Here is a 57671-nt window from a genome sequence, read left to right as displayed (position 1 = left end):
AAAAGCTACCGGATGGCTTTCAACAAAGTGAGTTTCTACTTGAGCATGGCGCTCTTGATATGATCGTACAAAGGCAGGATATGCGAGAACGAGTAGGTGGGCTAATAGCAAAGTTGACCAATACAAGTATCCAGATAGATGCAGGGTAACTTTGTCTTGTTGACATATAAGCTTGCTGCTTTGTCACGGTTTTTTTACTGGGAAACAAGGAAGACCAGAAGCGCGGTCTTCCTTGATAGTCTGATACGAGAATATCTTCGAGAAGGGTTTAGCGTTATCTATTCGTCATATTGTACTGAATAGTTTGGCTAAAGTTTGGCAGTGTGACCTCTAGCAGTGCCACATCTGGCAGAGTATCACCGTCGCTGTTCTGGTATTGATAGCGGTATGTGCTGACTGCATCGCCAGCGGTTTGTTTCATTGATTTAATTGGATGGAAGGCAAGACCAAAGAAATCTAAGTCTACTTTCCACTCTTTCACTGGATCTACATAGTAAACACCATAAACCAATGAACCATCATCCACATACTCCATTTCAAAGGTTTTGGTGCCTTTGCCGAACAACTTCTGAGTTGCTTTTTTGATTTCGCCATTCGGGTAGTATTGCAGTAAGAGGGTACTCTTTTCCTTTGGTGTCGAGAGCTTAACCTCACGGATTTTTCTTAACTTACCATCTTCATGGTAGGAGTAATGAAATTCGCGAACAGACATATCGTCGCCAGACTGCGGTACTTGGCGGCGTTGAAGAAGTTTGCCATCAGCACCATACGTATATTGAATTCGATATGTCGCGATAGGTGTACCGTTAAGATCGGCAGCCTCATCCTGAAAGACTTGCTTATTCTCAACATCAACTTGACCGAGTTCGTTATAGCTGTATTGAGAGATGAAGTTTTCTTTGGTGTGTCTTACGTAACTGTTGATTGAGCCGTGCTTCATTAGCGCACGCGCAGATTCCAAAAAACCTGCATCGTTATAGGCGTAGTCAAATGTACTGTCTGCGTAGTCGCGCTGTGTTACTCGTCCTAGCTGATCGTATGAGTACGTGCCAGCTACAGTCAGTTGCCCTTGGTTAGACTTTGCTATTTGTGTTAAGCGAGATTGGTTTGCAGTGACCAGACCTTGGTCAATGTAATCTTCAAACACAGAATAGTGTTCGTAAGCCGTAGCGTTAAATGCAGCGAAAATTGCCAGACCGGCGAAGCTTCTTTTAATGTTCATAGTTAGTAGCCTGTTATTTATGGTTTTTATTAATTTTTCAATCGGAAGAGAGGTTTAACTCGACCGATGTAAGTGTTCTCAATTTCAGTATCGAGAAGCAAAGCTGAGCTTATCAGTAGGATTTTATAAAGTAAGCACAAATATGATAATAATTATCATTTAAAGTTATTTGTTTGAAATTGATTCAAAGAAAAAGCCAATGAAAACGCTCAGAGACCATAAAAAGAGGGGGCATTTTGAAACCAGAAGCAATGTGGTGAAGTGACCTGCCTACATTGCTGTATCGCCAATATCAGCATGCCTGGTCGTTGTTTAATCAGTTGCGCGGCAATGTTACGGAATCTTACTAATATGCGAGCTTACTAACACGCCATACGTGACACTTAATGTATTCTTACTGGAAGCGAAGAAGAGGAATCTATCAATGTCAAAAAGCTCCAAGCTTCAGAATGAAGACAAACTGGTTAAGAAGGCACTAGAGATTGGCGGGAAGATGGCGAAGCTACAAGGCTTTGACCTTCCGCAGTCACCACAACCTGTAAGAGTAAAAGCGATTTACCTATTCTTGGTCGATGCCAAGCAAATCACGCCACTGCCAGAAAGCAAGCTCGACGGCGCAAACATCAAACACAGACTGGCAGTGTGGATACACAGTGCTTTGCCAGATAACGACCCTCTAAAGTAGAAAGCTCAAGAAGTCGCATAGGTCATTAATTAACATAGACCATTAATTAACAAGGCGAGCCAAATGGTTCGCTTTGTTTGATCTTGGCTAGTGCACCGAGGCCTTCTAATGTTTCGTTATTATTGATTTACAAAACAGAATCAAAAGGACTAAAGATAAACCAAGAGAAGCGCTACAATGCACGCGTTGCGAGAGAGCAACCAAGTAGACTCATTCACAGAAACCTTAAAGTAGCCATACATGTCTAAAGATTTCGAATTCACCACAGAATACACACTCGACAAACCATTCTTCGCAGAGTGTTATGATCAAACTAGCCAGCCAGTTAAGTTCCCACACGCATTCCTGAAAGGGATCTTGTTTCTTATTTTTGGTGTGGTTTTATTGGAGTTTGAACTGCTACCTAACGGTTATGTGGGTTGGTTCTTTATCGTATTGAGTGTGATTGAAGCGTTCAGCGTTTACTGCAAGCGAACGTGGTGGCTGTGGCGTCAAACCATTAGTTCAAGCCGTGGCAACAAAGTGGTGTTTGAAGTTAACGCGGATGGCGTGCGCTACAAAAGCGGTAAAATCGATCGCAGCCTCGCTTGGAAAGAAATCGACCAACTCGAACAAACCGATTTGGGCTTTATCCTTCATCTTGGTAAACAACGCCAATACATCAGCAAATCTTGCTTAAACGAAGAAGTTATCGCGTTTATGGTAGAGCAGCACGCTGCATCGAAAGTGAGCTAACAAATCCTTACTTTCAAAAAGGCGAGCCAGTGAGTTCGCCTTTTTTGCTCTTAGGATTTGGTGTTCATGAGGTAGAGCTAATTCAGACTCAAGGGTTGAACCACTACACTCGGCGTTACAGATGGGTCATTCCAGCGAGCCTAGGAGTCTGCCTAAGCGTACCGCGGGAAGCAATCCTGCATCGTCATTTTGAAAGGAGGCGCAGTACGGGTTTTGTAAGAAAAATTGGTCATTAAATCTATTTAATATCAATTATTACGTGTCCTTGTTTAGTAATGTTTTTTCAGAAAATCCTTTCAAATCGCACCTACTAATAACTTCAAGATCGAGACCATTCTCAACAAATCTATTTTTAAAAAAGTAATGATATTCGTCCGAATTAATCTCACAACTTAAATCAAGAAGGTTATCTGAAATAAATTCATAGGGTTTCACATCAGAAAATCGAGCTTCTAGTAAGTAGTATTTTTTGCCATCTACAAAAATGTAAATGCCAATGTAGCTAGAGGATTCATGAAGGGCAGGTTCTTTAAACGTCTGATAGTGGTATGTGGGTTCGAAATGAAAATACCCCTTTTCTGACGTCATTGTCTCGGTGATATAACGGTTGTTAGAAAAAGCCGTGTGTAGATAAACTACCCCGCTAGTAAACGCTTTTCCGTCTAAGTATAAGCTGCCAGTGATCTCTGAGCTAAGTGTGTATTGAAACTTTTTTGATTTGAAGAAATTAAACATATCTGCGTTACAACCTGTTGAGAGCAATAATATTGTGGCACTCATAAGGAAAACCAGTATTTTGACCATTCGCTTGCCAATCTCGTACATAGGTCAACTCATCCCCCCGCGTGAGGCGATACTATGTCCTAATGAACTCAAGTGCTAGCCTAGGGCTGCCCCAGTTTTCAAATTAAGTCATGCTAAATCGTATATCTAGGCGCACTTTAAAAAATAATGTAAATAATATGTCCATTACTTTCATGGTTGGCTTTGCTGCGTAATTCGTTGTCGAAGCCGAGCAGTCTTATTTAGATTGATAGTAAGCCAACACGGCAAGTTTTAGGCATACCAAGCCCATTTTCGCTTTAAAACTCACATCAACGTCTTTGGCTCGACGGCTGATACAACTGTAGTGTGGGCTGCGAAGTTCGTCTTCAAACTAAAGCCTCGCTTAAAATGAATTTATGGAATCACATAATTGGATACATGACTTATTGCTGCCTGACGACCACGATATCGAGAGTATTGATGTCTCTTACCTTGTTGGCGAAGGTAAATATGCCGCTGAGTTTGATGTTCGATGGCGCGGTGATTTTAAGGATGGTTCGTTTACTGACCTCACCGTAGCGCAACGTTGGGTGATGTACGAGCCGGAACAGTTTGCTCACCCAGTGATTGAGAACTACGTCGCGGTGGTAAAGAGCAATAACCTGACTGGTGATTAGGGGAGGTCAGGTTATTGCTCTTGATTGATTTCGGTTTAGCACCCTAAACATCTCAGCCTCAAGTCACTCATCCAATCCAATACTAAAAGACGAACCACACGATTCGCCTTTTTCGATCTTGAAGCTTGGTGATAGTGGATTACTCAAATTTAGACACACAAGCTGAACCACTACACTCGGCGCTTTAGGTGGGTCATTCCAGCGAGCCTAGGCGAGACAAGGAATCTCAGGAAGCGCGCTGGGGGAGTTAGTGTTTAAAATGAACCAAAAAAAGTGAAACGGAATTACGACGAATACATCTATTCTATGTTGATGTTGTCTTACGGCCTCTCTAGCTTAGTTCTGCCCCAATACGAGACAGAGTAAATGCTCATTAACATTCTGTTAATGCGAGTTTGCCCTACAAGAAGTTATCCGAATGGAATCTACAGCTAGCGTAGTGAGAAAGTATGCTCCATTTATCAATCTAATAATTTCTTTTTCTCACTAACCTATTAGTTATAAATTAAAGGCGGAATCATAGCGGATAGAAAAACGGGTTTTAGCCGACTAAATAGAGTATACGTATCGAACGCATCTAGGGTAGCTGTTTGCGCACCTGTACGCGTTTTGAGCTACTAGAAATTGGAAGTGTAATGCCTAATTGCTCGTGTGGTGCATAGTAACTTTGTTGAGCTGGAGCATTCTATTCATCACAAAATCCCCGTGATTTATCGCGAATATCATCTAATTTGCATCTAGTTTAATATCTGATGTTTGTATAGCATGCAATTAAAAGCTATGTGTATTAGTGCATTACCAGTGGAGTAAACTATTCATGTCAGGTGGAATTAGTGCAATTAAGGGGTTCGACTATCAGGCAACAGTCATCCTAGATAGGCTATTTAAGCACTTTGAGCAGTATGAATCTTGTGCGAAAGCTAGGCCTGAAGGATTAGATGATCTTGATTTGTCATGGACTGATGGTGACACGGAGCACAAGCAATATATACAGATAAAAAAACCAGCAGAGTATAACAGTGGTGAGCTTAAACCTACTCCATGGACGTTGTCATTAATAGCTAAGGAGCTATTACCAAACGCTATAAAACATTTGTCAGGAAACGACCATACTCAACTTTGGATCGTCGGCGACAGTGTTAATGATTCTGTTTCATCACTCATTAATGCTAGTGACAGAGCCCCTGTTTCTGCTACACAGGAATACTGGAGTGTAGTGCACAGCTTAGCAAGAAGTAAGACGCTCTCTAAAATTTGCCTTGAGACAACAGTGCGTAGCCAGGTCGTAAGTTGGAAAGTTCCCTCCATGCTTTCTACAGAGCCAGAGAAAGCGAAATCAACATTACTCTCCGAATTTAGAGAATTAGCACGAAGCAAAGTAGGTAAAGAGGAGGTAAGCAATCTGTATGCCGCTCAGGTAACTGAACTGCATAGTTCATTGCCTAGCATATTGGCAAGAATTGAAATCCAAGCTACGTATGGTTCCGAACAAGAGGTTATACAACGAGTTTATGATAGATTGATGGAACGGTACTCTCTTCAACGAGCAGTTATAGAGAATGCGCTGTTCCGTAACTTAAGAGGGTTTATTAACGATATATCGAAACAACCTGGACGGTCGTTTAATCTGGAAGAATTAGAAATTGAATTGCGCTGTGTTTGGCCGCAAATGATTCCTATCAAGAATTTACCTGAACTAAGCTGTGATCATGTAGCTAGGCACGATCTCACAGAACGGTTTACCACAGAATGGGCTGGAAAAGCTATTGAGGCAATTGGTATTTCTGGATCAGGTAAAACAACACTTACGGCAGAGATAGCTGAAAGGTCACGAGCCGTAAATCCAAAACGGTTAATACATTACGTTGAAGTTCGGCCAGATACTAGCCTACGCGACGTACTTACTGGTGTTGCTTTTCACTTACGTCGTCAAGGCATTCTCGAACCGTTCTCCATCGCGGTTACGAATGGTCCAACGGAAGAAAATACGCTGAAGTGCCTTGCTCATTCATACTCAGTTATGCCACGCGACATACTACTCCTTATTGACTTAGTTGAAGGTACTTGCAGTACAGCTTTCTCTAGAGATCTAGCTACTTTTATTCGAGCCTTATCAACTTCATCTATTCATATTGGAGTGTTCGGTCAAGAAAGTGCTCTACGTGAAATGACTCCTCTTGAAAGAGATGAGTATGGTGTAAGTAGACTAGACATTCGTGGTTTCAGCTTTGAAGAATTTGTAAAACTTGTATCAAACTATCATCCCAGCTCCACCCCAGACTGGGCTGCGCTCAGGGGTATATACCAAAAGGTTACAGTTGGCCGCTCTTCAGGTTTATTTGCCAAGTTGGCACAGGCAATAGCAAGGGCCGCATCCATACCGGATATGCTTAAGATTGCCGCTCAACCTGCAGAAGATATGTTGGCTTATGCTGAGCAAAAGCGATTTAACCTGATTAGTCCTGGAGCACGAAGTGCTGCTGAAAAGCTAGTATGCTTTGCATTACCGTTCCTGCGTAAGGACGCCGAAGAAATATTTCCAGATGAAAATATAGGAAATGGCATTAGTGAGCTCCTTGCACAAGGTTTGCTCCGATACCACGACAAGGACTCATTTGAAATGCACGAAACTGTGCGTGCCGGTCTAGAAGGAATGCTTGCAATTGGCGTTCGCCGCTCTGCTCATCAGGCACTTGCTGCATGGTATAGTGCACAAGGACTGATAACAGCTGAAATCTTGCACCTAGAGAAGGCCGGTAAGTTTGTTGAAGCCAAGGAGCAATCTCGCGAGTTATTTCTTCGGGGAGAGCAATGGTCTGCTGTTTCTGCCTACGTAATACGTCATAAATTATTATCCGCCAAAGACGTTATTGGTGTTATTTCTACCACTCAAACTGTTGAGCATATTTATTTATTAACCAGCATTATTAAGGAGTTGGGCGAGCCGGTGCCGGCCAGTAGTCTTTTTGGAGTAATTCGCGAACAACCACAACGGTATTTCTCTGATTATCAGTGGTCGTCAGCTATTATTGAAACGATACTTGAACTCGCTCCGGAACAACTACACAACCTAATCGCTTTCTCGATCAATAACGCAGTTGATGAAGACCAAATAGAATCGGCGCTAGGTCGGTTGGATGTGGCAATGTTACGTAAAGGTTGCGCAATAAACTCAGACACTCTTAAGCTATTCAAAAGTTGTCCTCCTAACATCAAGGGAATGTTGCTCAAAATATTACTGCGAGATCGTCGTCGCGAAGCTTTACGGGCTGCCTTTTATTTTATATCCACCCATCAAGAGTCAAACAATACACGTAAAAGTTGTTCCACGCGTGACTTTAATCTCTATATAGATAGTCTTCATGATACCGTGGAATTTTTAGCTGCAATGCCTCGAGTAAAGCTGTCTTCAATGCTTATTTCTAAATCAGCATTACTGGGTCCACTTACTAAGGGGGTCTGGTCTTCAAGAGCCAATTTACGTACACATTGTATTGAGGTTCTTAGAGAAGGTCACCATGAAGAGGGTGTCATTGAGAATGCAATCCGAATTCTGGTTTTTCTTGCTGAACCTTCGCTTTTCCATTTATGTGAGTCATTTGCCAACAGGAAAGACAGTATTAGAGCTTTTTCTGCTCTACTGCCCGTACTTCAGCCAGCCTTTTTTGACTCAAGCAAATATCAGGCTCAACTATTCGATCACAGTACTACAATTGAAGACAGATTTACTGCGCTTTCCATATTAGCGTATGCAGGCGAAGACCTAGGTAATATTTATAAACGCCTAAAGGTAGTAGAAATAGACATAAAGGAGAAGAAGGTCTGGGACTTTCTGTTTCTGATGTTATGCCACCAAAAACCGTTCATCGAGGCTATTGAACTCCTAGAAGAGCACATGGCTTCCATGGACTCAAAAGGTATCCACTTAGCTATACCCGCGCTTATGAAGCTAGGCGAACTATCTTATTCTGAAGTAACTACAATGCTCGCTGAAGCTTTGACTAACTCAAATCCAGAAATTCGTCAAAGTGCAGCTTTAAGCCTCTCTCGAAGGCGTTCTCGTATCGCTTTATCTGCTTTGCTTGAGGCATATGCGAAAGAGGACCAAGAAACGTTAGCTGTAGGAATTGCTACTGCAATTGTAGCGTCAGGAGCAAAATCGGCTTTAGTTTTGCGAGGTCGACTCAAGTCTCCCGCAATTCAGTTGTGGCAGTGCATCCTCACAATGCGCTTAGGTGATGTAGATAATGCCGACGAGCTTATCAGAATCGCAGTCGATCCACTTCTAAACTGGCAGTTACGACGTTCTGCTATTTTTGCAGCGGGTCGATTACCTTACAGTGTTGCTTTAGAGCGGATTGTTCCAGTCATTATGGGAGAGTCTTCACCTCTGAAAATTGATCACAGCAAAAATCTTGCGTATCACAGTCTGATATCTTTTGTCCTCACAGATAGTCAAATGGGATGGTGCCGTATTTTTGCAAGAGGAAGAGATAGTTTCATCGACTTCTTTTCTGGGCTTTTCGACGAAGTTTGGAATGACTCGTGGAACCAAGAAGGGCTTCCATCTGGGTCTGCGGCTGCTAGTTGGCTATATGACCGTTTGTCCATTCATGGGTGGCCGGAGAGTCGAGAAGCGCCTGAGCGTGTTCTCAATGAGGTGAATATTCCACTGTTGCAAAGTGCTACGCTTCGCTCATTGCGTCTTTGTGGACAACCAGAGCTTATTGAACAACAGCTCGTAAATGCAGAGCACATTTGGATTGCAATGAAGTGCTTAATGGAGCGTAGACGTGCTGGGGACGTAGATACCGAACATTTGAGGGTTTTGGTTGATGCATCACCGTGTCAAGGAGATGGATTGTTGCATCGCGTTATCGATAACATGAGCGACAGGAGAGTTACTGTACAACAAGAGAAGCCATCGACGGCACCTGAATATAAAAGAACGAGGTCTGAAACATGCATTACATACGATGATGCAGTTCGAGCGTTATCCGGCACTACTGCCAATTTCGAATCATCAGCACCTTTGGTGCTTGATAACATATCGTCTGAACAATGCGAACAACTTATTCGACTATCTGACCCCGTGAATGATCACCGCGAAGGTGTTGAAACATATATCCCAATGATTAAGTTTACATCGAGTGGTCATGTAGTAGCACAACATCAATGGACAACTAAAGGTTCGAGCAAATCTCCACATGCTTTTCTTAGGCCTGCAGTAGCCGCTGCAAACAGTTTTGGTCTGCCTATCCCTTGGCTGAATAAACTAATGACCGAACGTTGGTCTAAGGATTTTGTTAGAAAATATTTGGTGTGCCTATGTGCAATGAACAATAGTTCCCGGTTTTACGAAGAACTCTCTAAATATGAATATGTTATGATCGAGGTCTTGTATGAACCGAGTGTGTATGCATATGTGCAGAAACATATTGATGAACGTATAGCCCCAACGTTGATGCGATATGTTGCTTCAGGAACGGACGAGTTATTTGAAGGGCTTTGCATCTTGGCACTTCAGGTTGACTGCCCAGAGATAGATCCAGTTCTAAGTGGTCTTCTTTATCGGTGGTCGCAACGCTTTGATAAGACGTCGACTGGATCACAACATGATGTTAATCCTTCGCTTTGGCGTGGATTCCGGCGATTGACTGAACATTCACGATTCACCAACATAACTGATTGGATGTCTCTATTGGAACAAGTTTTGATGTCGCCGATTAGCTGGTTTCATGCTCAAGATATTGTACGAGTTCTGGAACGAGATCCACGTTCTTATGTTTTGATCGAATCCCGACTGTTCAAATCAGAAAACTGGGAGCACTTCAATGTCGAGGAAATTGATCGGCTTGATGACGCTGCTGACTCACTATTTACGAGGTTACTTGAAGAGTAATTATATATTTCATAACTAGAAGTTGCACTGTTGCTTATGTTTCCGCAAGCCTTAAAGTGTAGTTTAACCAACTTTCAAGTTCTACTTGCTTTTCTCTAATGGCTAAGCCCATATACGGATATGGGCATCATGCAACTTTAAGTTTAATGGTTCAGGTGAGGTAAACCTGTAGCAAATGAGAATAAATTTTCTGCACGGAAAGTTGAAAGAAAAAAGGCTTGAGAAATGGCATCGCTATCAGGCCTTCTAGTATCTAATGCCCTTTACATACAAGAACTGCTATTTGGGGTAGGAATATTATTCAGCCTGGGCTTTTCGCTTTCATTTGCCATACTTATTTAATCCATAAATCTCTAAATTAGTAATATCACAGACACATTTTTGTCCAGAAGCGTGTTGACGAGGCATAAAACACGAAATGCCCTAAAGAGTTAAACCCGTTTAGTTGCTCACTTCGCTATAGTTAACCTAGTTTTTGTGATAATTCAGTGGGTTGGTTTGCTTGGCGAAAGTTGTGATAGCAATCGAATTTTCATGGGTAATTATATGCATAATGATAAGTTGTAGTAGAGATAACCTATAAGAGCCTACCGTGAGTAAAGTAATACAAACAAAGTACATGAATAAATGTTTCCGAAAGCTAAATAAATCGGGAAAAAAAGGAAAAGATGCGATTAAAAAAACACGAGCTGCAATGCAAGAAGCTGCCAGTGAAGGTCAAATTGCCGAGCTAAAACGAACCAATAACGGTGAGAGTAGGCTTCCAAATGCAGAAAAATATGATCTTGGTGATGGTTTTCGCCTTGTAGTTCAACTTGTAGATGGAAAAAGTAAACTCAGGGCTTTTCTATTTGCGGGTGACCACGAAGATACTGAAAGTTGGATAGAGTCCCACAAAAATTATAGATGGGTAAAAGATAAAAAAGATAACACACTAGAATTTATACAAGTAAGCTCTGAAGCTCCTAACGAAACTAAACTCGTTGAACCAGATCTGACCTCACCTGAAGACTTACTACAACTTCCTCTACTACGTCATTTAAACTCAAAAGAACTAAAAGGTCTCCAGCTTCAACCCGAACTCGAGACATACCTGCTTGGTGTCACTGGAGAAGAATGGGAATGTGATTCAGGAGGTATCATTAATCACATAGAAGAAAAATCCAATGAATACATGGCGATCACTTTTGATGACTTATTCACTCACGCGCACAAAGGGGAGCTGAAAGAGCTTAAACAACGACTAAACTTTGAAGCTGGTTTAGTTGAGCTAGCAACTCAAGAACAGCTAGAGTTAGCAATGTTAGACCCCGTAAATAGTGAAATTTTTGTTACTTGGGATGAAGTGGAACAGCTACCCGAAGATGCGACTTGGGCAGACTGGTTATTATTTCTTCACCCAGAGCAAAAAAAAATCGCAGTTAAAGATTTTAAAGGCCCTTCTCGATTACGAGGAGTATCTGGAAGCGGAAAAACATGTGTAATGCTGCACCGCGCCCGCTATCTAGCTAAAAAGTACAAACAACCAATTTTACTTGTGACCCTAACTGAAAGTATGCGAAAGCTGCTTCAATCTCTCATTACTGAGCTATGTGGAGTCGAAGCTAGTTATATTCACACTTCAACCGTAAATGGATTTGCAACAAACATTATCGAAAGTGTTCACCCCAAAGGCATCAGTACGTATACAAAAGCAACTACAGATATAATTAGTAACTTTTACCAAGATGCCATAAAAACAATAAAAAACCATAAACTCTATAGAGCAAGTAAGTTTCGCTCTTTCGATGACAAACGCCTCAAGAAGTTCTTGCAAGATGAGATTTTCTACATTCGTACTAGACTCACTCCGTCAAACTTCGAACTTTACCTTGATACTAAATCATTCAAACGTGTTGGGCGGGGTATCGCTCTTACTCAAGACGAAAGAAGAATTGTCTTGGAGTTGGTGTTAGAGAAAATTGAACTGCTCAAAACACTATGTAAACTTGACTATGAAGGCGTTATTAGTTTTGCTATTAGCCTGTTAAATAGCGACGAACTTTCAATTGAGTCAAGTATCGCAGTTCAAACAGACCTCATATCAATTAATCAAAAACTCAAAGCCTACACACCATACCGATGTGTTCTCATCGATGAGGTTCAGGATTTATCTCAGCTTGAGATTGCAATGCTATCTAGTCTCAAAACGGATAAAAGCGAAGCTCTTTCGGAAGCAGAAAACGGCTTATTCCTTGTCGGCGATGGAGCTCAAACCGTCTACAACAAAGGGTTCACCCTCAAGCACTCCGGTGTGAATGTTGCCAACAGAAGCTACGTTTTAAAGAAGAATTACCGAAATACTAAAGAAATAATGAACACCGCATACTCGCTCATCGAAAAGTATGAATTTGCGGATGTTGATGAGGATAATATTAGTAAACCGACGAAGCCCGACTTTCCAAGTAAGCATGGTGAAAAACCCTTTATAGTCAAAACTCGAAGCAACGCTGATCAGACAGAGTTTATTGTAAACAAAATTGATGAAATTATTACACATTATCAAGATGTTAATGAAACAGACTGCTACCCTCAGATCTGCGTAATTGGTTTAAATAATCAAATCAGAAATGATGTATTTGAAGCTCTCAAGCAAAAAGGAATCAGTTCTAAGAAGATTCAAGACTCCATTACAGTCGAAGCCGCGAAGCAGGTTTGTATTAGTACAATTGAGTCAGCAAAAGGATTTGAATTCAGTTATGTATTCATAGCGGGTGTCTCAGCAAACTTAATGCCAAATACGTCAAATGAGGAATCAAGAGAAGTTTCACGCCTATATGTTGCTATGACCAGAGCAGAAGATGAACTTTATATTACCTATTCCACAGAAAGAAACCAATCCGCTAGCCCATTCTTAATAGACTTTAGCGATTCATGTAATGAGTTGGAGTTTAGAAACGGGCAGCTAAGGACACTTCGAGACTAAATTTAGGTGTACTAATTCAGACCTGATCTGACAGTTACCCACTTTTCGACTCGGTGACTGTCAGACTATATCTGGGTTAGATTTTTGTCAGCCCAGATTGATTTCCTATCCTCTAAGATATCTATTTGCTTTCTGCAACTCCTCCATCAAACTATACAGCTTTTTCAAAAGTCACTTGGTAAAGTTCATTCAATATGGTCTTGTGGAAGCATTCGTAGCTACAAAACACGATGGAGTCAGGTCTTACATTTTGCAGCTAGAAAATATGGCTTAGTGTTGCTAATCCTAGATCGGTGAGTTAGAGCAGGAAATCTAACTCATTCTTGTCCATAAACAAGTTTTATAAATTTTCCCTCAAACAAAAAGGCGAACCATTCGGTTCGCCTTTGTCTATTTAGATTCTACAAAAATTAATCTTCGTAGTTATCAATGCTTGGGCACGAGCAGATTAGGTTACGGTCGCCGTATACGTTATCTACGCGGTTTACTGTTGGCCAGTACTTCCAAGATTTGGTTGCTTTAGAAGGGAAGCAGCCAAGCTCGCGAGAGTAAGGGCGATCCCATTCATCTTTCGCTAGGTCAACTTGAGTGTGTGGCGCATTTACAAGCGGGTTGTTATCTAGCGGCCATTCACCGTTCTTAACCTTCGCCATCTCTTCACGGATTGCGATCATCGCATCACAGAAGCGGTCTAGCTCTTCTAAGTCTTCCGATTCTGTTGGCTCAACCATGAGCGTGCCTGCTACAGGGAACGACATAGTTGGTGCATGGAAACCGTAGTCCATTAGACGCTTCGCGATGTCTTCTTCGCTGATACCTGTTTCTTCTTTCAGTGGACGAATGTCAATAATACATTCGTGCGCTACACGGCCGTTTGAGCCACGGTAAAGAACAGGGTAGTGAGGACGCAATTGCTCCATCACGTAGTTCGCGTTCAGAATCGCTACTTTCGTTGCGTCTGTTAGACCAGCTTCGCCCATCATTGCGATGTAAGCCCAAGAGATAGGCAGGATAGACGCGCTACCCATGTCCGCTGCGGATACTGCGAAGTTTTCGCCATCTGCACCGTTTTCAATATGACCCGGTAGGAAAGGCGCTAGGTGCGATTTCACACCAATAGGCCCCATGCCTGGACCGCCACCACCGTGTGGGATACAGAAGGTTTTGTGTAGGTTTAGGTGAGAAACGTCTGAGCCAATAAAGCCCGGCGTTGTTAGACCAACCTGTGCGTTCATGTTTGCGCCGTCAAGGTAAACCTGACCGCCCGCTGCATGAACCATTTCACATACTTCTTTCACTTGTTCTTCGTATACGCCGTGCGTAGAAGGGTAAGTGATCATGATGCTTGATAGGTTGTCTTTGTGCTTCTCGATTTTCGCTGCTAGGTCGGTGACGTCGATGTTACCTTCTTCATCACACTTAACAACAACCACTTTCATTGACACCATAGACGCTGTCGCAGGGTTAGTACCGTGTGCAGAGCTTGGGATCAAACATACGTTGCGGTGACCTTCGCCACGGCTTTCGTGGTAGCGTTGAATTGCGATAAGACCTGCGTACTCACCTGATGCACCAGAGTTTGGTTGTAGTGAGAATGCGTCGTAGCCTGTGATTTCACATAGCTTCTCTTTAAGATCTTTTGCTAGTGCGGCGTAACCGGCTGCTTGTTCTGCTGGTGCGAACGGGTGGATCGAACCAAACTCAGGCCAAGTTACTGGAATCATCTCTGCTGCTGCGTTCAGCTTCATCGTACAGCTGCCCAGTGGGATCATGCCGTGCGTTAGCGAGAAGTCTTTGTTCTCTAGCTGTTTTAGGTAACGCATCATCTGTGTTTCGCTGTGGTGCGTGTTAAACACAGGGTGCGTTAGGTATTCTGTTGTGCGGCGCAGTGCTTCTGGAATCGCTGCAAATTCGTTGCCTGCAATTTCAGTTGATAGTGCTGCGACTTCTTCTTTCACACCGAATACTGCAAATAGGGCTTCTACGTCTGCCACGGTTGTGGTTTCGTCGAAGCTTACGCCTAGCTGAGTACCCAACTTACGTAGGTTGATGTCTGCCGCTAGTGCTTTTGCGTATAACTCTTCAGTTTGTGCACCAGTATTGATTGTGATGGTGTCGAAGAAGCTGTTGTGAGCAAGCTCGAAGCCGCCTTTAGTTAAACCAGCAGCTAGGATGGCTGTCATGTGGTGCGTACGACGAGCAATCGTGCGTAGACCTTCTGCGCCGTGGTAAACCGCGTAGAAAGACGCCATGTTCGCTAGTAGTGCTTGAGCGGTACAGATGTTTGATGTCGCTTTTTCACGACGGATGTGCTGCTCACGCGTTTGCATTGCCATGCGAAGAGCTTGGTTGCCGTTGGTATCGATAGAAACACCGATAACACGACCTGGCATAGTACGCTTGTGCTTGTCACGTGTTGCCATGAAGGCTGCGTGTGGACCACCGTAACCCATAGGAACGCCGAAACGTTGTGCCGAGCCGATTGCTACGTCTGCGCCCATTTCACCAGCAGGTTTTAGTAGGGCAGAAGCCAATAGGTCAGTCGCTACCGTTACCAACGTTTTGTTTGCTTGCGCTTTTGCGATGATGTCCGTTAGGTCACGAACTTCACCCGTTGTGCCTGGGTATTGAACTAGCGCGCCGAATACGTCTTGCTCTGGTAGTGATTCTAGAGAACCAACGAGTACTTCAAAGCCGATGAATTTCGCACGAGTTTTTACCACTTCGATGGTTTGCGGGTGAACGTCGTCAGCAACGAAGAATACGTTACTCTTGCTCTTACCCGCACGCTTACAAAGTGTCATCGCTTCTGCTGCTGCCGTTGCTTCATCGAGCAGTGACGCGTTCGCGATTTCCATACCAGTAAGATCCATCACCATTTGTTGGTAGTTTAGAAGTGCTTCTAGACGACCTTGTGAGATCTCTGGTTGGTAAGGGGTGTAAGCGGTGTACCAGCCCGGGTTTTCCATCACGTTACGTAGGATTACGTTTGGCGTGAAGGTGTTGTAGTAACCCTGACCAATGAATGTACGTTTAACTTGGTTCTGATCGGCGAACTTACGCATTGCTGCCAGCATGTCTGCTTCGCTTTTCGCTTCTGCCAAGCTCATTGGCTGCTCTAGGCGAATTTGCGCTGGTACGGTTTCGTCGATAAGCGCATCAAGGCTTACTGCGTTGATCGCTTCCAACATTTTTTGTTGGTCAGATTTGTTTGGTCCATTGTGGCGAGCAACGAACTCATTCTGTGTGCTGAGGCTTTGAAGTAATTCAGTCATTGTCCTTTACCTACTCCTTGGTTCGGGTAACGGATTTACGCTACTGATAATCTAAATTATACGTCCGAACCTAGAAAAAAAGCTGTCCACTAATCGTTATGCTAGGGGACAGCTTTCGTCTCATCCTAATTACTCTTCTTCGATAGAGCTTAGGTATTCTTCCGCATCTTTTAAGTCATCCAACTCAGATGGGTTTGAAAGCTTCACTTTCACAATCCAACCACCTTCGTATGGTTCTTCGTTGATTAGCTCTGGGCTGTCTTCTAGCTCTTCGTTGATTTCAACTACTTCGCCAGTGATTGGTGAGTAGATGTCTGAAGCTGCTTTTACTGACTCAACCAAAGAAAAGCTTTCGCCCGCTTCGACTTCATCTTCCACGTCTGGTAGGTCAACGAAAACTACGTCACCTAGCATCTCTTGAGCGTGCTCTGAAATACCGATAGTTACTGTGCCGTCACCGTTGTCACGTACCCACTCGTGGCTATCTGTAAACTTCAGTGTTTTGTCCATTGCTTAATCTCCAAATAACTTGTCAGGATAGTTTCTGATTTAATAAATCTTTTATTGGTAAAGAGGGTAACGGCTGCAAAGCTCTTTCACTTGCTTGCGTACGCGTTTTTCTACTTCTGCGTCACCTTCAGGGTTGTTCACCAAACCGTCCAGTACGTCACCAATCCAATTACCGATGAGTTTGAATTCTTCAGCGCCAAAGCCGCGGCTTGTACCCGCAGGCGTTCCTAAACGGATGCCCGATGTAATCATAGGCTTCTCTGTGTCGAATGGGATGCCATTTTTGTTACACGTGATACCTGCACGCTCTAGTGCTTCTTCTGCTTTGTTACCTTTCAAGCCTTTAGGGCGAAGGTCAACCAGCATTAGGTGCGTGTCTGTACCACCGGTTACGATATCGCAACCGCGAGTTTGCAATACTTCCGCCAGAACTTTTGCGTTGTTGATCACTGAATCAATATAAGTTTTGAATTCAGGACCAAGCGCCTCACCGAACGCGACTGCTTTAGACGCAATCACGTGCATCAGTGGACCGCCTTGCAGGCCTGGGAATACCGCTGAGTTGATTTTCTTAATGATATCTTCGTGATTGGTCAGAATCATACCGCCACGTGGACCACGCAGTGTTTTGTGGGTTGTAGTCGTAACCACGTGTGCGTGAGGAAGCGGGCTAGGGTGCGCGCCTGTTGCGATAAGACCGGCGATGTGCGCCATGTCGACCATAAGAATCGCGTTTACTTCGTCTGCGATTTCACGGAATTTTGCGAAGTCTATAGTACGTGGAATAGCACTACCACCTGCGATGATCATTTTAGGTTGGTGCTCAAGTGCCAGTTGGCGAACGTCTTCGTAGTTGATTTCTAGTGTTTCGCGGTCAACGCCGTATTGAACTGCATTAAACCATTTACCAGAAAGTGCAGGGCGAGCACCGTGTGTTAGGTGGCCACCTGCGTCCAGAGACATACCAAGAATAGTGTCGCCAGGTTGAAGTAGTGCCAGTTTTACTGCGCCGTTTGCTTGTGCGCCTGAGTGTGGTTGAACGTTTGCGTATTCACAATTGAAAAGTTTTTTCGCGCGTTCAATAGCAATGGCTTCCACTGTATCTACGTGCTCACAACCACCATAGTAACGGCGACCTGGGTAACCTTCAGCGTATTTGTTTGTTAGGCATGTGCCTTGAGCTTGCATTACCGCTTTAGACACGATGTTCTCAGAAGCGATAAGTTCGATTTGTTCGTTTTGGCGAGCGAATTCTGCCTGAATTCCAGCAAAGACAGCGTCATCTGTCGCGGAGAGGTTGGTAGAGAAAAAGTTTTCCAAGCTGTGGTTAGGGTAACTCTTGTTCATGGTAGTTGACCTTCCAAATCTGAAAATGAACCCGCAGTAGAAATAGTTGTTTGATTGCGATGGTGGCTCATTTGTCCTCAAAACAGCTGAACTGCATAGCAGAACAGAGTGACTTTCGACCCGAATAAGTGGGTTAAAACTCCGTCGGATTGTGGTTTCTCTTGTCCAATCTCTTACGGAAATGTGCATCTCTACATCTAACAAGTTGGTAACATAGCGCTTGCGGAACGAACAATCAACCAAAAATTTCCTATAGGAAACGAGATTTCTGGTTTTGTTAACAAGAGCACGCTTTAATTAACTCGGTGGACTTTTATCCATTATAGGGTTCATGCACAATGCTAATAGGAAGGAATAAAGGATATTTACAGAGGGATTTATGGCAGAAAGTATTTACGATGAATACCCGTCAATGACGTTGGCGAAAGAGCAACAAGACCAAAATATTGAACCGCTTAAGCTCGGTCAGCGCATTAAAGATATCCGCTCTAAACTTGGTATCACTTTGGAAGAGGCGAGCCAACGTACTGGACTTGCGCGTTCTACGCTAAGTAAGATCGAGAATGAACAGATTTCTCCTACGTTCCAAGCGATGCAAAAGCTAGCTCACGGATTGCAGATCGATATGCCGCAACTATTTGAACCGCCAAGGAAAAAGGTGGCAACAGGGCGTCGCGATGTGACCAAAAAGAAAGAGGGCAAACCGCACCCAACCCAAACTTACGAGCACGAGCTGCTGGCGACTCAACTTTCCAATAAGAAAATGATGCCTTTTAAGAGCCAAATCCGTGCGCGCAGTTTTGACGAATACAAAGACTGGGTTCGCCATGATGGGGAAGAGTTTTTACTCATCTTATCAGGTGAGGTTATGTTTTATTCTGAGTTCTATGAGCCTGTTGTATTAAGCGAAGGCGACAGTGTGTATTACGATGCGAACATGGGTCATATGTTGACCAGTGTGAGTGAGGAAGACGCGCACATTTTGTGGGTGACTGCCAAATAGTGATAAATAGTTGTAAATTTCCTATAGTGAAAGCAAACGATTGCTATCTGTTTTGAATGCGTTATGATGGCGCTCTGTTGATGATATCTCACTTAACAGAGCGCCTTTTTTGTGCGTTTTGTTGTGATTAAAATGTTAAAAGTCACACTTTTGAAAGTCGAGCGATGTCTTGTTCGTGCAAAATTGAATCAAGCGTGTTTATTATTGGAAACACATTGAATGCCGACAGCATTCTCGGGTCTATCTAAATGGAGACGAAAATGACTCAAGAACTTCTGAAAACACCACTGCATGCACTTCATGTTGAAGTAGGCGCAAAGATGGTCCCGTTCGCGGGTTACGACATGCCAGTTCAATACCCACTAGGCGTTAAGAAAGAACACTTACACACACGTGATGCAGCAGGTCTGTTCGATGTTTCTCACATGGGTCAACTTCGTTTGATTGGCGATGGTGCGGCAGCTTTCCTAGAGACGTTAGTTCCTGTTGATATCGTAGATCTAGGCGCAGGCAAGCAACGTTATGCGTTCTTCACTAATGAGCAGGGCGGTATCATGGATGACTTGATGGTCGCGAACCTTGGTGACCATCTGTTTGTGGTTGTGAACGCAGCATGTAAAGAGCAAGACATTGCACACCTTCAAGCGCATCTTCCTTCTGGCGTTGAGCTGGAAATCATCGATGATCGTGCACTGCTTGCGATTCAAGGTCCTAAAGCAGCAGAAGTACTAGCGCGTTTTGCTCCTGAAGTAGCAGAGATGCTGTTTATGGATGTTCGTAAAGTTGAACTACTCGGCGTTGAGTGCATTGTTTCTCGTAGTGGTTACACTGGCGAAGACGGTTACGAAATCTCGGTACCGGCTGACAAAGCAGAAGAGCTTGCTCGTAAGCTAACTGGCGAAGAGGAAGTAGAGTGGATTGGTCTTGGTGCTCGTGATTCACTTCGTCTTGAATGTGGTCTGTGTCTATACGGTCATGACTTAGATACAACGACGACTCCTGTTGAAGCAAGCCTATTATGGGGCATCCAAAAAGTACGTCGCGCAGATGGTGAGCGTGCGGGCGGTTTCCCTGGTGCAGACATCATTCTTAAGCAGATCGAAACAAAAGACGTTGCTCGTAAGCGTATTGGCTTGGTTGGTCAAACAAAAGCGCCTGTGCGTGAAGGTGCAGAACTGTACGATGCAGACGGCAACAAGATTGGTGTAGTAACCAGTGGTACAGCAGGTCCAAATGCTGGTAAGCCAGTTTCTATGGGTTACGTGCGCGCCGATCTTGCGGCTATCGGTACAGAGCTATTTGCAGAAGTACGCGGCAAGATGCTACCAATGACGGTAGAAAAAATGCCTTTCGTACCGCAACGCTACTACCGTGGTTAATTAAAGCTCGTCATTCCAGCGAGCCAAAGCGAGACTAGGAATCTACTTCCCACGCGCTGTATAGCTACAGTGTCGCGTTTAGGAATAAGCAACTATTAAGTAGGTTCCATTTCGTTTCCTCTTTGAAACGAAAAGTATAAACAAAAATGCCGAGCAAATTGCTCGGCATTTTTACGTTATTCTGAAGGTGTTGATTACGCGCTTAATTCTTCAATCGGGCAACACATATCGATAACCACTTCACTCAATTTGTCTGGGTGAATCATGTCTTCTTTATTCACACTAAATTGGCTTGCCATGATGGTGTTGAACAATTCCCAGTGTCTGATCAGCATCTTGTCGCGGTTGTTTGCGTCTTCTGGCCATGTCTCTTGCATCATTGGAGCTAGGCTAATCGCGCCATGAGCAAATACCAGCATTTGCCATTTTGATTCCCACTGATCGATTTGGTATTCAGGGTATTCAACATTGTAGTCAGCAAAGAGGTCGGTAAAAATCGCTGCAAATTCGTCTTTCGATCTTAAGAAGTATTGCAGTAGCGCATCATCGCCTTGGCGAATCGCGTCAGCAATCATCTGCACTGGGTGAGGGTTAACCAGCGCAAACGCTAGCATTCTTACCATGAATAGGTAAATCTTTTGATTAGACGGGGTGTTTGCTGGCATTTCGTTAACCAGCTGCGCCATGTAACCCTGCATGAACTCGTCCATGGCATCACTTACGGCTTGCCAGATTTTCTCTTTGCTTCCGAAGTGGTGGCGAATCAAACTATGGGAGACACCAGCCTTTTCACTGATGTTTCGAAGCGAAACTCGTTCATAACCTAACTCACAGAACATATCTGCCGCGACTCTAAGAATCAGGCACTTAGTTTGCTCAGCGGCTTCAGCACTCCTACGGCCTTGCTTTCTTTCTGTCATAGTTCGAATTTTCCCGAATATTATTCAACGCGCCTATTTTTACCAGAAACCGGACGATTTGACTAATTATTTTATTATCCACGTGGAAAATATGTTGATCATTTTTTCATTATTCTTATACTGCACGGCTGTGTAGTAAATAAAAAGTCGATGGAGAAAGCCAGTGCGAAAACAATACCTAAAGCGCACATTTGTCGGAGCAGCGGTGGCATTGAGCCTCGCTACGATGCTGACAGGGTGTAACAAAGCCGTATCAGAACCGTCCGAGCCATTAATCAAACCTGTAAAATTACTTGCTGTTAATGATCTGACTGTTGCCGATTCCGATGCATTCCTTGCGCGAATAGATGCAACGTACAGAGCCCAACTTTCATTTCAGGTTGGTGGCGAAATTGAGAAGTTGATCGTCAGAATGGGCGAGGAAGTGAAGCAGGGCGATGTCCTTGCAACGCTAGACCCAAAAGATCTGCAATTGGCGCTTGATGCGTCGCAAGCGCAATATTCGTTAGCGAAAACCCAATGGGAACGCTCGAAAAGTTTGTACAACAAGAAGCTGATCAGTACTGATAGCTATGACCAGCAAGAAACCCAGTACAAAGCCGCACTGGCAAACCTTGAGCAAGCAAAAACAGACTTAAGCTACACAGAGATTCATGCACCGTTTGATGGTGTTGTTTCTTACACCTACGTGAAGCCGTACCAAGTTGTCGCGGCGAAACAAGAAATTCTAAACCTTATCGACAATACCACGTTGGATGTGTCGTTCACTTTGCCCGTCACGTATGCAGAAGCGGTGTCACTGAACACATTAAAAGACGCGGAAATGTGGGTAACGATGGATAGCGAACCAAACAATCGCATTCAAGGCACATTCAAAGAGATTTCGACTCAGCCAAACGCAGACACTAACAGTTATGAAGCGATTGTGACCATTACTCGTCCGTCTGATCGTAACTTGCTGACGGGCATGACAGGTCAAGTTCATATCGCTAAGCAAAATGTTTCGGATGCTGTGATGCTGCCAAGCGCGGCGTGGGTAAGCAAAAGCGAAACTCAAGGCGAAGTTTGGGTGATGGACAGTGAAACACAACAGGTGAATAAAGTGACCTTGTCACTAAATGAAAACGGTGGTGTGGAGTCGGGTCTAGACAAGAACGATTATGTTGTCATCGCTGGTGTTGAGCGCCTAGTTGAAGGTCAAGTGGTGAAAGCTTGGGTTCGTGAGGAAGGTATTTAATGAAACGTTCACTATTTACAGTTTCTGCTATTGCGCTTGCAGTGCTGACTGGTTGTAACAGCAACGAAGAAGCCGTTGCTGAGCAGCCTTTGTATGTGTCGACGGTCTCTGTCGATGTTCCAGTAAAGAGCCAGTTCCGTACCTTTAAGGGACAAGTGGTGCCTGCTGAACAAACTCCGATTGCGTTTCGCCGTGCCGGTGAGGTGCAACATGTGTTGGTGAAAGCTGGTGACACAGTCAAAGAAGGTCAGATGATCGCTAAGCTCGATGACAGTAAAGAGAAGCAAGCAGTCAATGACGCCGAGGCGCAATACACGCTTGCTATTCGTCAGCTAAAACGTGGGGAAGAGTTGCACAGCCGCCAAATGATTTCGAAAGCGGAACTAGACGAACTAACGGCAAACAAGGAGCTGGCAGAAGCGAACTTCTATAACGCGACAAACCAGTTGAATTACACCCGTTTGTTTGCCCCGTTTGCAGGCAAAGTTTCTGACGTATTTAAAGAGCGTTTCGAGCGTGTTGCGATTGGTGAGCCGGTTCTAAACCTTTATCAAAGTGACAAAGTGTACGTTCGTATTGAACTGTCAGATAACGTATTAGCAATGGTGAATCCAAACACTCAAAGCATGAGTTACCAACCTCAAGCAACGTTTTCTGGTGATGAAAAGCGGTATCAGTTGAACTACTTGGAGCACACCAGTGAGCCAAATGCGCAAACACAAACTTACCAAATGTACCTAACGATGCCTCAGCCTGAACAAGAAATTCTGCCGGGCACAAGCGTAAGCGTGTCGGTTGATATGGTAGCGGCAGGCATTACGTCTATTGATGGCTACAACATCCCAATGACAGCGCTGCAAGCGGGCAGCCATGACGGTGAGTTTTTCGTTTGGAAATTAAATGGTGACGCGGTCACAAAAGTTGCTGTGACCATCAATCAAGTTAATGGTGAAGGTGCGATTGTGTCCTCGGGTGTTGCTCAAGGCGATGTATTAGTGAATTCCAGCTTACGCAAACTTCGTGAAGGTAAGCATGTGGACGTGGTGGAGAAAGTACAATAATGAGCATTGCTGAATACTCAATTAAGAACAAAGTCATCAGCTGGCTGTTTATCGTTATTCTTGCGATCGGCGGTGTAACGTCGTTCTTAGAACTTGGTCGATTAGAAGACCCGGCATTTACCATTAAGGATGCGATGGTGATTGCGACTTATCCGGGCGCGACCTCTAAAGAAGTGGAAGAAGAACTGACTTATCCGCTTGAAAAAGAGATCCGTAAGTTGCCTTATATCGATAAGATTACGTCAACGTCTTCGAGTGGTATGTCACAGATTATGGTGAGCATGAAGATGGACTACGGTCCTGATGAACTGCCGCAGATCTGGGATGAAATGCGTCGTAAGATCAACGATTTGCAACCAACTTTGCCGCAAGGTGTTCAATCTCTGCAAATCATTGATGACTTTGGCGACGTGTACGGCGTGATGTTAATGCTCACAGGTGATGACTACGATTACATCGAACTAAAGCGTTACGCGGACCAACTTACGCGTGAGCTTGAACTTATCGACGGTGTGGGCAAAGTGGACATTGCTGGTGATCAGCAAGAGATGCTTTTCGTTGAAATCTCTCTTGATCGTTTAGCTGCGCTTAACCTCGACATGAACGTGATCTCTGGTTTGCTGAACCAACAGAACAATGTGGTTTCTGCTGGTGAAGTGATGGTGAACGGCGAGAGTCTAATTATTCGTCCTAGCGGCACGCTAAACACCGTAGAAGCCTTGGAAAACCTGATTATTCACGGTCGTGATACAGGTAATCTGATCCGCCTAAAAGATGTTGCAACCATCAGCCGTGGCATTCAAGAAAAGCCGGGCAATGTTCTATTGTTCAACGGTAAGAAAGCGATCAACATTGGTATCTCGTTTGCGTCAGGTGTGAACGTGGTAGAAGTGGGGCAACGTATTGAAGCGGAACTGGCAAGCCTTGAAACGATCAAGCCTGCTGGTATCGATATGAACTATTTCTACAACCAGTCACAAGAAGTGGATGACTCGGTAAAAGCGTTTGTTATTAGCTTGGCAGAAGCGGTTGCGATCGTAATTATTGTACTGTTGTTCACCATGGGTTTGCGTAGTGGTTTGATCATTGGTTTGGTTCTGCTGTTGACGGTATTTGGTACCTTCATATTAATGAACTACAACAATATCGAGCTGCACCGTATCTCGCTGGGGGCGCTTATCATTGCCCTCGGTATGCTAGTGGACAATGCCATTGTTGTTGTCGAAGGGATATTGGTTGGTCTTAAGAAGGGTCGTACTAAAGTTCAAGCGGCAACGGATATTGTAAAACAAACCCAGTGGCCATTACTTGGTGCTACCGTTATTGCGATCACTGCTTTCGCACCTATCGGTTTATCTCAAGACGCGACGGGTGAGTTTATGGGCTCGTTGTTCTGGGTATTGTGTTTCTCGCTATTTTTAAGCTGGATTACTGCAATTACGCTAACGCCTTTCCTAGCGGATCTTCTATTGAAAGAAGAAGACAAAGGCGCGGATGCTGAAGACGAAGACCCATACAAAGGCTGGTTATTCGTTGCATTTGGTGCGTCTTTGAAGCTTGCTCTTCGTTTCCGTTGGTTGACCGTTGCAGGCATGGTGGCGTTGCTTGTGGGTGCAGTGGTTGCGTTTGGTAGTGTTAAGCAACAGTTCTTCCCACCTTCAAATACACCGATGTTCTACGTTGATATGTGGATGCCTGAAGGCACAGATATTCGTGAAACCATCAAGAAAGCAGAAGAAGTAGAAAGCTACATTCGTACGCAAGATGACATTGATTTTGTTTCTGCGTCGATTGGTCAAGGTTTGCAGCGTTTCGCTCTGACTTACCAGCCGGAAAAGAGTTACGAAGCTTACGCACAGTTCCAAGTTCGTACTACTGACCGTGACAACATGTTCAAGCTTCTGCACAAGCTAGACGACAATCTAGCGAAGACGTTTGATAAGCCAACGTTCCAGTTCAAGCTGATGGAGTTTGGTCCGTCGCCAGCTTCTAAGATTGAGGCACGTATTACTGGTCCAGATCCACAAGTGCTGCGTGAGCTAGCAGTACAAGTAGAAGACATTCTGCACACTGACCCAGGCGCTCGCAATATTCGTCATGATTGGCGTGAGCGTACTAAAGAGCTTGTACCGGTATTTAACGAATCAAAAGCGCGTCGCTTAGGTATTTCGAAGCAAGATCTTTCAAGTACGCTACAAATGGCGTTTGGCGGTAGCACACTAGGCTTCTTGCGCGATGGTACGCATATTCTGCCTATCATGACGCGTCTACCAGAAGCGGAGCGTGTTGACTTTGAATCGCTGCAAAACGTGAACATTTGGAGTCCATCGTTACAGACGTACATCCCAGTTGATCAAGTGATTGACGGTGTGAAATTGGATTGGGATGAGCCGTTGATTCAACGTCGTGACCGTAAACGTACTCTAACGGTACTGGCTGACCACGACGTATTGAGTGACGATACCGCGGCAAGCTTGTTTGCTCGTGTACAACCAAAAGTGATGGCGCTACACATTCCAGAGGGGTACGAAATTACTTGGGGTGGTGAATACGAGTCATCAAAAGATGCGCAAGAAGGGCTGTTTGGCTCATTGCCAATGGGTTACCTATTAATGTTCATCATTACGATGCTTCTGTTTAACTCATTAAAGAAACCACTGGTTATTTGGTTCACGGTGCCGTTGTCTATCATCGGTGTGGCGTTTGGTCTTCTGACGACAAACATGCCATTCAGCTTTACTGCTTTCCTTGGTCTGCTGAGCTTAAGCGGTATGATTCTGAAAAACGGTATCGTACTTCTAGACCAGATTAACCTTGAGCTAGAATCGGGCAAGGATCCTTACTTAGCCATTGTTGATAGTGCGATTAGCCGTGTTCGTCCAGTAAGTATGGCGGCACTGACAACGATTCTGGGTATGATTCCACTCGTGTTTGATGCCTTCTTCGGTTCAATGGCGATTACGATTATGGCAGGCCTTGGTTTTGCTACAGTGCTAACATTGATTGTCGTTCCAGTCATGTTTGCAATTCTGTTTAAGATCAAACCAACCACTGCATAAGGGACCAACCTGACTTCTGTCAGATTCCTGCCTAGCCCTGGGGATTTTCCTCAGGGCTTTTTTGATCTTGGCGTATAGGGATGAGAAACGAGATTTGAGAAGAAAAAGAGTAGATAAAGGCGAAAAAGACAAAGCGGGTGGTTTGGTGAACACTTAACGCATTTTTATGATTTTCTTGCAAGCGATTGATAAATGATGCGTATACTAACAAAACATCATGATTAAAAGAGCGAACACAAATGATAAATCGTGGATTACACGGACTCTTCCTTCTAGGTTCATTAACGCTTATTGGCTGTTCTTCTACAGACAGTGTTTCTACAAATACCACAGCTTCTGAAGCACCTGTGGAAATCAAAAGTGTCGATGCGGTAACTATCGCGACTTGGATCGACCAAAGCATTTTGAACCCTGAAGGGCTTTCTTTAGAAAACGATAAAATTCGTTACCTAACAGGCTCCGCGGATTTAAATAGCGATGGAGTAGCGGAGCACTTTGTCTTGCTTCAAGATCGCTATTTCTGCGGCAGTGGCGGTTGTAGCGCGTATATGTTTGACAACAACGGCAAGGTTCTTAACCGCATGTCAGTTACTAGAACGCCTGTTGTTTTGGCTGACAGTTACAGCAATGGTTGGCAAGACTTTATTGTGTGGAGCAACGGCGCTTATCGTCAAATGAGCTTCAATGGTAACACTTACCCAAGTAACCCGTCGTTAGAGCCAAAAATTGACCGTGATACTAAGGTACAGACTGCGCTTGCTTATGTGATGGCAACTGAACTTTACCAGCAAGATGGTTATGACATTATGCCGGCAGAAGACCAAGAAATTTGGACGCCAGCCAATGTTTATCATTTTACGTTTAAGCATTACGGCGACCCACACAGTGTCTACCAAGCGACGGTAGACATGAACACGGGGGATGTCGATATTGAAGCGGTACCGATGCAGAAGTAGGTCGTACAAAAGTACATGATGAGAAAATATGTATCGGTTAAACAGACCCGAACAAGAAAAGGGCGACAGCTATTAAAATTAGTGTCGCCCTTTGTGGTTTCTATGTGTTTGCTTTTTCTTTGATTATTAGAACTTGTACGTTGCGCCCGCATAGAAAGAGCCGATCTGGATGTCGGTATCTTTGCTCGAACGGGTTGAATCGACGTTGAAGTGGTCCATCTCATACGCCGCACGGAAAGTGATGTTGCTAAGCTGATGTGGTGTATATTCAAGACCAGCGCCGACGCGAAGTAATAACTCGTCTTCGTCAGGTCCTAACCCTTCCGGGATATCAACCGAGATATATCCCAAGCCTAATGTCGCAAATGGTCGCAAACCGTTGTCGAAGGTATAACCAATATTTGCCGCGACGGAGACACTGTTTACATCCAAATCTAACGGGGTGTGCTTAAGCTTAATATCACCATAATCTGTGTATTGTGCTTCAACACCAACGATACGATTGAACTGATACCCTCCGATAAGTTTAAAGGTTGTACCGTCACCATCGAGCTGTGTGAATGGGTCATCATCGCTATAGGTAGTATTACCGATACCGCCTCCCAAATAAAAACCGGACACGTCTTTTGAGTCATTTGCTTGGGCTTGAATACTGCCAAGTGCTAGAAGAAGGATGACTGCTTTTTTCATTGTTATTTACCTCTGTATTACTGTCTGTCTTATTATGTTTAAAACAGTGTTCATTATCCGAGTGAGGCGATGAAAAACTAAACTAAAAGTAAACAAAAACCAAATAATTTCAATCGATTTAGATACTTACGAAATTGTGTGTTTTTTGTGTAATCAGTGGCTGTTCATCGTAATTTATTAATGATGCAATGCAGAGCTGCTGGGTGATTCAGTGCGATGGTGTGAATTGTGAACACTGAGAGATTTCTGATTTGATTTTGCAAACCTAACCTATAATTCAAGGAGTTGAGAAAATAGTGAGACTGTATGCATAGAATCTATTTCGCCAATTTAATCCTCGATCCGACGACAAGGAAATTGTCCAATTCACGAGGCAGTGATGTACCGTTAAGGCCGCTCCCTTATCAAGTGTTGAACCTGTTGATTGAAAAGCAGGGTGTTCATGTCACTCGAGAGGAGTTATTTGAAACGTGTTGGGATGGTTCGGTAGTCACGGATCAAGCACTAACTAATGTCATCTCGGGCTTGAGAAAGAAGCTAGGGCAGTTGGATGCAAAAGGCGTAAAGATAAAAACCGTTAGCAAAATTGGTTATTTACTAGAAATTGATGACGACGCTAAACCCACTAAACAAAAAGTACAAATCCCGGATTTAGAAACATTGGAACCAGAGTCCGCCGAAACGGTTAGAACTTCTGTTCAAAGACCAACTGAATCGCGAGATAAGGCATTGAACTTGGCACCAATGCTGAGCTTGCTACTTGTTTTAGCACTTGGTTCAGTATTGTATTTTCGTCCTTTCGCGCCACATCCTGATTTCCTCAATAATTCTGAATATCACGACTTTTCCGTCTCTGAAACGGACTTTTATTTTTACGACCTCAAACATGATGAGCTTAATCTTTTGGCTTTGGCAACCAGTCTGAATGAGGATTCATTTCCTGTCTGCCCGGCAATTGTTTATTTACGAGTTTCCGAATCCGCTTATCAAGAAGGTGCGTACATTTTGCGTGCCTTTGCGTTTGCTAAAAATAGCAATAAGAACGTCAACTACATTAACTTCTCACTTGAGATTGAATCGTTAAAAGAGACCATCTTGGAGAGCATGAGGAGGGCGGACGCAATATGCAAATAAACAAACTTGCCGTGCTTAATATCGGATTGACACTCGTTTTAGTTGGCGTTGTCGTACATCAAAAGTACTTTCAGTCGGATGAGATTACTGGGTCCCGCTGGGCTTGTGCGACCTATGAAGAGGACTTTATCACGAAAGGCTATCGACGATACGAGCACATCAAAGATCGCTCTGTAGTGGTGTTTAGCTCCGATAGGGATATGTATATCTTTCAAAAAGGTTCACTTCTGACTAAGACGGGTGAAAGTAAAGAATACGAAATGATTTTCAATGGTAAGTATAAGGTCGATGGGCATGAGTTATCAGTGGATTATCAAAAGGTAAGCTGGAATCACCAACCGACAGAAAGTGAAGTGTTTATCCGCGACATGAACTCGTATGTTGGAACGAAAACGGACTTTATTTATAAAGTTGAAAATGACCGTTTGTTCTTTTTCAATCAAAGCGAAGCAGAGGAAAGTAACTTTGTTTGTTACCGCATTTAGTCATCCATTCGTTTTTTCATATTTAGTTATCTGACCACGCTTCTGTTCGTCTCTCTACAATAAAAAACACCTCCCAATGCCGAAGCAGAGGGAGGTGTCGAATGCCAAATCGAGGGAGGCATTGTTAATCGTTAATCAATCGTTGCCTAGGTGAGCACAAGCTGACCGTTGACGATTAAGCAGCAGCTTGTTGTTTCGCTTCTGCTTTGTTCTTTAGGAACGCGTAAGTGAAACCTGTTACCACTGTACCTGCTGCGATTGCTACCAAGTACATCAATACCGGAGAAATTGCGTTAGGGATTAGCAGTACGAACAGACCACCGTGTGGTGCCATTAGTTTTGCACCGAACAGCATAGATAGTGCACCCGTTAGTGCGCCACCCGCCATACATGATGGGATTACACGCATTGGATCTTTCGCAGCGAATGGGATTGCACCTTCAGAGATAAAGCACAAACCAAGAACGAATGATGCTTTACCTGCTTCACGCTCGCTTTGTTCAAATTTGTTTTTCGCAATAAATGTCGCTAGACCCATACCAAGTGCTGGAACCATACCTGCCGCCATGATTGCAGCCATAGGAGCGTAAGTTTGAGAAGCCAATAGACCTACACCGAATGCGTAAGCTGCTTTGTTTACTGGGCCACCCAAGTCGAAACACATCATTGCGCCAAGGATAACACCTAGTAGTACAGCACTGTCAGAACCCATGTTGTTTAGGAAGTCTGTCAGACCGTTCATGATGCCTGATACCGGACCACCTACGATGTAAATCATAACTAGGCCAGTGAACAAGGTTGCCACAAATGGGATGATCAGAATCGGTTTAAGTGCTTCCATCGATTGTGGAAGTTTCACTTTATCTGCAAGGAACTTCGCGGCATAACCAGCAATGAAACCCGCAGCGATACCACCAAGGAAACCAGCGCCAGTTGAGCTTGCAAGCATACCGCCGACAAGACCCGGAGCCAGACCTGGACGGTCAGCAATTGAGAATGCGATGTAACCTGCAAGTACAGGAATCATCAGAGCAAAAGCGGAGCCGCCACCAATGTTCATCAGAGCAGCCGCTAATGTGCCTTCTTCTTTAAACGCTTCAATACCAAATACGAAGGATAGGGCGATGATCAAACCACCAGCAACAACCACAGGGAGCATGTGCGATACACCTGTCATTAGGTGTTTGTATGCGCCTTTCTTCTCTTCAGTCGCTGATGACGCGCTTGATGAGCCAGAATGTTGGTATACGGTTGCTTGTTCAAACGCTTTGTCCATCTCTTCTGAGGTTTTCTTCAGAGCTGGACCTGTTTTAGTGCGGTACATCTTCTTGCCGTTGAAGCGGTCTAGTGGCACTTCGATGTCGGCAGCGATGATTACCAAATCTGCGTCTGCGATTTCTTGGTCAGTGAGTTGGTTTTTCGCGCCTACTGAACCACGTGTCTCCACTTTGATTTGGTGACCGCGGCGTTTGCCTTCTTCTTCCAGTGCTTCTGCCGCCATGAAGGTATGCGCTACGCCTGTTGGACATGCCGTAATTGCAACGATTTTCTTCGTCGCTGATGCACTTTCAACTGGTGCCGCAATAGTTGTTGCTTGCGCTAAGGTTGCTGCGCTTTCTACTGCAGTTTGTAGGAAAGCAGATGCGTCTTTAGCTACGTCGCTGATATCTGATAAGTAGACTTTTTTACCTACGAAACGAGAAGTATCAACTGGAGTGTTAGCCGCAATTACGATCGCTTCTGCTTGTTCAATGTCAGCTTCTGTTAGTCGTGTTGGTTCAATCACGCTTGATTGGCATTCAATCTTCGCATTCCAACCTAACTTAGCGGCTGCTTGTTCTAGTAGACCTGCCGCAATGATGCTGTTCGCAACACCACTTGGACAAGCTGTAATGATGGCAATATTCATACTGATAACCTTCTGTTCCTTAGTTTTTGTCTAAGTTAGTATTAGGGTAAAGCTCGGTTACTTGTGTTTGGAGCTTGATGTTCTCCAGTTCTTCCTGACTGGTTAAGCCTACGCCAACTTGGCTAACTGCAAGAGCAGAAAGCGCGGTAGCGAAGCGGAGTAAATCGTTTTTCGGCATCACTTGCATGTGACCCCAGCACAAGCCCGCAACAAGCGTATCGCCTGCACCTACTGTGCTTACAACATTCATTCTTGGTGGTTGTGCGCGTAGCCATTCACCTTGGTTAAGCCACATCACACCGTCAGCGCCCATTGACACGACAATGTTCTCAATGCCTTTATCGCTGAGTGTTTGCGCCGCGGTTTGGCATTGCTCTGGTGTGGCTAGATGTTCGCCAACAAAATCACTGAGTTCTTCATCGTTTGGCTTGATCAACCAAGGATGCGCTTCGATGCCTGCACGTAATGCGGCTTTACTGCTATCAAAAAGCACTTTCTTACCTTGTTGGTGCAGCGCTTCAATCCACGTTGCACATTGCTCTGCGCTTACGCCGCCAGGTAGGCTGCCGGCAAGAACAAAGTAATCGTGTGTTTCTGCAAGGCGGAATAGGGTTTGTTCAAAGCGAGCGATTTCTTCTGGCGTGACTTGCACACCAGGGAAGTTGATATCGCTGACTTGACCATCTGCCTCAACCAGTTTTACGTTGATGCGCGTTGCGCCTTCGACTTCAACAAACTCGTTGTGAACCTTGATGTCGTCGAAAAGCTGGTGGAATAGTTCCGGATTGTCTTTGCCTAGAAAGCCAGTCACTGTCACGTCCGCACCTAAGTCACTCAGAACTTTGGCGACATTTACGCCTTTACCAGCAGCATGCAGGTTGCTCTTTTCTACTAGGCTTACCGATCCCACTTTTAGTGAATCCAGTGAACCCGTTAGGTCAAGGGCAGGGTTAAGCGTAATGGTCACGACTTTGTTTGTTGCTTTTGTCGATGAAATTGTTGCTGTCATGAATCCGTCCCTTAACCTTCACCAAGACCAGAAGCGATTGCTTTACCGATGGATTCGAGAGCTTGTGCTGCGTCTGGACCTTCAGCAGAGAATTGAAGTTGGTGACCGTGTTTTACACCAAGCGCAATAACTTTCATTAGGCTCTTTGCGTTTACCGGTTTAGCGTCGCCATCTAAGTTAGCAACGCGGATCGTTGATTCGAATTTCTTCGCTTCCGCGACCAGCATTGCCCCCGGACGAGCGTGCAAACCGTGCGCGTTCTTAATCTTGAAAACTGCAGTGTTGCCATCTTCAGATGCTTCGCTTGCTACTTCTTCGCCTTTGAATAACGCTAGAACTTGCTCTGCAGAAGCATCAAGTAACTTGTTGTGTTCGTTGTTAAACACAAGCTTTGAAATTGTGCTTAGGATCGATTGGTGCGCGTTATTGCAAGCAGCAAACGCAACTAGAGCACGAACTTTCTCGCCTTCAAACTCACAGTCATTCGCTGTTGATACAAAAGAAACACCAGTGCGAGTGACTTGCTTATCGCTACCGACTAGCCACAGACCTTGACCAAGGTGCGTCGGTGTTTTCGTCACAAGATCCGCAACGAATTCTGCACCAGCACAACCTGTATTCTTAAGTAGACCACCCGCAACCGCGCTCATTTGAACCATGTCGCTTGCAGGGAAGAGAAGTTGAATTAGAGAGGCATCGAAATCTGCTTCTAGCTGAACGTCACCATGAAGTAGGGCAATGATGTCATCTTCGCTTTTCGCATTGCGTAAGCGCTCTTCAACACCGTCTGCGCCCAATACTTTTGTTAGCTGCTTTAGGATGCCCAAGTGCTCGTCTGATTTTGCCGCGATACCAATAGCGACGAAAACCTTATTGCCGTCACCCCATTCAATACCTTCTGGGAAGTGGTGAACCGCAACACCCGTGGTTTTAACCATTGAGCGTGTGTCTGTGGTGCCGTGAGGAATCGCGATGCCGTTACCCAAGAATGTTGAGTTTTGGTTTTCACGGTTTAGCATGCCCTCTACATAGCCTTGTTCTACCAGACCTTTGTCTGTCAGGCTTTGAGCGATGTTTTTAATCGCTTCAAACTTGTCTGTAGCGGATTGAGATAGGGTAATGTCGTTCTTACTTAGCTTAAGCATGGTGCTTCTCCAGCCTTAAGGTATCTATTTCTAATTCATCTTGGCTACGCGGCTCGTTCTTCGATGCGTAACCTTGTTTATCTATTCTTTGCTGAACTGCTGTTCCTGTTAACCAGCGTTGTTTACTACGAAACTGCTTAACCTTAACAATAAACTGAATCGATTCAGCAATTGGTCAAATTTTTTAAAACACTCAGCGAAACTGTTTTTAAAATCAAAACTTAATCATCCAGTGATTGATTGCCTATAAAGCCTAGCAAAGCAAACCTCACTTGCTGTTTTTTGGTGATTCCCGTCAATTTTTAAGTTTTGCTGAATCCTTTCAGCTTTTATACTGAATCGGTTCAGCATATAATTCAACTTATCGAAGGATCGTTGATGTATTAATATGATCCTGCGCACAGAATAGGGCTTAGAATATGACACTGGATGAAATAGCGAAATTAGCTGGGGTTTCAAAGACGACAGCAAGCTATGTGATTAACGGGAAAGCGCAGAAATACCGCATCAGCGAAAAGACTCAAAAGAAAGTCATGGCGGTGGTAGAGCAGCATAATTACAAACCGGATCACGCGGCTTCTTCTTTACGTGCGGGAAACTCGCGTTCGTTCGGTTTGATCATTCCAGACTTAGAGAACACCAGTTACGCACGTTTAGCAAAACTGATTGAGCAAAACTCTCGTAAAGCAGGTTACCAAATCCTGATTGGTTGCTCGGATGATAATCCGCAAACGGAAGAGAAAGTGGCTGAGGCATTGGTTAGCCGTCGTATTGACGCATTGTTTGTCGCAAGTAGCATGCCGGCTGCCAGTGAGTATTACTTAAAGCTGCAAAACTCGGGCACGCCAGTTATTGCACTTGACCGTCCAATGGATGATGAGCATTTTTGCTGTGTGATCAGTGAAGATTTTGACGCGGCATTTGAGTTGACTGAGTCGGTTTTGTCCTCTGAAATCAAATCGATTGGGCTTATTGGCGCTTTAGCAGAACTTCAAGTTTCTAAAGAGCGTGAATTGGGTTTTCGTTCTGCTTGTCAACAAGAAAGCAAAGATGTGCTGGTGGGATATGGTCAGCATTTCTCGCGAGAAGAAGGCAAGAAAGTGCTAGAAAGTTGGATTGCGAATGACGAATTACCTGATGCGTTAGTGACTATGTCATACACCTTACTCGAAGGGGTGTTAGACGTTATGTTAGAAAAGCCGGAGCTGATGGCGAAAGTGCGTTTAGCAACCTTTGGTGATAACCGCTTATTAGACTTTTTGCCAATCAAAATCAATTCGTTACCGCAGCAGTTTGAACTCATTGCCGACAGTGCGATGGAGTTGGCGCTTAATGCGTCTGCAAAACGCTACAAGGCTGGGGTTGAGTTGATTCCACGTAAGATTGTGAAACGCCACATCGACGCTAAAGCTTAATTTCTACCGTCAGCGCCACAAACGCGTGGTCGCTGGCGTTTTTATCTCGCTCAAAAGACGGGTTAATTAAGTGCGCATCCAGCACTTCATATCTCGTCACTTCCGCTATCGATATGTCTGCATGAGCATCGAATTCCTGCGATAGCAAGATGTAGTCCAACACATTTCCTTTTGCAAAGTGGTAATGCGTTGCTGGGCGTGGCTCCAGAGTAGGCGCTACTTGCAATTCCCATCCGTCATTTAGTTGCAAATCAGTGACGCTGTCACCGTAATGTTCAATCAAAACCTTGTTAACGCTTGTGGATGTGATGGATTGGTTCATGTCTCCCATTAACACGGTGGGCATTGAGTTGCGTGCATACTGCTTTTGCATTGCGTCGCGTAGCATGGCTGCTTCCCAACCGCGTTGTTGTGTTGATAGCCAGCGCGCAATTGGTTTGCTTGCATCTGCAGGTGTCTCTGAATCAGCCGGTCTTTGTGATTTTAAATGCGTAACATAAATTGCAATATGCCCAATGATAGGGTGAACGATGATTGCTCGAATTGGTTTTCGGCTGAAAGGGGGCGCAGAGAAATCACCGAAGGCGTTGAGCGTTTCTTTATCGAAAGTGACGGCTTCATAACTTTCAATTGGGAAGCGGGACGCGATTGCCACTACAGGACGAGAGTAGATGTAGTCACCCTCAATATGCGGTGTATCGACACTGGCAAAGTGCTGATATCCCATTGTAGTAAAGAAGGCTTTGGTTTCTTCAATGCTGAACACTTCTTGTAAGCCGATGACATCCGGGGCGAGTTGCTCGAGCTGTGATTTTGTCCAAGTGAGTTTGTCCTGCCAGTCGTCGAGGGAGTAAATGTTCTCGAAGTCATAATACGCTCCAGGTGGAGCAACAAAGTTGAACAGATTGGCGGTGGCAAAGGTAATGCAGTTCTTATTAGACAAAATATTGCTCGTTCAAGGAGTTATTGGGTGAGTATATACCCAATTGGACAAGTTGAGTGAAGATCACGTTTCTATTTGTACGCATTCCGTTTAAACTCCGTTCATCAAGAAAAATGAGTAACGAACATGACCCAAGATTACGAACACGAAGAGTATTTAGAAGGCGAAGAGATTGAGATCGAAGCGATCGGTATCGACGTCGACGCGCACCCAATTGAACTGTACAAGCTTTTCAAAATCGCAAACTTGGTGAGTGGCGGTGGTGAAGCAAAACACATCATCGAAGAAGGTTATGTTGCGGTAAATGGTGAGCTAGAAACGCGCAAACGTCGCAAGATGTACGACGGCGATTTCTTCGAGTTCAACCAAGAATACTATGTCGTTGTGTGCGATGCGCCAGTAACTGAGCCAGAAACTGCGGAGCAAAAAGCAGAGAAGAAGGCGAAGAAGGACGCACAAAACGCGCGTAAAGAAAAATCTCGTTCGAATAAGAATGAGAAAAAAGCTAAAGGTCCTCAATCGACGGGTCGTAAAGCGGCGCACAAAGAGCGTAAGGCACAGAAAGAAGCATTGTCTCAATCTGCCAAGAAAGGTAAGAAAGAAGACAAGCCTCAAGTGAGTCGCGATCCAAAGAGTGGGCGTAACTCTATCGACTTCTTCTAAGTGATTTGTCTATAACACGGATAATTTCACAAGCGCCGCTTCGGTTATTGACCAAGGCGGCGCTTTTGTATTTTGCGGTTGTTGATTTGACAGATAAGAATTTGGGGCTGATTGGTTAGTGTAAAACTTCGCTGTTTTGCGCGTGTTTGGTCCAGTGGTTAATCGAGTTTGGCTTAGCTAGGTAAAAGCCTTGGTAGTAATCAAGATTAAGCGCTTGCATAGCGGAGAGCTGCATGTTTTCCTCAACCCCTTCAATAACAACTTTCGCATTCATCTCTTCAGCCAGTTCAACTGCATTGGCAATCGCAAGCGTATCGCCAGAGCAGTAATCAAGAAGGTAAGAACGGTCTATCTTGATAATGTCGGGACAGAGTTGCTTAACGCGTGACATATCAGAATGGTGGGAACCAAAGTCATCAATGGCGAAGAGAAAGCCATTAGCTCGCATTAGTTGTACCGCTTGGATCAGTAATTCAGTATCACCACACGACTCTTCAACCACCTCAAAGACCACATCAGAGGGTTCCATACCTAGCTCATGCAACCGCTTATACAGCAAACCGTTATCTTTAAAACCCATGTCTTTGGTCAGTGTTAATAAGGTTTGCGGCATGACGTTTAGAAATAGTTTTATCGGCGAACCTGCGAAATGACGTGCAAAGTTTCGGATATGAATTGCCCGAGATAGAAACTCCATACAAAGTCGGAAGTAGGTATCTATGCTGGCATCGGCAAAGAAAAGATCTGGACGAATGTTGGCTCCGTCTGCGCCTCGAATGCGCAATAGGGCTTCCATCCCGATCATGTTTTGGTGTTTATCGAAGATTGGTTGATAAACACTATGGAAAGTATATTGATTGAGCACGACGTAATATTCGCCAAGGCTGTCCTGCCTTATGTATTGCTCGTAATCGGACTGCTTCTTTAACTCCATGAAAAACGCCAAAAAAATAGCATGAGAGCGAATGTAACAGGATGGAATTCGGATTTGAAGCGCTAGGCTGTCTTAATTTTGAAGCCCTTTGAGTTAATTTGAAATAGATTCCGATTTTTTCTCGATGTATCTAAAAAACATTGATAGACCGAAACAAATCAGAAAGTAAACCAAGCCCACAATTAGCCAAATTTCAAAAATGTAACCGGAAGAGTTTGCCATCTCGGTACCAACGAAGGTCATTTCTTGAATCGAAATCAGTGATACAATAGATGTGTCTTTGACTAAGGAGATGGTTTGACCTGCCAAAGCGGGCGTAATAGCTTTGAGCACTTGTGGGGCAATGATAAAGCGATATTTGACCCAACGAGATAAACCGAGAGAATCTGCGGCTTCCCACTGTCCTTTATCGACACTTTGTAAACCAGCACGAACCACCTCAGCAATGTAAGCGGAAGAGAGCAAGCCTACGCAGAGAACTCCTGACGCTAGGTTCTCCCACAAATTCGCCGGACCAAAGAAGAAGCTTTGCAGTGCATTGGGTTCGCCGCGATAGTTGCGAAGTAGATCTTCTAACCCAAGTAACGGGATTAATTGGTTTGAAATAAAAAAGTAGAAAATAAAGACGAATACCAATGGTGGAATATTTCTTACCAACTGAATAAACGCGTTGGCAGGTGTGCGAAACCAAGCCGATTCCGAAAAGCGGGCTAAGCCAAGTAGGGTGCCTAATATAAGTGCGAAGCTCATGCCCCATAAACTCAGGCGTAACGTTGAAATCAAGCCTTGAAAAAAATATGGCAGCCCACCATCAGCACGCGGAGTAAACAACAAATCAATGGCTTCTTTCCAATGCCAGATGTAGTTCACCCCTACGGTGGAGCGGTGGTAAAGCCAACCCCCAACTAACGCGCAGATGGCAAGCAACACCCAATCAAGTAGGTTAAAACGGTTTAAGAAAAAGCCTGACTTTGTTTTGGTTGGTGCAACACGAGTGGTGGTTTGTCCGCTCAAGGTTTGACTCCGATAGTAAAGAGAGGACCGACCCTTCATTCGAGTCGGTCTGTGTATTTGATGTATTAGTTTTTACGTTTATTGACCGTGTGCCACTTGGTCTTGCCAATCCAGTGTTGAGAACCAGTATTCGTAGCGCTCATCTAACCAACCGTCTTGGGTACGTGCTTCAATCCATTTGTTGAAGAAGTCTTTTTTGTCTTCTTCACCTAAGCGAACGGCAAAGGCTTCGTTTCCTTTGGATAGACGCTCAGTAAATGGAATGAACAACTTATCCGCGTGTTTGATCGCTTCATGCTCAGGTTTAGGGCTCGATGCAATCACCGCATGTGCATTGCCGTTTAGAACTTCTTGGAATGCTTGCGCGTCATCATCAAATTGAAGGATTTTTGCTTTCGGGAATGTTTCACGCGCTACTTGAACGGTAAAAGCACCACGACGAGCTGCAATTTTCACTCGGCGAGAATCAAAGTCAGAAAACTCGCTAAAGCCTGCTGCCAGTTCTTTGTTCGCTGCAACTTGAACACCCGAGTGTGAGTAAGGTTCAGTGAACAGTACGCTCTTAGAACGTTCTGGAGTAATCGACATACCGCCAATGATAACGTCAAATTTCTTGGCTAGTAGAGCAGGGATGATACCGTCCCATGCTGTTGGTACGAACTCAACCTTCAGACCAGAATCTGCGGCTAGGCGTTTAGCGACATCAATTTCAAAGCCAATCAGTTCGCCTTGTTTATTTCGCATTGCCCAAGGTACGAATGTCGACATACCAACGCGAAGTGTGCCTCGTTCCTTGATTAGATCTACGTTTGGTGTTGCTGCTTGCTCATTGGCTAACGAAGGTAGAGCAATCGCAAGCCCCAATAATGCAGTAATGGTCGCTTTGAATAACTTCATGTTATCTCCTTATAATTTGCGCCAACTGGCTCCTAGTTTGTGTTCTAGCCAAGCGGATAAGCCAGAAAGTGATAATGTGAGAGCAAGGTAGATTGCTGCCACAGTAAACCAAATTTCAAATGGCATCGCCGTTTCCGATACGATGTTTCTTGCCTCGGTCGTTAAGTCGAATATTGCCATAACACTCACAATCGAAGAGTTTTTAATCAATGACACGACTTCGTTCGTCAATGGCGGCAGGGTGCGCTGAAGCACCTGCGGTAGGATCACGTCTTTGTATGCAAAGAAAGGCGATAAACCTAGCGTCTTCGCTGCTTCAAATTGACCTTTTGGAATGCTATTTAAGCCTGCTCGGAAGATCTCTGCCGTATATGCACCTTGGAAAAGCGACAACGCCAACACCGCAGTGCTGAATCGATCTAAACCAATGACTGGTCCAAACACAAAATAGAGCAGGTAAATTTGTACCAACAGCGGCGTATTACGAATCAGTTCCACATAAGCTGTGCCAATCGCGTTGCCTACTTTGGAATTGCTCAAACGCAATAAAGCGGTGATTAAACCAATGACCAAAGTGAAGAATAGACTAATGGCAGAGATTTTTAAGGTAACGATGAGCCCATCGACCAATTCTGCTGGCCACCATTCACCATCTTCGTAGAAGGCAATGTAGTCGGGCACGCGCTCCCATTGCCATTGGTAGCCCATGGCTTGAGCTCCTGAATCGAGCACCCAAATAATCGCAATCAAAAGAATCGCAATTTGTAATATGGCTTGTAAGACCGGTTTAAGGATTCGAACAACCATAGGCTAGTAGCTCAGGATTTGATTTAAGAATGCTTGCGTACGTGGGTGTTGTGGTGTTTCAAATAGTGCAACGGGGGAGTTCATCTCGATGATTTCACCTTCGTCCATAAACACAACACGATTCGCTACTTTCTTTGCAAAGCCCATTTCATGCGTCACACAAATCATGGTCATGCCGCTCTGGGCAAGTTCTACCATGACATCTAACACTTCGTTGATCATCTCTGGATCAAGTGCTGATGTTGGTTCGTCAAATAAGAGAAGGTCCGGCTCCATACAAAGCGAACGGGCAATGGCAACACGTTGCTGCTGACCGCCTGATAGTTGAATCGGATATTTGTTTGCTTGCTCTTCAATGTTGACGCGCTTGAGGTAGTGCATCGCTCGCTCTTCTGCTTCTTGCTTCGACAGCTTTAATGTACGAATTGGTGCGAGAGTAAGGTTTTCTAAAACGGTCAGATGCGGGAATAGATGGAAGTGTTGAAACACCATGCCGACTTTACCCGGCTTATGGGTTTTGGCGTTAGCTGGTTGCTCAAAGACGTTGAGTTCACCTTCTTGGATAGATTCTAAGTGATTGATACAACGAATAAGAGTGGATTTACCTGAACCGGAAGGACCACAAACAACAACGATTTCACCGGTATGTACTGAAAAATTAATATCTCTAAGTGCGTGGTATTCTCCATACCACTTGTTTACGCCGCTGAATTCAACAACGATATTTTTCTCTTTCAAGGCTGCCAACTTTTAGAATAAATTTCTTTCTACAATAACAAGTTATTAACCGTATTGCACCTGTTTATAAGGGTTAAACTGTCCAACTGGTGAGCAAATAACTCATTACAAAACTACCTGATAATGTAGTCAATTTTAAAGAAAACGGATCACTATCGCGAAGACAGACATGGTGATCAGAAACTGAGCTGAATAGTAGGTTGTCATGACGACTTGACGTGAAAATATCGAAGTGCTGCCAAAGCGCTCAAAGGCTAGCACAACGCCAGACATAGTGAAGATGAAACTGCCAAGCACCGCGAAAGCTGACGATTGTGTTTTACCACTTGCGTAATACTCCATCGCCATCCATAGCATCGTCATCAAAACAAAGATGTAGCTAGCAACGGACCATTTTTCTTTACCCAAGTCGGGCTTAAAGAATGAGTAAGCGCAAAGTCCAGCGCCGAATACAGCAAATGGGAGCCAAGGGGTGAAATGCCAGGCTGCCATATTAATGAAGCCCAAGGCGTAACTGATCTGTGCGAGACAAAACAGTTTGATCCCAAAAACAAACTTATCTTTTGGGTGCATCATGATTAAATCACCGATCAGAGACAACGAAAGTCCGGAGATTACCCACTTTGTGTAGGGAAGGTGACTGGCTGGAGACATGAGTAACATGCCAATCATAGCGATGAGTGGCAGTGGTTTGGTCAGAAAGAACAGCCACTTTGGACCAGTCTTAATGCTGATGATATGTATGAGCGCACAAGCAATGACAATCAGCCACATACGATTAACTCTTGAATAGACGACATTACGCTCAATGTTTGATGAGCAAGCTAAAAAGGACACTTCGAATAGTAAGCACTTGGTTTGTTTTTAGTCATTGGCTTACATAAACACATCGAACTATCGCCTATTTGTTATTTTTCTAGCAGAAAAGTTCAATATTTATTGCATTGTCAGTGTTCGGCTAAATTAACATAAAAAAACGGTATTGTGTCTACGAGGACACAATACCGTTAAAAAAGGCAGTATTTTGATAGATTGAGTCGTTAAGCGACTGCTAGGTCAAGAATCTGGCGGCTGCTTTCAAGATCGATTGCTTGGTTTTCACCAAGAACAGTCATGCCATGTTTGCTCAGTTGTGCGATCACTGAGTCAATTGCTGCTTCGCGGTCATCACCGTAACCTTCTAATTGTGTTGCTACACCTAGTTGGTGGTAGAAAGCTTCGATCGCTTGGATCGTGCGCTCTGCCAAATCATCACCATCAGACAAACCAAATACGTTGCGACCCATTTGCTCAAGCTTAGGACGCTTAAATTGCATTTGGTTGCGAAGTAGGGATGGTTGAATGATTGCAAGTGAACGAGCGTGGTCAATATGCCACAATGCTGTAAGTTCATGACCGATCATATGTGTTGCCCAGTCTTGTGGAACACCACTACCAATTAGACCGTTGAGTGCTTGGTTTGCTGTCCACATCAGGTTTGCGCGCCATTGGTCGTTGTCACGTTCTTCAAACTGTTCGCCCAGAACTTTTAGGTTTTTCAGTAGTGCTTCTGCATAGCCGTCTTGAACCATTGCACCAGTAGGCAGTGTTAGGTACTGCTCACAAACGTGTACCCATGCATCTACGACACCGTTGATCAACTGACGCTCTGGGAGTGTTTTCATTACATCAGGATCAAGGACCGCAAATTTAGGCTGCACGGCAGGAGCAAGAAACGCCAATTTATCTTGAGTTTCCTTTTTGGTGATAACTGCGCCCATGTTTGATTCTGAGCCAGTAGCTGGAAGTGTCAAAATCGCGGCTAGTGGTGTCGCTTCTGTCACTTGATGTTTGCCAACCATGATGTCCCAGCCATCACCGTCGTATTTTGCCGATGCTGCAACGTACTTAGAACCATCAATAACCGAACCACCACCTACGGCAAGGATAAAATCAACGTTTTGTTCTTTTACGATTGCAACGGCTTTATCTAGCGTTTCTTTGGTTGGATTTGGCTCTACACCTGAGAACTCAAGCCACTCGCGACCTTCTAGAGCTTGCGCGACTTGGTCGTAAACACCGTTCTTCTTAATTGAACCGCCACCATAAATGACAAGTACTTTTTGACCGGTAGGGATCGCGTTTGTAATTGCGGCGATTTGACCTTGTCCGAAGAAGATTTGAGTTGGGTTGACGTATGAAAAGTTCATTATTAGACCTCTTGCTTCCATTGTGAGGAGAGTGGATACATGCATATTAGTACGCGTTGATGCGCCTTAGTAGGTCGATTTCTGTAATTTTTTTGCCTATTTCTACAAATGTGCGTTCGTTGTGCTGGAACTGTAATCAGAACTCCAAGTATAGTGCGTGGAAAGTTATTGGAGTGAAACAATGAAGACACTTGCTCAGATCATGCAACAGTACGCCACTAAATTTGATTTGGATAAATTAGAAGGCATTAAAGAAACCGCTATTGACGGCGTGTGGTTTTATCGCAGTAGCAAAGGTAACAACCGCCAACCTTTTGTTTATCAATCTGGAATCATTGTTCTCGGGCAGGGACACAAGAACATCCATATCGGTCAGACGCCAGTTCGCTATGGACCAGATGACTATTTGGTGGTTGGAGTTCCTATGCCTTTAGAATGTGAAGCCATTGCTGTCGATAATGAGCCGTTGCTCGGGATTTCAATTGATATCTCGCCTGCGATGCTGCAAAAGCTGGTAAAGAAACTGGAATCGCAACACTATAGTAATGTATGTGAAGACGAGGCCCGTTGTGGTTTGAAGTCAGTTCGAATGAATGAGCAGATGCTGGATGCGTGTAAACGTTTGATGACGGCTTTGTGCGATGACCTTGAAGTTGCAATGCTTGGCGACATGTTACTGGAAGAGATTGTCTATCGAACATTAGTGAGTGAGTCAGGGCATGTTTTGTTCGAATTAGCACATCAAGAAGGGTCATACGCGCGCGTGGCGAAAGCGCTTAACCGCGTTCATCAAGAGTACCATGAACAACTAAATGTTCAGACGCTAGCTGAAGAAGCGAACATGAGTGTTTCAGCGTTTCATCAAGCCTTTCGAAGCGTAACGCTTGAATCACCTCTGCAATACATCAAAAAGGTTCGCTTAAATAAAGCACGCGAATTAATTCAGTTAGAAGGAAGACGGGTAAACGATGCAGCACGTTTAGTTGGTTACAGTAGCCCATCACAGTTCAGTCGAGAGTACAAGCGCCACTTTAACGAAACTCCAAGATCAACAAAGGCTTAGTGATCTTTATTTCAAAATTACGACTTTTTTCGTCTTTTTTAATAAATTGCGATCGACATATTTATTTGAGTAATAAAATTAGTTATTGGTGCAAAATAAGATGTCTTTTGTTGCAACGTTTTAGTGGATTCTTGAGAGGTGTTGCTGAAAATTTATAAATATATAGTGTGAAACTCTGTAGTTGTACTTAAGTTATTTTACGTCGAAACAAAAGTAATAGTGCGCGGTAGTTAAGCGTATTTTGTATTGTATTAACAATAACTTAAGGAAGAGCAATATGCACCTTAGAAACGGGAAAGCAGTGAAGAGTGTATTTACACTCAGTACGTTAACTGCATCTTGTCTAATGGCTTTCAACACCTATGCGGCGGTTGATTGTGCCCCTCTAGAAGTTTGGGATTCGTCAAAGGTTTACAATGGCGGTGACCAAGTTCAACACGAAAACAACGCTTACAAAGCGCGTTATTGGACCCAAAACAACAACCCTGCGCAATCAGGTCAGTGGGGTGAATGGGAAAACCTAGGCGCATGTGGTGATACGGGACCTGTCGATCCACCTGTGAATGAAGTACCGACGGTTACGTTAACATCACCTTCTGCGTCGGCTTCGATCACCGCCGGTGACGTGGTTAACTTAGCTGCGGATGCCGTAGATACTGACGGCACAATCAGTAAAGTTGAGTTCTTTGTTGATGGTGCGCTGGTTGGCACTGCAACAGCAGCGCCTTTCACGGCTTCATGGACGGCAACTGAAGGTGCTCACGAGTTCTCTACCAAAGCGTATGATGACAAAAATGCAGTGAGTGCGGTTAGTGCTGTCACTCTTAATGTAAATGCAGGTCAGCCAGGCAACGAAGCGCCAACTGTTGATGTTGCACTATCTGCAACTTCTATCGAACTTGGTGGCTCAGTCACGGTAACTGCGAATGCTGCTGATGCAGATGGCACAGTCGATAAAGTTGAGTTCTTCGCTGCGGGTGCGTTGATCGGCACCGCAACAGCAGCACCTTATGCCGTTGACTTTATGCCTGCACAAGCGGGTAGCGTATCTGTTTACGCGAAAGCAACTGACGATGCTGGCGCAACAACAGACTCTTCACTTGTTTCCTTGACCGTTAATGGTGGCGCAGTGACGTCGAACTGTCGTCCTGACGGTCTGTACCAAACAACGGGTCTAGATGTACCTTACTGTACTATTTACGACGAAGAAGGTCGTGAAAAAATGGGTGCCGATCACCCACGTCGTGTCATCGGTTACTTTACTAGCTGGCGTAGTGGTGATGACCCACAAGCAGCATATCTAGTTAAAGACATCCCTTGGGATCAACTAACTCACATCAACTACGCGTTCGTAAGCATCGGCTCTGACGGTAAAGTTAATGTTGGGGATGTGAATGATCCAACTAACCCTGCGACGGGCAAAACGTGGTCGGGTGTTGAAGTAGATCCAGCGCTAGGCTTTAAAGGTCATTTTGGTGCATTAGCGACTTACAAACAGAAACACGATGTTAAGACGTTGATTTCTATTGGTGGCTGGGCTGAAACGGGTGGTCACTTCGGTGCAGATGGTAACCGTGTTGCTGACGGTGGCTTCTATACGATGACGACTAACGCAGACGGTTCAATCAACCATGCGGGTATCGAGAAGTTTGCGACATCTGCTGTTGAAATGATGCGTACATACAAGTTCGATGGTCTAGACATTGACTACGAGTACCCAACTTCTATGGCAGGAGCGGGTAACCCTTACGATAAAGACTTCATGGAACCACGTCGTCCATACTTGTGGGCGTCTTACCAAGAACTTATGAAAGTGCTTCGTGAGAAGTTGGATGCAGCATCAGCACAAGATGGTCATCACTACATGCTAACGATTGCAGCGCCTTCTTCAGGTTACTTGCTACGTGGTATGGAAACCTTCGACGTTACTAAGTACCTAGATTACGTAAACATCATGTCTTACGACTTACACGGTGCTTGGAACGACCACGTTGGTCATAACGCGGCACTGTTCGATACAGGTAAAGACTCTGAGCTAGCACAGTGGAATGTATATGGCACTGCGGCTTACGGTGGTATTGGCTACTTGAACACGGATTGGGCATACCATTACTTCCGCGGTTCAATGCCTGCTGGTCGTATTAACATTGGTGTTCCTTACTATACTCGTGGTTGGCAAGGTGTGACAGGTGGTGAAAACGGCCTTTGGGGTCGTGCAGCATTACCAAACCAGTCTGAATGTGCGCCTGGTACAGGTGAAGGTGAGAAGAACAACTGTGGTCACGGTGCTCTAGGTATCGATAACATGTGGCACGATACTGACCCTAAAGGCAACGAAATGGGCGCAGGTTCTAACCCAATGTGGCACGCGAAGAACCTAGAGAAAGGCATTTGGGGTTCCTATGCTCAAGCGTATGGTCTAGATCCAGTTAACGACCCTTCAGACCAATTGATTGGTACCTACACGCGTAACTATGATGATGTTGCGTTAGCTCCATGGCTATGGAACGCAGAGAAGAGCGTATTCCTTTCAACAGAAGATAAAGCGTCTGTTGAAGTGAAAGCGGACTACGTTATCGATAAAGAGATCGGCGGTATCATGTTCTGGGAGCTTGCGGGTGACTACAACTGTTACGTCCTAGATGCGAATGGCAACCGTACAACGATAGATGCATCTGAACAAGCGTGTGCTGCAGGTAATGGTGAGTACCACATGGGTAACACGATGACCAAGGCGATTTACGATAAGTTTAAGTCTGCAACGCCTTACGGAAACAAGATTGCGACAGGTCCGATTCCAACAGAAGCAGTAGACATCGCTGTTAGCGTTGGTGGCTTTAAAGTTGGTGACCAAAACTACCCAATCAATCCTAAGATCACGTTTACGAACAACACTGGTCAAGCGATTCCTGGTGGTACAGAATTCCAGTTTGATATTCCTGTATCAGCACCGGATAACGCGAAAGATCAATCTGGTGGTGGTCTAAGTGTGATTGCTTCTGGTCACACTCGTGCAAACAACATCGGTGGTCTAGATGGTGTTATGCATCGCGTATCTTTCTCTCTACCTGCATGGAAAGACTTACCAGCAGGCGGTACTTACGAGCTCGATATGGTTTACTACCTACCAATCTCTGGTCCTGCTAATTACACCGTAATTTCTGGCGGTAAAGAGTTTGCGTTTAAGTTTGAGCAACCAGATCTACCAATTGGTGACTTAAACTCTGGCACCGGTGGTGGTGGCGGTACTGAGCCTGGTACTTGTGACACTGCAGGGTTAGTTACTTACCCAGATCTGCCACAAACTGATTGGCAAGGTAACCCAAGCCACGCTAACCAAGGTGACAAAGTGATTCACAATGGTGTGGTATACCAAGCAAACTGGTGGACTGCATCAGAGCCGGGTAGTGATGGTAGCTGGTCAACAGTATGTAATATCTAATCCAATTTGAGTGGATGACAAAAGCGCGCGATTTACATCGCGCGCTTTTTTATTTGGTGAGCTTGGTTTTTCTCTATTGATGATTACATGAGAGCAAAAAAGCTAGAACTGGTAACCTTCCGGAATAACTACGATGCCTTTTTCAGAAACATGGAATCGCTTTGCGTCTTCAATTTTGTTTATTCCAATTTGAGTATGAGGGGGAATTCGAACGTGCTTGTCGATAATACAACTCACCAACTGACAGCCTTCTCCAACTTCGACATCATCAAAAATAATGCTATCTACGACAGTTGCACTATCATGAATGCGCACATTTGATGCTATCACTGAGTGCTGAACAGACCCTCCCGAATTGATAACGCCATTGGCGATGATTGAGTTTATAAAAATACCTTCATTACCTGTGGCTGATGAAACGGTTCTCGCTGGTGGAAATTGCGCTTCATAAGTGCGAATCGCCCAGTTAGGCTGATATAAATTCATTGGTGGTACGGGTTCTAAAAGATCCATATTGGCTTCATAGAAAGAGTCAATCGTACCTACATCGCGCCAGTAGCAATCTTTGTCTACACGACCTTTACTGCCACAGAATTTATAAGCGTAAACGGATTGAGTATCGATGAGCTTTGGGATTATGTCTTTGCCAAAGTCATGGTTGGAATCGTCGAGTTTCGCATCTTCTTCAAGAGCGTCTTGTAGTACGTCCATATCAAAAATATAGATACCCATAGAAGCCAAGCTTTGAGTTGGATCATCTGGCAGAGTAGGTGGGTTTTCTGGTTTTTCGACGAAAGATTCGACCAAACCATTCTCTTTGATGCCCATGACCCCAAAGGCGGTTGCATCTTCAACAGGAACATCCATACAAGCGACCGTTAACTTCGCACCGTTTTCTTTATGCTCTTCGAGCATCGCTGCGTAATCCATGCGGTAGATATGGTCACCAGAAAGAACGACGACGTACTTTGCATCGTTTCGCGAAAGTAGCCACATATTGTGGTAGATCGCATCGGCTGTACCTTCGTACCATGCACCACCTTTGCGCATTTGAGGTGGAACTGCCGTTATGTACTCACCAAGTTCGGGATTAAAGATGGACCAACCATCTCGCAAGTGTTTCTGTAGTGAATGTGATTTGTATTGAGTGAGAACCAATATCTTGCGTAAACCTGAATAAATACAGTTAGTTAGCGTGAAATCAATGATACGATACTTACCGCCAAAAGGAACCGCTGGCTTGGCTCTATCATCGGTGAGAGGGCTTAACCTTGACCCCATACCACCGGCTAAAATTACCGCGAGTGCATCTTGCATAATCTTCCCTTTCCCTTATCTTACGTGCTTCGAAAGCGCTCTAAAGCTTGAGGAGTTAGCCAACTGCTGATTGCTATTCGATGTGCACAGTGAGTGTCCTTTGGTTTTTAGAAATCGTTTTGTTATATACCCTAGTACAAGATTCGAGCCATAGAATTTTATCAATGAAATCAATATATTTTGATAAATGAAGCGTTAACTTTGCACTACATTAGGGAGTGGGGAAATATGTCGTGCACTAAATTGGTGAGGTCGGAGTGGCCAAAGGTTGTCTATAACCCGATTTACAATGTAAAGCGGCGTTAAAACAATGAGGTAATGTGGGACGAGCAGAAATTAAAACAGGAGCTCAAAGGCTCCTATCCATTGTAGAAAACAGCAGTGAGGTTATGACAGACCGATGATGTTACCTTGATCATCAAGATCTAAGTTCATAAATGCAGGTTTGTCTGGTAGCCCTGGCATGGTCATGACGTTTCCTGAAAGTGCGTATACAAAGCCTGCTCCGGCACACAAGCGAAGTTCGCGAATCGGAACGTTAAAGCCACTAGGTGCGCCTTTAATTGCTGAATCTGTACTGAGCGACAACGGCGTTTTAGCAATGCACACAGCTAAGCCGTCAAAGCCAAGCGTTTCAAAGTGCTTGAGCTGCTGTTTTGCTAGATCGCTCATCTCGATATTTGATGCACCATAACCAGCTTCACAGACCGCCATCAGCTTTTCTTTCAATGATTGCTCTTTCGTGTAAAGAGGGGTGAACTCCGATGGATTCTCGCATGCTTCAACAACATGCTTAGCAAGCTCAACGGCACCGTCACCGCCTTTTGCAAATGCGGTGCTGATGGCAACTTTTACTTCAGGATTAAAGCGTTCTATTAAAGACTCTAATTCAGACAGCTCTTCTACAGAATCTTGCGGAAATTGGTTGATCGCAACGACAGCAGGAATACCGTATTTATGAACATTATTGATGTGCCATTTCAGGTTTTCAAACCCTGCTTCTAATGCCGATTGATCGGGGTTGAAAATCGAATCCGGAATAGCCATGCCCGGACGCAAATCGTAGTGACCGGAGTTTGCTTTTAGGCCGCGTAATGTCGCAACAATCACAACACAATCAGGAGCTCGACCAGCCGCCGCCGCTTTTATATTACAAGCTTTTTCGAACCCCATGTCTGAACCAAAACCTGCCTCAGTGACAACGTAACTAGATAGTTTAAGAGCAATTTCGTCTGCAATGATAGAGGAATTACCGTGAGCGATATTAGCAAATGGACCTGCATGAATAAGGGTTGGCACACCTTCTAGAGTCTGCATTAATGTTGGAGCTATTGTCTCTTTGAGTGTGACAGCCATTGCACCTGCGACTTGCAAGTCTTCTGTGGTAACCGGTTGTCCCTCGATATCGTATGCCACGACAATACGCCCAATACGCTGACGTAAGTCTTTAAGATCTTTTGCTAGGGCAAGGATAGCCATAAGCTCAGAGGCTGCGGAGATATCAAAACCTTCACTACGTTCAAAACCGTTAATGGTCTTGCCTTCTTCATTCAGACCAATCTTCACCATGCGTAGTGCACGATCGTTGTGGTCCATTACACGTTTCCACGTGATTCGGTCAACATCGATTTTAAGTGCTTTTAGTCCAGTTCGTGCCTCGAACGCCGCGTAGCCTTCTCGTTGCTCGTGATAGAGACGAGCGTCAAGCGCGGCGGACGCAAGGTTATGCGCTGCGGTAACCGCGTGGATATCACCAGTGAGGTGCAGGTTTAGTTCCTCCATTGGTGCAACTTGAGAGTAACCGCCGCCAGCAGCCCCACCTTTAACGCCAAATACTGGACCCATTGACGGTTGACGAATACATGCCATGACCGATTGATTGATTTTAGATAGCCCTTGAGATAAGCCGATTGTTGTAACGGTCTTACCTTCACCCAAAGGAGTAGGGGTAATCGCAGTGACCAACACTAACTTTCCGTCTTGATTTGTATTGAGGCGCTCAAGACATTGGGGATGAACTTTAGCTTTGTGTTTTCCGTGTGTATCAAATTCGTGCGGCAAAAGCCCTGCATTTGCTGCGACAGTAGCGATAGAAGACAACGGTGTGTTTCGGCAAATTTCAATATCAGACTGCATGGATACTCCAAAAAAATGGCTAACACGTGGCGTTCAGCATCAAGCAATCGAAAGACTGTATTGCTGTTGCGCAAACGTTTGCGCGAGAATAATACTGGTAAAATAAGAGGTGTAAAGCAGTTCGTGCGCCTTAGCGTGCTACATAATAACAAAAAACACTAAATACTGCGCTAGATCAAAACAAAAAGGTCACCAAACGGTGACCTTCGCATATTTTTCGCTCTAAGTGCTTGGTTCTTAGCGATCCCAGTAGGTTTCTTCTAGGCTATCTTCACGCTCTGGTAGAGCACGGGATAGGCGAGGAGAGTGTTGGGTTAGCACTTCGTAACTTACACGGTTAGCGTACTTACAAATTTGAGATAGCGAAGAGTAAGTCAGACAACGTACTTCGTGTTTTTCTGAGTTAGGAACTTCTTTCTGGTGGAAAGAGTTGGCAGCCATGTCGTGCAGAAGAGCAGATAGCGCTGCATCACCAGCACCGTTGGTATTCTTAATCTCAAGTGGTCCACCTAGGTAAGGACCGATATGAGAGTACACTTTCATCGGCTGTTTACAGTCTTCTTTGCGCATAGCACGGCTAAATTCGAACTTGTTGAACTCATCAATTGAGCCTTCAAGGATATCGTGCGTTGTTTCGCGTTTCACTTGTTCTTCGGTGTAACCAGCCATGTATAGACCATCAGGACCAGCAGTACACAAAACAAGGTCTACCCACTCGAGTGCTTTGTCTGCGGCAGCAAGTGGATCAGTTTCTCCAGTAAGCGCAGCGCCTTCTTCCTCGTTCATTGCAACAACAGATACGTTGTCTCGAATGTACTCTTGCCACCACTCAGCGTTGCCTTCGATCACGTATTTTGTACCCAGCGTTAGTACAACAGGGACGTCGTGCTTCTTAGCAAAGTCGATCGCTTTTTGAACGGCTTTTGGCATTGGGTCATCTTCTTTACCGCGCATTAGGTAAGATGAAACGACAAGAGCAGAGGCTTTTTCAAACACCTCTTCAGGAATGCTGTCAGGAGCTAGTTGGTTCATGTGACCTTCGTTAATTGCGAAAGTACGTTCACCATCTTGAGAAATTAGGGTGTAGCAGCGACCAATAGGACCGTCTACAGTTTGCAGGTGGTTAAGGTTCATGCGTGAAGAGGTGCGGCACAGGTAACGGTATGCGAAAGAACCGACTTGAATGTTCTTAGACATAACACCAAGTAGTACAGATTTGCTGTCTGCCAATACAGAGTAGTTGTGCAGAGTGTTACCGATAGTGTCGCCTGGGTATTGATGAGTAATCAGACCTTGCTCTACTAACTCTTCATATAGTGCGTCTGCTTTGCTCTCTTCAAGAACGAGAGAATGACCTTTGCTAAGGTTGTATTTTTCTAAAAACGCATCGTCTACGCGCGCTTCGATATCTACGATGGTTTGACCAACGCCGACAATCGTAGGGCGGTACAGCTTAGGCGCCTGTCGAATTTGGTTGACTAATGGATCTCGAGCGTGAGTTGGGAAGTAGTGTTTAGATTTACGCTGTCCAGGAAACTTCATGCTTGTTCTTGAGTGAGAAAAAAAGAGGCGGGATTGTATCACAAAATTTTGAAAATCGTTGTGTTTTATTACAAAGAAATTCGCCCGCTGAAAAATGCAGCGGGCTGGTGTTTTTAGCAGCGATTTGGGGTTAATTTGTAGGAGTTACAGTCGGTTCGACGTAAGCTTTCGTGCCCCATAATGGCACCGTTGACAAGCTATGTTTGAAGCTGCCTTCGGTCTCTTTCGTGGTGTATGACAAGTAAAGTAACGTTTGATTCTCTGGATCGTAGATTCGACGCACTTTCATCGTTTTAAAGAAGATACTTTTCGATTTTTTGAATACCACTTCCCCTGACTTGCTCTTGTCTATTTTTGCAATCATTTCTGGTGTGATATCACCGGTTTGACGACAAGAGATTGAGCTGTCACTCGGATCAGACAAACTTAGGTTCGCTTCAATAGAAGCAATATGACAAGTTACGCCAGTTACGACTTCATCTTGTAGGTGACCAATTTTAATGTCTTTCATTGTGAACATGCCTAGTGAGACGTCGCCCACTTCATTATCACTACACCCAGCCAAGACCGTTACCAAACCTAGAGCAAGCAAGCTTTTTTTCATTTTTCATCCCTTAAATAGGCTAATTTATTGATTCAATTTATCAGACGCACACGATTAAAACAAAATTTGGCGTTACCTCAGGAGTTTAGCTAGGTTTGTAAGAGGCTTCATGCTAATGTACCGCTCCAGAGCAGGTGAGCACTACATTTCTAATCAAAGTCCTGTCTTTTTTACGCTGTCCAAAATTGAACTAGCAGCGCTTAAGGTAAGAAAATGAACGAACAACAGTTAGAAAGCATTAAAAGAAAAAACGAGTGGCTGCATGATTTAGTAGAAGTTGAATTCCCTACTAAAGAAAGTTTGGAAGGTCGTGAAATTTACAATCGTATGCTTGAGCAGCAAACCTACGAGGTGAGTAGTAATACGTTGCTCTTAGACAATGAGTCAAACTTATCGGTAGAAGACATATTCTTAGTTGATTTTCATCGACTTACCGTGATGTTTTCAATTCTTCAATCGCAGCGTTGGGCAGACAAGCACGAACAAGAAATGATTGTTGAGTTCCTTACCCAAATCATCCTTACACCAGAATTTGAGTTGTATGTCGGATTTAAAGAAGGGGAGCCGGTTGGTGCCGCGATTGTAAGTCAATATGAAGGCAACACCCTTATTTCTGATTTAGTGGTTTCTCAAAATTTAGATAAACGCCAGTTTGTCTGTGATTTAGGAAAAAAGCTGAACCACGATCAAAAGTTGAGTGAAACAATAGTCATTGAAAATTGATCGATATCGGTTCCCTAAAGGGAATCGATGTTTAGAATGTGCAAAATCTTCTTTTTCTCGGCTGGGTAAAACATGTTTAAGCGTTTGACGCGTTTATTGGGTCTTTTGTTGTGCCTAGGGACGGCCGCAGTCAATGCTGACAATACTGATTGGGAAATCGAACGAGTACTGGTGTTACACTCCTATGAGCCTTCATATCAATGGACCAGTGATATTCAAAAAGGCATAGAAGAGGGCTTCAAACAAACGAACAGCGAAGTAAAGCTGTCGATTGAATATCTGGATGCAAAGCGAGTGCATACCGATGGCTATTTTAGACGGATGGCCAATTACCTTAAGTTAAAATACAAAGACTATGAATTTGATGGTGTCATCATTTCTGACGATGCCGCATTGCAGTTTGCAAAGCGATACCTTGCGAATGATGAACGTTTTACCCCTCTCGTAGCGGTTGGAATAAATGACGCGGACGCCACGCTTGATGCGTTGAGTTCTTCTGGTAGCGTGCTTTATGAACAAGACCGAGTTGCCGAAAATATTCTGCTTATCAACCAGCTACGTCCTCAAATCAAGAACCTTTATTACTTAGCTGATCGTAGCATGACGTCTGAGCTTATTCATGAGCGTGTCGTTGCGGAAATGAAAAAGTTTCCTCAGATCAACCTAATCGAGCTACGTGATGAAACCCTTGATGACGCATCAAAGCAACTAGAGAACATAAGCCCAAATGATGCGGTTCTACTCACTCATTTTAATACAGAGGCAGAGCAAGGGCATTACCACTCTTATCAACAAGTGGCGCATGTTATTGGTGCAAAAAGCGCCGCTCCTGTGTTTGTTCTGTGGGAAATGTACCTCGAAGAACCGGGCATTTTAGGTGGTTTTGTCAACCGCTCTGAACAATACGGCTACGAGGCTGCTGAGTTGATGGCTGGGAAATTGGGGTTGTCCATGATCAAAGTGGATGATGAGCTGATATCCGAGGCCGTTCTCGATTTTACTGCTATCCAAAAATACGGAATCAGCCGTTACGATATTCCTGAAAGCGCACACATCATTAATGCGCCACCACCGGCGATTCAAGTAAACATCAAATTGCTCTTGTTTGCTTGTGCGCTGATTATTCTGTTGTTTCTGGTCATCGTCAGTCAGTTTATGACCATGCGCCAACGTAAAGTCATTGACCAAAAGAATCGAAAGATCGTAACGCTACAAAAGCGAACGTTGAGTGTTCAAAAGGAAATGATTCACATATTGGGCGAGGCGATTGAATGCCGATCTGGGGAAACTGGGCAGCACGTAAAGCGCGTCGCGAGACTATCTGCCACTCTGGCGGAATTTTATGGTCTTAGCCATCGCGAAGTGGAAATGATTGAAGTCATAAGTCCAATGCATGATGTGGGGAAAATCTCTGTACCTGAATCCATCCTAGATAAAAAAGGTAAGTTGGATGCAGATGAATGGGAGATCATGAAGCGTCACACTACGAAAGGCTTTGAGTTACTCAATAATCGTAAAGGTGAAATCACCAAACTTGCAGCCATCGTCGCACACGAACATCACGAGCGTTGGGATGGAACTGGGTATCCAAATGGCTTAAAAGGTGAAGATATCCACTTGTTTGCGCGCATTGTTGCGATTGCAGATGTCTTTGACGCTCTATTTACCGAGCGATGTTACAAACGCGCATGGACAACTGAAGAGGTCGTCGAGCTGTTCAGGCAAGAAAAGGGCAAACACTTCGACCCTGTCTTGACTCAGCTTCTGTTAAATAATTTGGATGATTTTATAGAAGTGCGTTATTTGTACCCAGATAACGAAGTTTAATGCTAATTACCACGCTAAATGAAGTTTCATCTTTCTTAATTTTGGCGCTTCATTCGGTGATCTTGCTTAAAAAAATGTTAATTGCTCTTTCTCATTTCTACGAAATGCCAAGTCTGTCGTTTAAACATTTCTAAACTTACCTATCATGGGTATACATATTTAGTACAAATAAATAAGTCAATAAGTTCAAACTTAATTGAACAGCAGAGTGTGTAATATTCGTTGGCGGGGGACTGGCGTATGGCTATTAACAATATTAAATGCGTCATATTCGATTGTGATGGGACCTTGGTAGACAGTGAACGTTTGTGCTGCCAAGCATTGGTGAACGTGTTTAGCCAGTATGGCGCTGAAATGACCTTCGATGAGTGTGTCGAGCATTTTAAAGGCGGTAAGTTGGCAGACATTCTCCGTGATGCGAAAGAGTTGATGAGCGTAAATGCCTCTATTGATGTTCTTGAACCGCAATATAGAGAAGAGTTACAAAAGCTATTTGTGCGTCACTTGCAACCAATGGACGGGGCAAAACGACTCATTCAGTTCTTAGATTCACACAACATTGAATATTGTGTTGCTTCTAATGGTCCTAAAGACAAGATTGAGTATTCACTAGAGCTGACAGGGCTATTGGACGCATTTAAAGGCAAAGTATTTTCTGCATTTGATGCGAACAGTTGGAAGCCGGAACCGGATCTCATTATGTACAGCGCAATGAATATGGGCTTTCTCCCTAGTGATTGCTTGTACATTGACGATACGCCTAAAGGAGTGGAAGCTGGTTTAAATGCAGGCGTAAGAACCATTCAGCTTTATAACGGCGCACCGATTAATCTAGTAAACGATGAGCGCGTTATTCAAATTTCACACCTTGATGAACTAAAAGAGCAGCTCTTAGGCTGCTCAGTTTAGTGACAAACATTGCTTAAACTATGGATGTGTTTGAATTTAGTTTGTAACAACGGGGTTTGATGCAAGCATTGGATAGATGAAAAGTTTTTTGTATGGAATCCACAAGAAGCACATGTGAATTTTTCGCCATCTGATGAAATCATATATTCATCGCATTGGCATAGGGGACACTGAAGATCATCAGTGTCTTTTGTTTTGTTGTAATTATTCATATTGTTCACCAGCAGCAAATTTTATTGGCAATATCTAGAATAGCGGAACGTCTAACCTTTGAACATTCTTTCATCAAGTTCAGAGAATTATTTCGATTCACTTCAAAGTAAAGTGATTTGATATCCAGATAATGCTTGATTAGCAAAATTTGTATACTCAAGTGCATCCAGGTTACAAGTGCATCCAGGTTACATAGTACCTTGCGTTGTTTTTCTTGCTCTCGAA

At 44.3% G+C, this 57671-nt stretch carries 44 protein-coding genes (1 of these 44 running past the window's edge); 21 read left to right on the top strand and 23 right to left on the bottom strand.

The annotated features are described in order from the left end of the window. A protein-coding gene (gene accD, locus VHA02S_RS17210) for an acetyl-CoA carboxylase, carboxyltransferase subunit beta (protein WP_038898892.1) crosses the window boundary here: on the top strand, positions 1-149 show its final stretch. 721 nt of this gene lie to the left of the window's left edge; 149 of the gene's 870 nt are visible here — the last part of the coding sequence; its start codon lies beyond the left edge, outside the window; the stop codon is at positions 147-149. Between the two features lie 125 nt (positions 150-274). Here accD and VHA02S_RS17205 read toward each other — a convergent pair whose 3' ends face one another. Further along, positions 275-1222 (bottom strand): lipase chaperone, encoded by a 948-nt coding sequence (locus tag VHA02S_RS17205; RefSeq protein WP_038898893.1) that lies wholly within the window; start codon positions 1220-1222, stop codon positions 275-277. 424 nt (positions 1223-1646) lie between these two features. Here VHA02S_RS17205 and VHA02S_RS17200 point away from each other — a divergent pair, with 424 nt between their 5' ends. Continuing rightward, positions 1647-1907: a DUF5062 family protein gene (locus VHA02S_RS17200; RefSeq protein WP_005451643.1), complete on the top strand. Its 261-nt coding sequence runs from the start codon at positions 1647-1649 to the stop codon at positions 1905-1907. Positions 1908-2147: 240 nt separating this feature from the next. Next, a complete protein-coding gene (locus VHA02S_RS17195) occupies positions 2148-2642 on the top strand; it encodes a YcxB family protein (protein WP_038898894.1) in 495 nt (164 codons plus the stop codon). Between the two features lie 255 nt (positions 2643-2897). On the opposite strand, the gene VHA02S_RS17190 is transcribed toward VHA02S_RS17195, so the two are convergent. Further along, positions 2898-3467, bottom strand: a complete 570-nt coding sequence (locus VHA02S_RS17190) for a DUF6795 domain-containing protein (RefSeq protein ID WP_050567823.1) — start codon at positions 3465-3467, stop codon at positions 2898-2900. Positions 3468-3823: 356 nt separating this feature from the next. Here VHA02S_RS17190 and VHA02S_RS17185 point away from each other — a divergent pair, with 356 nt between their 5' ends. The 3 genes from VHA02S_RS17185 to VHA02S_RS17175 all read left to right on the top strand — a co-directional run bounded on the left by VHA02S_RS17185 (position 3824) and on the right by VHA02S_RS17175 (position 12951). Further along, positions 3824-4084 carry a hypothetical protein gene (locus VHA02S_RS17185; protein WP_038898895.1) on the top strand — a complete coding sequence of 87 codons (261 nt, stop codon included), beginning with the start codon at positions 3824-3826 and terminating at the stop codon, positions 4082-4084. Between the two features lie 817 nt (positions 4085-4901). Then, positions 4902-9986, top strand: a complete 5085-nt coding sequence (locus VHA02S_RS17180; RefSeq protein WP_038898896.1) for a HEAT repeat domain-containing protein — start codon at positions 4902-4904, stop codon at positions 9984-9986. Positions 9987-10578: 592 nt separating this feature from the next. Further along, positions 10579-12951, top strand: a complete 2373-nt coding sequence (locus VHA02S_RS17175; RefSeq protein WP_050567824.1) for a 3'-5' exonuclease — start codon at positions 10579-10581, stop codon at positions 12949-12951. A 410-nt stretch (positions 12952-13361) separates the two neighbouring features. Here VHA02S_RS17175 and gcvP read toward each other — a convergent pair whose 3' ends face one another. From gcvP to VHA02S_RS17160, 3 genes are all read right to left on the bottom strand, one after another. Further along, complete coding sequence (gene gcvP / locus VHA02S_RS17170) at positions 13362-16226, bottom strand: aminomethyl-transferring glycine dehydrogenase (protein ID WP_038898897.1); 2865 nt, start codon at positions 16224-16226, stop codon at positions 13362-13364. 129 nt (positions 16227-16355) lie between these two features. Then, positions 16356-16736, bottom strand: coding sequence for a glycine cleavage system protein GcvH (gene gcvH / locus VHA02S_RS17165; RefSeq protein ID WP_005451648.1), 381 nt, complete (start codon positions 16734-16736; stop codon positions 16356-16358). Between the two features lie 51 nt (positions 16737-16787). After that, the gene (locus VHA02S_RS17160) at positions 16788-18083 is read right to left on the bottom strand and encodes a serine hydroxymethyltransferase (protein WP_005451650.1); all 1296 of its coding nucleotides are present in this window, start codon (positions 18081-18083) and stop codon (positions 16788-16790) included. 379 nt (positions 18084-18462) lie between these two features. Here VHA02S_RS17160 and VHA02S_RS17155 point away from each other — a divergent pair, with 379 nt between their 5' ends. Both VHA02S_RS17155 and gcvT read left to right on the top strand, forming a co-directional pair. Continuing rightward, a complete protein-coding gene (locus VHA02S_RS17155) occupies positions 18463-19086 on the top strand; it encodes a helix-turn-helix domain-containing protein (RefSeq protein WP_005431308.1) in 624 nt (207 codons plus the stop codon). Between the two features lie 260 nt (positions 19087-19346). After that, on the top strand, positions 19347-20465 hold the full coding sequence (gene gcvT, locus VHA02S_RS17150; RefSeq protein ID WP_009696728.1) for a glycine cleavage system aminomethyltransferase GcvT: 1119 nt from the start codon (positions 19347-19349) through the stop codon (positions 20463-20465). A gap of 194 nt (positions 20466-20659) precedes the next feature. On the opposite strand, the gene VHA02S_RS17145 is transcribed toward gcvT, so the two are convergent. Beyond that, positions 20660-21385: a TetR/AcrR family transcriptional regulator gene (locus tag VHA02S_RS17145; RefSeq protein ID WP_005451652.1), complete on the bottom strand. Its 726-nt coding sequence runs from the start codon at positions 21383-21385 to the stop codon at positions 20660-20662. Between the two features lie 163 nt (positions 21386-21548). Between VHA02S_RS17145 and VHA02S_RS17140 the strand changes: the two genes are divergently transcribed. The 4 genes from VHA02S_RS17140 to VHA02S_RS17125 all read left to right on the top strand — a co-directional run bounded on the left by VHA02S_RS17140 (position 21549) and on the right by VHA02S_RS17125 (position 27698). Next, the gene (locus VHA02S_RS17140) at positions 21549-22622 is read left to right on the top strand and encodes an efflux RND transporter periplasmic adaptor subunit (RefSeq protein ID WP_017189012.1); all 1074 of its coding nucleotides are present in this window, start codon (positions 21549-21551) and stop codon (positions 22620-22622) included. Next, entirely contained in the window at positions 22622-23683 is a 1062-nt protein-coding gene (locus tag VHA02S_RS17135; RefSeq protein WP_038898898.1) for an efflux RND transporter periplasmic adaptor subunit, read from the top strand. The genes VHA02S_RS17140 and VHA02S_RS17135 overlap by 1 nt, the downstream gene beginning before the upstream one ends. Then, entirely contained in the window at positions 23683-26742 is a 3060-nt protein-coding gene (vmeV, locus tag VHA02S_RS17130) for a multidrug efflux RND transporter permease subunit VmeV (protein WP_005451657.1), read from the top strand. The genes VHA02S_RS17135 and vmeV overlap by 1 nt, the downstream gene beginning before the upstream one ends. 239 nt (positions 26743-26981) lie before the next feature. Further along, positions 26982-27698, top strand: a complete 717-nt coding sequence (locus VHA02S_RS17125) for a COG3650 family protein (protein WP_038898899.1) — start codon at positions 26982-26984, stop codon at positions 27696-27698. Positions 27699-27824: 126 nt separating this feature from the next. Here VHA02S_RS17125 and VHA02S_RS17120 read toward each other — a convergent pair whose 3' ends face one another. Beyond that, on the bottom strand, positions 27825-28388 hold the full coding sequence (locus VHA02S_RS17120) for a porin family protein (protein WP_005451662.1): 564 nt from the start codon (positions 28386-28388) through the stop codon (positions 27825-27827). A gap of 306 nt (positions 28389-28694) precedes the next feature. On the opposite strand from VHA02S_RS17120, the gene VHA02S_RS17115 reads away from it, so the two are divergent. Together VHA02S_RS17115 and VHA02S_RS17110 are read left to right on the top strand one after the other, a co-directional pair. Beyond that, entirely contained in the window at positions 28695-29522 is an 828-nt protein-coding gene (locus VHA02S_RS17115; protein WP_038898900.1) for a winged helix-turn-helix domain-containing protein, read from the top strand. Further along, on the top strand, positions 29513-30007 hold the full coding sequence (locus VHA02S_RS17110; protein WP_038898901.1) for a hypothetical protein: 495 nt from the start codon (positions 29513-29515) through the stop codon (positions 30005-30007). The genes VHA02S_RS17115 and VHA02S_RS17110 overlap by 10 nt, the downstream gene beginning before the upstream one ends. 175 nt (positions 30008-30182) lie before the next feature. Here the strand turns inward: VHA02S_RS17110 and fruA are convergent, their stop codons facing one another. Genes fruA through fruB form a run of 3 tightly spaced genes read right to left on the bottom strand, consistent with a single transcriptional unit; the run spans position 30183 to position 34070 of the window. After that, positions 30183-31916, bottom strand: coding sequence for a PTS fructose transporter subunit IIBC (fruA, locus tag VHA02S_RS17105; RefSeq protein WP_038898902.1), 1734 nt, complete (start codon positions 31914-31916; stop codon positions 30183-30185). Between the two features lie 19 nt (positions 31917-31935). Continuing rightward, positions 31936-32925, bottom strand: coding sequence for a 1-phosphofructokinase (gene pfkB / locus VHA02S_RS17100; protein WP_038898904.1), 990 nt, complete (start codon positions 32923-32925; stop codon positions 31936-31938). Positions 32926-32936: 11 nt separating this feature from the next. Next, positions 32937-34070 carry a fused PTS fructose transporter subunit IIA/HPr protein gene (gene fruB / locus VHA02S_RS17095; protein ID WP_038898905.1) on the bottom strand — a complete coding sequence of 378 codons (1134 nt, stop codon included), beginning with the start codon at positions 34068-34070 and terminating at the stop codon, positions 32937-32939. A gap of 419 nt (positions 34071-34489) precedes the next feature. On the opposite strand from fruB, the gene cra reads away from it, so the two are divergent. Next, entirely contained in the window at positions 34490-35485 is a 996-nt protein-coding gene (gene cra / locus VHA02S_RS17090) for a catabolite repressor/activator (protein ID WP_005451680.1), read from the top strand. On the opposite strand, the gene VHA02S_RS17085 is transcribed toward cra, so the two are convergent. Continuing rightward, positions 35475-36428, bottom strand: coding sequence for an endonuclease/exonuclease/phosphatase family protein (locus tag VHA02S_RS17085; RefSeq protein ID WP_038898906.1), 954 nt, complete (start codon positions 36426-36428; stop codon positions 35475-35477). The genes cra and VHA02S_RS17085 overlap by 11 nt on opposite strands. Positions 36429-36554: 126 nt before the next feature. On the opposite strand from VHA02S_RS17085, the gene VHA02S_RS17080 reads away from it, so the two are divergent. Continuing rightward, the gene (locus VHA02S_RS17080; RefSeq protein ID WP_009696717.1) at positions 36555-37091 is read left to right on the top strand and encodes an RNA-binding S4 domain-containing protein; all 537 of its coding nucleotides are present in this window, start codon (positions 36555-36557) and stop codon (positions 37089-37091) included. Positions 37092-37206: 115 nt separating this feature from the next. Here the strand turns inward: VHA02S_RS17080 and VHA02S_RS17075 are convergent, their stop codons facing one another. The 7 genes from VHA02S_RS17075 to VHA02S_RS17045 all read right to left on the bottom strand — a co-directional run bounded on the left by VHA02S_RS17075 (position 37207) and on the right by VHA02S_RS17045 (position 43670). Then, positions 37207-38025 (bottom strand): EAL domain-containing protein, encoded by an 819-nt coding sequence (locus VHA02S_RS17075; protein WP_009696716.1) that lies wholly within the window; start codon positions 38023-38025, stop codon positions 37207-37209. A gap of 93 nt (positions 38026-38118) precedes the next feature. Next, positions 38119-39039: an amino acid ABC transporter permease gene (locus tag VHA02S_RS17070; protein WP_038898907.1), complete on the bottom strand. Its 921-nt coding sequence runs from the start codon at positions 39037-39039 to the stop codon at positions 38119-38121. A gap of 78 nt (positions 39040-39117) precedes the next feature. After that, complete coding sequence (locus VHA02S_RS17065; protein ID WP_038898908.1) at positions 39118-39936, bottom strand: transporter substrate-binding domain-containing protein; 819 nt, start codon at positions 39934-39936, stop codon at positions 39118-39120. Between the two features lie 9 nt (positions 39937-39945). Further along, the gene (locus VHA02S_RS17060; RefSeq protein ID WP_009703114.1) at positions 39946-40743 is read right to left on the bottom strand and encodes an amino acid ABC transporter permease; all 798 of its coding nucleotides are present in this window, start codon (positions 40741-40743) and stop codon (positions 39946-39948) included. A 3-nt stretch (positions 40744-40746) separates the two neighbouring features. Continuing rightward, the gene (locus tag VHA02S_RS17055) at positions 40747-41481 is read right to left on the bottom strand and encodes an amino acid ABC transporter ATP-binding protein (protein WP_009696713.1); all 735 of its coding nucleotides are present in this window, start codon (positions 41479-41481) and stop codon (positions 40747-40749) included. 135 nt (positions 41482-41616) lie between these two features. Then, complete coding sequence (locus tag VHA02S_RS17050) at positions 41617-42255, bottom strand: lysoplasmalogenase (RefSeq protein ID WP_005451697.1); 639 nt, start codon at positions 42253-42255, stop codon at positions 41617-41619. Positions 42256-42521: 266 nt separating this feature from the next. Continuing rightward, positions 42522-43670 carry an iron-containing alcohol dehydrogenase gene (locus tag VHA02S_RS17045; RefSeq protein ID WP_038898909.1) on the bottom strand — a complete coding sequence of 383 codons (1149 nt, stop codon included), beginning with the start codon at positions 43668-43670 and terminating at the stop codon, positions 42522-42524. 181 nt (positions 43671-43851) lie between these two features. Here VHA02S_RS17045 and VHA02S_RS17040 point away from each other — a divergent pair, with 181 nt between their 5' ends. Both VHA02S_RS17040 and VHA02S_RS17035 read left to right on the top strand, forming a co-directional pair. Continuing rightward, on the top strand, positions 43852-44733 hold the full coding sequence (locus VHA02S_RS17040; RefSeq protein WP_038898910.1) for an AraC family transcriptional regulator: 882 nt from the start codon (positions 43852-43854) through the stop codon (positions 44731-44733). 277 nt (positions 44734-45010) lie between these two features. Continuing rightward, entirely contained in the window at positions 45011-48175 is a 3165-nt protein-coding gene (locus tag VHA02S_RS17035; RefSeq protein WP_038898911.1) for a chitinase C-terminal domain-containing protein, read from the top strand. A gap of 102 nt (positions 48176-48277) precedes the next feature. On the opposite strand, the gene glgC is transcribed toward VHA02S_RS17035, so the two are convergent. From glgC to VHA02S_RS17015, 4 genes are all read right to left on the bottom strand, one after another. Then, positions 48278-49492 (bottom strand): glucose-1-phosphate adenylyltransferase, encoded by a 1215-nt coding sequence (gene glgC / locus VHA02S_RS17030; RefSeq protein ID WP_038898912.1) that lies wholly within the window; start codon positions 49490-49492, stop codon positions 48278-48280. A gap of 387 nt (positions 49493-49879) precedes the next feature. Continuing rightward, positions 49880-51628 carry a formate--tetrahydrofolate ligase gene (locus tag VHA02S_RS17025; RefSeq protein WP_038898913.1) on the bottom strand — a complete coding sequence of 583 codons (1749 nt, stop codon included), beginning with the start codon at positions 51626-51628 and terminating at the stop codon, positions 49880-49882. Between the two features lie 237 nt (positions 51629-51865). Further along, entirely contained in the window at positions 51866-53170 is a 1305-nt protein-coding gene (locus VHA02S_RS17020; protein WP_009700365.1) for an inosine/guanosine kinase, read from the bottom strand. Positions 53171-53300: 130 nt separating this feature from the next. Further along, positions 53301-53774, bottom strand: a complete 474-nt coding sequence (locus VHA02S_RS17015; RefSeq protein WP_005451711.1) for a CreA family protein — start codon at positions 53772-53774, stop codon at positions 53301-53303. 213 nt (positions 53775-53987) lie between these two features. On the opposite strand from VHA02S_RS17015, the gene VHA02S_RS17010 reads away from it, so the two are divergent. From VHA02S_RS17010 to VHA02S_RS17000, 3 genes are all read left to right on the top strand, one after another. Beyond that, on the top strand, positions 53988-54497 hold the full coding sequence (locus VHA02S_RS17010) for a hypothetical protein (protein ID WP_005451712.1): 510 nt from the start codon (positions 53988-53990) through the stop codon (positions 54495-54497). 72 nt (positions 54498-54569) lie between these two features. Beyond that, entirely contained in the window at positions 54570-56324 is a 1755-nt protein-coding gene (locus VHA02S_RS17005) for an HD domain-containing phosphohydrolase (RefSeq protein WP_038898914.1), read from the top strand. Between the two features lie 240 nt (positions 56325-56564). Continuing rightward, complete coding sequence (locus VHA02S_RS17000; protein ID WP_038898915.1) at positions 56565-57233, top strand: HAD-IA family hydrolase; 669 nt, start codon at positions 56565-56567, stop codon at positions 57231-57233. A gap of 217 nt (positions 57234-57450) precedes the next feature. Here VHA02S_RS17000 and VHA02S_RS26270 read toward each other — a convergent pair. Then, positions 57451-57671, bottom strand: a 221-nt coding sequence (locus VHA02S_RS26270; RefSeq protein WP_218000900.1) for a hypothetical protein, incomplete at its 5' end; no start/stop codon positions are given.

The organism is Vibrio harveyi NBRC 15634 = ATCC 14126 = KCTC 12724 (assembly GCF_001591145.1).
Taxonomy (GTDB): domain Bacteria; phylum Pseudomonadota; class Gammaproteobacteria; order Enterobacterales; family Vibrionaceae; genus Vibrio; species Vibrio harveyi.
Note: the sequence above shows the minus strand (reverse complement) of the source record. Positions and strands in the feature narration are given on the sequence as shown.

Excerpts from the sequence above, each read along its gene's own strand:
- VHA02S_RS17205 (WP_038898893.1), bottom strand. The coding sequence starts at position 1,222 with ATGAACATTAAAAGAAGCTTCGCCGGTCTGGCAATTTTCGCTGCATTT.
- VHA02S_RS17200 (WP_005451643.1), top strand. The coding sequence starts at position 1,647 with ATGTCAAAAAGCTCCAAGCTTCAGAATGAAGACAAACTGGTTAAGAAG.
- VHA02S_RS17195 (WP_038898894.1), top strand. The coding sequence starts at position 2,148 with ATGTCTAAAGATTTCGAATTCACCACAGAATACACACTCGACAAACCA.
- VHA02S_RS17190 (WP_050567823.1), bottom strand. The coding sequence starts at position 3,467 with ATGTACGAGATTGGCAAGCGAATGGTCAAAATACTGGTTTTCCTTATG.
- VHA02S_RS17185 (WP_038898895.1), top strand. The coding sequence starts at position 3,824 with ATGGAATCACATAATTGGATACATGACTTATTGCTGCCTGACGACCAC.
- VHA02S_RS17180 (WP_038898896.1), top strand. The coding sequence starts at position 4,902 with ATGTCAGGTGGAATTAGTGCAATTAAGGGGTTCGACTATCAGGCAACA.
- gcvP (WP_038898897.1), bottom strand. The coding sequence starts at position 16,226 with ATGACTGAATTACTTCAAAGCCTCAGCACACAGAATGAGTTCGTTGCT.
- gcvH (WP_005451648.1), bottom strand. The coding sequence starts at position 16,736 with ATGGACAAAACACTGAAGTTTACAGATAGCCACGAGTGGGTACGTGAC.
- VHA02S_RS17160 (WP_005451650.1), bottom strand. The coding sequence starts at position 18,083 with ATGAACAAGAGTTACCCTAACCACAGCTTGGAAAACTTTTTCTCTACC.
- VHA02S_RS17155 (WP_005431308.1), top strand. The coding sequence starts at position 18,463 with ATGGCAGAAAGTATTTACGATGAATACCCGTCAATGACGTTGGCGAAA.
- gcvT (WP_009696728.1), top strand. The coding sequence starts at position 19,347 with ATGACTCAAGAACTTCTGAAAACACCACTGCATGCACTTCATGTTGAA.
- VHA02S_RS17145 (WP_005451652.1), bottom strand. The coding sequence starts at position 21,385 with ATGACAGAAAGAAAGCAAGGCCGTAGGAGTGCTGAAGCCGCTGAGCAA.
- VHA02S_RS17135 (WP_038898898.1), top strand. The coding sequence starts at position 22,622 with ATGAAACGTTCACTATTTACAGTTTCTGCTATTGCGCTTGCAGTGCTG.
- vmeV (WP_005451657.1), top strand. The coding sequence starts at position 23,683 with ATGAGCATTGCTGAATACTCAATTAAGAACAAAGTCATCAGCTGGCTG.
- VHA02S_RS17125 (WP_038898899.1), top strand. The coding sequence starts at position 26,982 with ATGATAAATCGTGGATTACACGGACTCTTCCTTCTAGGTTCATTAACG.
- VHA02S_RS17120 (WP_005451662.1), bottom strand. The coding sequence starts at position 28,388 with ATGAAAAAAGCAGTCATCCTTCTTCTAGCACTTGGCAGTATTCAAGCC.
- VHA02S_RS17115 (WP_038898900.1), top strand. The coding sequence starts at position 28,695 with ATGCATAGAATCTATTTCGCCAATTTAATCCTCGATCCGACGACAAGG.
- VHA02S_RS17110 (WP_038898901.1), top strand. The coding sequence starts at position 29,513 with ATGCAAATAAACAAACTTGCCGTGCTTAATATCGGATTGACACTCGTT.
- fruA (WP_038898902.1), bottom strand. The coding sequence starts at position 31,916 with ATGAATATTGCCATCATTACAGCTTGTCCAAGTGGTGTTGCGAACAGC.
- pfkB (WP_038898904.1), bottom strand. The coding sequence starts at position 32,925 with ATGACAGCAACAATTTCATCGACAAAAGCAACAAACAAAGTCGTGACC.
- fruB (WP_038898905.1), bottom strand. The coding sequence starts at position 34,070 with ATGCTTAAGCTAAGTAAGAACGACATTACCCTATCTCAATCCGCTACA.
- cra (WP_005451680.1), top strand. The coding sequence starts at position 34,490 with ATGACACTGGATGAAATAGCGAAATTAGCTGGGGTTTCAAAGACGACA.
- VHA02S_RS17080 (WP_009696717.1), top strand. The coding sequence starts at position 36,555 with ATGACCCAAGATTACGAACACGAAGAGTATTTAGAAGGCGAAGAGATT.
- VHA02S_RS17075 (WP_009696716.1), bottom strand. The coding sequence starts at position 38,025 with ATGGAGTTAAAGAAGCAGTCCGATTACGAGCAATACATAAGGCAGGAC.
- VHA02S_RS17065 (WP_038898908.1), bottom strand. The coding sequence starts at position 39,936 with ATGAAGTTATTCAAAGCGACCATTACTGCATTATTGGGGCTTGCGATT.
- VHA02S_RS17060 (WP_009703114.1), bottom strand. The coding sequence starts at position 40,743 with ATGGTTGTTCGAATCCTTAAACCGGTCTTACAAGCCATATTACAAATT.
- VHA02S_RS17050 (WP_005451697.1), bottom strand. The coding sequence starts at position 42,255 with ATGTGGCTGATTGTCATTGCTTGTGCGCTCATACATATCATCAGCATT.
- VHA02S_RS17045 (WP_038898909.1), bottom strand. The coding sequence starts at position 43,670 with ATGAACTTTTCATACGTCAACCCAACTCAAATCTTCTTCGGACAAGGT.
- VHA02S_RS17040 (WP_038898910.1), top strand. The coding sequence starts at position 43,852 with ATGAAGACACTTGCTCAGATCATGCAACAGTACGCCACTAAATTTGAT.
- VHA02S_RS17035 (WP_038898911.1), top strand. The coding sequence starts at position 45,011 with ATGCACCTTAGAAACGGGAAAGCAGTGAAGAGTGTATTTACACTCAGT.
- glgC (WP_038898912.1), bottom strand. The coding sequence starts at position 49,492 with ATGCAAGATGCACTCGCGGTAATTTTAGCCGGTGGTATGGGGTCAAGG.
- VHA02S_RS17025 (WP_038898913.1), bottom strand. The coding sequence starts at position 51,628 with ATGCAGTCTGATATTGAAATTTGCCGAAACACACCGTTGTCTTCTATC.
- VHA02S_RS17020 (WP_009700365.1), bottom strand. The coding sequence starts at position 53,170 with ATGAAGTTTCCTGGACAGCGTAAATCTAAACACTACTTCCCAACTCAC.
- VHA02S_RS17015 (WP_005451711.1), bottom strand. The coding sequence starts at position 53,774 with ATGAAAAAAAGCTTGCTTGCTCTAGGTTTGGTAACGGTCTTGGCTGGG.
- VHA02S_RS17010 (WP_005451712.1), top strand. The coding sequence starts at position 53,988 with ATGAACGAACAACAGTTAGAAAGCATTAAAAGAAAAAACGAGTGGCTG.
- VHA02S_RS17005 (WP_038898914.1), top strand. The coding sequence starts at position 54,570 with ATGTTTAAGCGTTTGACGCGTTTATTGGGTCTTTTGTTGTGCCTAGGG.
- VHA02S_RS17000 (WP_038898915.1), top strand. The coding sequence starts at position 56,565 with ATGGCTATTAACAATATTAAATGCGTCATATTCGATTGTGATGGGACC.